The 56,368-nt window shown below is 61.9% G+C and carries 52 protein-coding genes and 6 pseudogenes (1 of these 58 only partly in view); 32 read left to right on the top strand and 26 right to left on the bottom strand.

Going from position 1 to position 56,368, the window contains the following annotated elements:
• Positions 1-3: 3 nt before the first annotated feature.
• Positions 4-387, top strand: a pseudogene (locus SIN04_RS02285) (RtcB family protein); the annotation flags it as partial.
• Between the two features lie 10 nt (positions 388-397).
• Here the strand turns inward: SIN04_RS02285 and SIN04_RS02280 are convergent.
• The 3 genes and pseudogenes from SIN04_RS02280 to SIN04_RS20195 all read right to left on the bottom strand — a co-directional run.
• Positions 398-970: pseudogene (locus tag SIN04_RS02280) on the bottom strand (ribonucleotide reductase N-terminal alpha domain-containing protein); the annotation flags it as partial.
• A 511-nt stretch (positions 971-1,481) separates the two neighbouring features.
• Positions 1,482-2,248 (bottom strand): annotated as a pseudogene (locus SIN04_RS02275) (IS5 family transposase).
• 30 nt (positions 2,249-2,278) lie between these two features.
• Positions 2,279-2,971: a hypothetical protein gene (locus SIN04_RS20195; protein WP_166796067.1), complete on the bottom strand. Its 693-nt coding sequence runs from the start codon at positions 2,969-2,971 to the stop codon at positions 2,279-2,281.
• Between the two features lie 81 nt (positions 2,972-3,052).
• Between SIN04_RS20195 and SIN04_RS02260 the strand changes: the two are divergent.
• Positions 3,053-3,176 (top strand): annotated as a pseudogene (locus tag SIN04_RS02260) (LysR family transcriptional regulator); the annotation flags it as partial.
• 351 nt (positions 3,177-3,527) lie between these two features.
• Here SIN04_RS02260 and SIN04_RS02250 read toward each other — a convergent pair.
• A complete protein-coding gene (locus tag SIN04_RS02250) occupies positions 3,528-4,769 on the bottom strand; it encodes an MgtC/SapB family protein (RefSeq protein ID WP_134493046.1) in 1,242 nt (413 codons plus the stop codon).
• Between the two features lie 280 nt (positions 4,770-5,049).
• On the opposite strand from SIN04_RS02250, the gene SIN04_RS02245 reads away from it, so the two are divergent.
• Positions 5,050-6,009: an IS1595 family transposase gene (locus SIN04_RS02245; protein WP_134493044.1), complete on the top strand. Its 960-nt coding sequence runs from the start codon at positions 5,050-5,052 to the stop codon at positions 6,007-6,009.
• Positions 6,010-6,059: 50 nt separating this feature from the next.
• Positions 6,060-6,767 carry an IS6 family transposase gene (locus SIN04_RS02240; protein ID WP_134493009.1) on the top strand — a complete coding sequence of 236 codons (708 nt, stop codon included), beginning with the start codon at positions 6,060-6,062 and terminating at the stop codon, positions 6,765-6,767.
• 409 nt (positions 6,768-7,176) lie between these two features.
• Here the strand turns inward: SIN04_RS02240 and pcaQ are convergent, their stop codons facing one another.
• On the bottom strand, positions 7,177-8,109 hold the full coding sequence (pcaQ, locus tag SIN04_RS02235; protein ID WP_134493042.1) for a pca operon transcription factor PcaQ: 933 nt from the start codon (positions 8,107-8,109) through the stop codon (positions 7,177-7,179).
• A gap of 84 nt (positions 8,110-8,193) precedes the next feature.
• On the opposite strand from pcaQ, the gene pcaD reads away from it, so the two are divergent.
• Genes pcaD through SIN04_RS02195 form a run of 8 tightly spaced genes read left to right on the top strand, consistent with a single transcriptional unit; the run spans position 8,194 to position 14,728 of the window.
• Positions 8,194-9,021: a 3-oxoadipate enol-lactonase gene (gene pcaD / locus SIN04_RS02230; RefSeq protein ID WP_244606039.1), complete on the top strand. Its 828-nt coding sequence runs from the start codon at positions 8,194-8,196 to the stop codon at positions 9,019-9,021.
• Positions 9,014-9,427, top strand: coding sequence for a 4-carboxymuconolactone decarboxylase (gene pcaC / locus SIN04_RS02225; RefSeq protein WP_134493040.1), 414 nt, complete (start codon positions 9,014-9,016; stop codon positions 9,425-9,427). Before pcaD ends, pcaC begins: the two co-directional genes overlap by 8 nt.
• Before the next feature lie 31 nt (positions 9,428-9,458).
• A complete protein-coding gene (pcaH, locus tag SIN04_RS02220; protein WP_134493038.1) occupies positions 9,459-10,184 on the top strand; it encodes a protocatechuate 3,4-dioxygenase subunit beta in 726 nt (241 codons plus the stop codon).
• The gene (gene pcaG / locus SIN04_RS02215) at positions 10,184-10,813 is read left to right on the top strand and encodes a protocatechuate 3,4-dioxygenase subunit alpha (RefSeq protein WP_134493036.1); all 630 of its coding nucleotides are present in this window, start codon (positions 10,184-10,186) and stop codon (positions 10,811-10,813) included. Before pcaH ends, pcaG begins: the two co-directional genes overlap by 1 nt.
• Positions 10,814-10,825: 12 nt before the next feature.
• Positions 10,826-11,689: a CoA transferase subunit A gene (locus tag SIN04_RS02210; protein WP_322847408.1), complete on the top strand. Its 864-nt coding sequence runs from the start codon at positions 10,826-10,828 to the stop codon at positions 11,687-11,689.
• On the top strand, positions 11,682-12,470 hold the full coding sequence (locus tag SIN04_RS02205; protein WP_322847407.1) for a CoA-transferase subunit beta: 789 nt from the start codon (positions 11,682-11,684) through the stop codon (positions 12,468-12,470). Before SIN04_RS02210 ends, SIN04_RS02205 begins: the two co-directional genes overlap by 8 nt.
• Positions 12,463-13,668 carry a 3-oxoadipyl-CoA thiolase gene (gene pcaF, locus SIN04_RS02200; RefSeq protein WP_134493034.1) on the top strand — a complete coding sequence of 402 codons (1,206 nt, stop codon included), beginning with the start codon at positions 12,463-12,465 and terminating at the stop codon, positions 13,666-13,668. Before SIN04_RS02205 ends, pcaF begins: the two co-directional genes overlap by 8 nt.
• Before the next feature lie 28 nt (positions 13,669-13,696).
• Positions 13,697-14,728 carry a 3-carboxy-cis,cis-muconate cycloisomerase gene (locus SIN04_RS02195; protein ID WP_134493032.1) on the top strand — a complete coding sequence of 344 codons (1,032 nt, stop codon included), beginning with the start codon at positions 13,697-13,699 and terminating at the stop codon, positions 14,726-14,728.
• A 263-nt stretch (positions 14,729-14,991) separates the two neighbouring features.
• Here the strand turns inward: SIN04_RS02195 and SIN04_RS02190 are convergent, their stop codons facing one another.
• Complete coding sequence (locus SIN04_RS02190) at positions 14,992-15,708, bottom strand: GntR family transcriptional regulator (RefSeq protein ID WP_134493030.1); 717 nt, start codon at positions 15,706-15,708, stop codon at positions 14,992-14,994.
• Between the two features lie 409 nt (positions 15,709-16,117).
• Here SIN04_RS02190 and SIN04_RS02185 point away from each other — a divergent pair, with 409 nt between their 5' ends.
• The 4 genes from SIN04_RS02185 to SIN04_RS02170 are packed head-to-tail and all read left to right on the top strand — an operon-like array spanning position 16,118 to position 19,415.
• Entirely contained in the window at positions 16,118-16,363 is a 246-nt protein-coding gene (locus tag SIN04_RS02185; protein WP_244606038.1) for a hypothetical protein, read from the top strand.
• Positions 16,249-18,609, top strand: a complete 2,361-nt coding sequence (locus SIN04_RS02180) for a hypothetical protein (RefSeq protein WP_322847406.1) — start codon at positions 16,249-16,251, stop codon at positions 18,607-18,609. Before SIN04_RS02185 ends, SIN04_RS02180 begins: the two co-directional genes overlap by 115 nt.
• Positions 18,610-18,639: 30 nt before the next feature.
• A complete protein-coding gene (locus SIN04_RS02175) occupies positions 18,640-19,200 on the top strand; it encodes an ACT domain-containing protein (protein ID WP_322847405.1) in 561 nt (186 codons plus the stop codon).
• Between the two features lie 2 nt (positions 19,201-19,202).
• Positions 19,203-19,415, top strand: coding sequence for a hypothetical protein (locus SIN04_RS02170; protein WP_341263908.1), 213 nt, complete (start codon positions 19,203-19,205; stop codon positions 19,413-19,415).
• Positions 19,416-19,478: 63 nt separating this feature from the next.
• On the opposite strand, the gene SIN04_RS20190 is transcribed toward SIN04_RS02170, so the two are convergent.
• Positions 19,479-19,760, bottom strand: a complete 282-nt coding sequence (locus SIN04_RS20190; protein ID WP_134493028.1) for a LysR substrate-binding domain-containing protein — start codon at positions 19,758-19,760, stop codon at positions 19,479-19,481.
• Between SIN04_RS20190 and SIN04_RS02165 the strand changes: the two genes are divergently transcribed.
• From SIN04_RS02165 to SIN04_RS20185, 3 genes and pseudogenes are all read left to right on the top strand, one after another.
• Complete coding sequence (locus SIN04_RS02165; RefSeq protein ID WP_244606037.1) at positions 19,713-19,850, top strand: hypothetical protein; 138 nt, start codon at positions 19,713-19,715, stop codon at positions 19,848-19,850. The two genes, SIN04_RS20190 and SIN04_RS02165, sit on opposite strands and share 48 nt — an antisense overlap.
• Positions 19,851-20,039: 189 nt before the next feature.
• Positions 20,040-20,271, top strand: a pseudogene (locus SIN04_RS02160) (reverse transcriptase domain-containing protein); the annotation flags it as partial.
• Positions 20,272-20,409: 138 nt separating this feature from the next.
• Positions 20,410-20,688 (top strand): hypothetical protein, encoded by a 279-nt coding sequence (locus tag SIN04_RS20185; protein WP_423135972.1) that lies wholly within the window; start codon positions 20,410-20,412, stop codon positions 20,686-20,688.
• A gap of 153 nt (positions 20,689-20,841) precedes the next feature.
• Here SIN04_RS20185 and SIN04_RS02155 read toward each other — a convergent pair whose 3' ends face one another.
• From SIN04_RS02155 to SIN04_RS02135, 5 genes are all read right to left on the bottom strand, one after another.
• On the bottom strand, positions 20,842-21,825 hold the full coding sequence (locus SIN04_RS02155; RefSeq protein WP_134493025.1) for a SphA family protein: 984 nt from the start codon (positions 21,823-21,825) through the stop codon (positions 20,842-20,844).
• Between the two features lie 166 nt (positions 21,826-21,991).
• A complete protein-coding gene (locus SIN04_RS02150; protein WP_134493023.1) occupies positions 21,992-23,224 on the bottom strand; it encodes a cytochrome P450 in 1,233 nt (410 codons plus the stop codon).
• Between the two features lie 160 nt (positions 23,225-23,384).
• On the bottom strand, positions 23,385-24,437 hold the full coding sequence (locus SIN04_RS02145) for an aromatic ring-hydroxylating dioxygenase subunit alpha (protein WP_134493021.1): 1,053 nt from the start codon (positions 24,435-24,437) through the stop codon (positions 23,385-23,387).
• A gap of 124 nt (positions 24,438-24,561) precedes the next feature.
• The gene (locus tag SIN04_RS02140; RefSeq protein WP_134493019.1) at positions 24,562-24,834 is read right to left on the bottom strand and encodes a hypothetical protein; all 273 of its coding nucleotides are present in this window, start codon (positions 24,832-24,834) and stop codon (positions 24,562-24,564) included.
• Positions 24,835-25,074: 240 nt separating this feature from the next.
• Complete coding sequence (locus SIN04_RS02135) at positions 25,075-25,971, bottom strand: LysR substrate-binding domain-containing protein (protein WP_341263907.1); 897 nt, start codon at positions 25,969-25,971, stop codon at positions 25,075-25,077.
• A 340-nt stretch (positions 25,972-26,311) separates the two neighbouring features.
• Between SIN04_RS02135 and SIN04_RS02130 the strand changes: the two genes are divergently transcribed.
• The 4 genes from SIN04_RS02130 to SIN04_RS02115 all read left to right on the top strand — a co-directional run bounded on the left by SIN04_RS02130 (position 26,312) and on the right by SIN04_RS02115 (position 30,843).
• Positions 26,312-27,679, top strand: coding sequence for an MFS transporter (locus tag SIN04_RS02130; RefSeq protein ID WP_341263906.1), 1,368 nt, complete (start codon positions 26,312-26,314; stop codon positions 27,677-27,679).
• A 68-nt stretch (positions 27,680-27,747) separates the two neighbouring features.
• Positions 27,748-28,737, top strand: coding sequence for an ABC transporter substrate-binding protein (locus SIN04_RS02125; RefSeq protein ID WP_341263905.1), 990 nt, complete (start codon positions 27,748-27,750; stop codon positions 28,735-28,737).
• A gap of 233 nt (positions 28,738-28,970) precedes the next feature.
• Positions 28,971-29,945: a PDR/VanB family oxidoreductase gene (locus tag SIN04_RS02120; RefSeq protein WP_134493011.1), complete on the top strand. Its 975-nt coding sequence runs from the start codon at positions 28,971-28,973 to the stop codon at positions 29,943-29,945.
• Positions 29,946-30,135: 190 nt separating this feature from the next.
• The gene (locus SIN04_RS02115) at positions 30,136-30,843 is read left to right on the top strand and encodes an IS6 family transposase (RefSeq protein WP_134493009.1); all 708 of its coding nucleotides are present in this window, start codon (positions 30,136-30,138) and stop codon (positions 30,841-30,843) included.
• On the opposite strand, the gene SIN04_RS02110 is transcribed toward SIN04_RS02115, so the two are convergent.
• The gene (locus SIN04_RS02110) at positions 30,794-31,396 is read right to left on the bottom strand and encodes a DUF3991 domain-containing protein (RefSeq protein ID WP_166796063.1); all 603 of its coding nucleotides are present in this window, start codon (positions 31,394-31,396) and stop codon (positions 30,794-30,796) included. The genes SIN04_RS02115 and SIN04_RS02110 overlap by 50 nt on opposite strands.
• Positions 31,397-31,843: 447 nt before the next feature.
• Here SIN04_RS02110 and SIN04_RS02105 point away from each other — a divergent pair, with 447 nt between their 5' ends.
• From SIN04_RS02105 to SIN04_RS02095, 3 genes are read left to right on the top strand one after another with little or no spacing between them, the layout of a single operon-like run.
• A complete protein-coding gene (locus SIN04_RS02105) occupies positions 31,844-32,212 on the top strand; it encodes a WGR domain-containing protein (RefSeq protein ID WP_134493004.1) in 369 nt (122 codons plus the stop codon).
• A gap of 41 nt (positions 32,213-32,253) precedes the next feature.
• A complete protein-coding gene (locus SIN04_RS02100; protein WP_134493002.1) occupies positions 32,254-32,484 on the top strand; it encodes a hypothetical protein in 231 nt (76 codons plus the stop codon).
• The gene (locus SIN04_RS02095; RefSeq protein ID WP_134493000.1) at positions 32,481-32,855 is read left to right on the top strand and encodes a type II toxin-antitoxin system death-on-curing family toxin; all 375 of its coding nucleotides are present in this window, start codon (positions 32,481-32,483) and stop codon (positions 32,853-32,855) included. Before SIN04_RS02100 ends, SIN04_RS02095 begins: the two co-directional genes overlap by 4 nt.
• 174 nt (positions 32,856-33,029) lie before the next feature.
• On the opposite strand, the gene SIN04_RS02090 is transcribed toward SIN04_RS02095, so the two are convergent.
• Positions 33,030-33,269, bottom strand: coding sequence for a hypothetical protein (locus SIN04_RS02090; RefSeq protein ID WP_166796045.1), 240 nt, complete (start codon positions 33,267-33,269; stop codon positions 33,030-33,032).
• Here SIN04_RS02090 and scpB point away from each other — a divergent pair.
• Positions 33,175-33,581, top strand: a pseudogene (scpB, locus tag SIN04_RS02085) (SMC-Scp complex subunit ScpB); the annotation flags it as partial. The gene SIN04_RS02090 and the pseudogene scpB overlap by 95 nt on opposite strands.
• Before the next feature lie 369 nt (positions 33,582-33,950).
• Here scpB and SIN04_RS02080 read toward each other — a convergent pair.
• Genes SIN04_RS02080 through SIN04_RS02070 form a run of 3 tightly spaced genes read right to left on the bottom strand, consistent with a single transcriptional unit; the run spans position 33,951 to position 37,009 of the window.
• Entirely contained in the window at positions 33,951-35,075 is a 1,125-nt protein-coding gene (locus tag SIN04_RS02080; RefSeq protein WP_134492998.1) for an ABC-type transport auxiliary lipoprotein family protein, read from the bottom strand.
• 11 nt (positions 35,076-35,086) lie between these two features.
• On the bottom strand, positions 35,087-35,878 hold the full coding sequence (locus SIN04_RS02075; protein ID WP_134492996.1) for an ABC transporter ATP-binding protein: 792 nt from the start codon (positions 35,876-35,878) through the stop codon (positions 35,087-35,089).
• 3 nt (positions 35,879-35,881) lie between these two features.
• On the bottom strand, positions 35,882-37,009 hold the full coding sequence (locus SIN04_RS02070) for an ABC transporter permease (RefSeq protein WP_134492994.1): 1,128 nt from the start codon (positions 37,007-37,009) through the stop codon (positions 35,882-35,884).
• A 404-nt stretch (positions 37,010-37,413) separates the two neighbouring features.
• Between SIN04_RS02070 and SIN04_RS02065 the strand changes: the two genes are divergently transcribed.
• Both SIN04_RS02065 and SIN04_RS02060 read left to right on the top strand, forming a co-directional pair.
• Positions 37,414-39,459, top strand: a complete 2,046-nt coding sequence (locus SIN04_RS02065; RefSeq protein ID WP_134492992.1) for an NAD(+) synthase — start codon at positions 37,414-37,416, stop codon at positions 39,457-39,459.
• Positions 39,460-39,489: 30 nt separating this feature from the next.
• A complete protein-coding gene (locus tag SIN04_RS02060; protein WP_322847400.1) occupies positions 39,490-40,518 on the top strand; it encodes a ribose-phosphate diphosphokinase in 1,029 nt (342 codons plus the stop codon).
• Here the strand turns inward: SIN04_RS02060 and SIN04_RS02055 are convergent.
• The gene (locus SIN04_RS02055) at positions 40,505-41,557 is read right to left on the bottom strand and encodes a hypothetical protein (RefSeq protein ID WP_134492990.1); all 1,053 of its coding nucleotides are present in this window, start codon (positions 41,555-41,557) and stop codon (positions 40,505-40,507) included. The genes SIN04_RS02060 and SIN04_RS02055 overlap by 14 nt on opposite strands.
• Positions 41,558-41,954: 397 nt before the next feature.
• On the opposite strand from SIN04_RS02055, the gene SIN04_RS02050 reads away from it, so the two are divergent.
• Positions 41,955-42,620: a dienelactone hydrolase family protein gene (locus SIN04_RS02050; RefSeq protein ID WP_244606035.1), complete on the top strand. Its 666-nt coding sequence runs from the start codon at positions 41,955-41,957 to the stop codon at positions 42,618-42,620.
• 68 nt (positions 42,621-42,688) lie between these two features.
• Here SIN04_RS02050 and pqqC read toward each other — a convergent pair whose 3' ends face one another.
• Positions 42,689-43,453: a pyrroloquinoline-quinone synthase PqqC gene (gene pqqC, locus SIN04_RS02045; RefSeq protein ID WP_134492986.1), complete on the bottom strand. Its 765-nt coding sequence runs from the start codon at positions 43,451-43,453 to the stop codon at positions 42,689-42,691.
• A 443-nt stretch (positions 43,454-43,896) separates the two neighbouring features.
• Here pqqC and SIN04_RS02040 point away from each other — a divergent pair, with 443 nt between their 5' ends.
• Positions 43,897-45,990, top strand: a complete 2,094-nt coding sequence (locus SIN04_RS02040) for an alkaline phosphatase family protein (RefSeq protein WP_134493205.1) — start codon at positions 43,897-43,899, stop codon at positions 45,988-45,990.
• 153 nt (positions 45,991-46,143) lie between these two features.
• Here SIN04_RS02040 and SIN04_RS02035 read toward each other — a convergent pair whose 3' ends face one another.
• Entirely contained in the window at positions 46,144-47,043 is a 900-nt protein-coding gene (locus SIN04_RS02035) for a LysR family transcriptional regulator (RefSeq protein WP_134492984.1), read from the bottom strand.
• Positions 47,044-47,154: 111 nt separating this feature from the next.
• Between SIN04_RS02035 and SIN04_RS02030 the strand changes: the two genes are divergently transcribed.
• Positions 47,155-48,021 (top strand): NmrA family NAD(P)-binding protein, encoded by an 867-nt coding sequence (locus tag SIN04_RS02030; protein ID WP_322847398.1) that lies wholly within the window; start codon positions 47,155-47,157, stop codon positions 48,019-48,021.
• Between the two features lie 9 nt (positions 48,022-48,030).
• On the opposite strand, the gene SIN04_RS02025 is transcribed toward SIN04_RS02030, so the two are convergent.
• From SIN04_RS02025 to SIN04_RS02000, 6 genes are all read right to left on the bottom strand, one after another.
• Positions 48,031-49,611, bottom strand: a complete 1,581-nt coding sequence (locus SIN04_RS02025; RefSeq protein ID WP_322847397.1) for a PEP/pyruvate-binding domain-containing protein — start codon at positions 49,609-49,611, stop codon at positions 48,031-48,033.
• Positions 49,604-51,499, bottom strand: coding sequence for a DUF47 domain-containing protein (locus tag SIN04_RS02020; protein WP_322847396.1), 1,896 nt, complete (start codon positions 51,497-51,499; stop codon positions 49,604-49,606). The genes SIN04_RS02025 and SIN04_RS02020 overlap by 8 nt, the downstream gene beginning before the upstream one ends.
• A 26-nt stretch (positions 51,500-51,525) precedes the next feature.
• Entirely contained in the window at positions 51,526-51,759 is a 234-nt protein-coding gene (locus SIN04_RS02015) for a hypothetical protein (RefSeq protein WP_322847395.1), read from the bottom strand.
• Positions 51,756-52,502, bottom strand: coding sequence for an enoyl-CoA hydratase-related protein (locus tag SIN04_RS02010; RefSeq protein WP_322847394.1), 747 nt, complete (start codon positions 52,500-52,502; stop codon positions 51,756-51,758). Before SIN04_RS02010 ends, SIN04_RS02015 begins: the two co-directional genes overlap by 4 nt.
• Positions 52,503-52,566: 64 nt before the next feature.
• Positions 52,567-54,360: an acyl-CoA dehydrogenase C-terminal domain-containing protein gene (locus SIN04_RS02005; protein WP_322847393.1), complete on the bottom strand. Its 1,794-nt coding sequence runs from the start codon at positions 54,358-54,360 to the stop codon at positions 52,567-52,569.
• A gap of 37 nt (positions 54,361-54,397) precedes the next feature.
• A protein-coding gene (locus SIN04_RS02000; protein WP_322847392.1) for a 3-hydroxyacyl-CoA dehydrogenase/enoyl-CoA hydratase family protein crosses the window boundary here: on the bottom strand, positions 54,398-56,368 show its 3' portion. 351 nt of this gene lie beyond the right edge of the window; only the last 1,971 of its 2,322 coding nucleotides appear in the window; its start codon lies beyond the right edge, outside the window; the stop codon is at positions 54,398-54,400.

The raw sequence follows: 56,368 nt of genomic DNA, 5'->3' as shown, positions 1-56,368 counted from the left end.
CCGATGGACCCTGCTCGTTTCACGCGCGTCGACGCCACGACCTGGCGCATCGAGCCCCAGGGCTCAATGCATGTGCCCGCAATCATTTACGCCGATGAAAGCCTGATCAGCGGCATGGACGACAAGGTCTACGAACAGGCTGTCAACGTCTCGAAGCTGCCGGGAATCGTCCAGGGCTCCTACGTCATGCCGGACGCCCATTGGGGTTACGGTTTCCCGATCGGCGGCGTCGCAGCCTTCGACCCGGAGCAGGGCGGCGTCGTATCAGCAGGCGGCGTCGGCTTCGACATCTCCTGCGGCGTGCGCACCATGCTGACCGGCTTGTCCGTCACCGATACTCTGCTCGTCCAGAAGACGCTCGCTGACTCACTGTCCCGCCAGATCCCGCCGCAGCGGGAAACACGAGCGGCCATTCCCAATCGGCGCGTACTGCGGCCATGAACGAATCCGTTACAAGAACAGAGAGATTGAAATGGCGGAGCTGGCCCGGCTGCTGTTTGGCGCGGATAAACTCTTCAATGTCAGTGTGGTCGCAGCGAAGCGTCGCCATCATGGCGCCGCGGCGTGCGCCAGTGGAAAGGATCGTGGCGCACATCGCGTCCCATACCCGCATGAAGGAGACGGGACCGGAGGCCGTGCTGCCGACGCCGCGCGCCCGCGCGCCCCGCGGGCGCAAGGTCGAGAAGTCGCACCCGATGCCGCCGCCCTGCTGCATGGTCACGGCGCTTTCTTGCAAGGCGTGGAAGATACTAAGGATCGAATCCTCAATCGTTCCCATGACGAAGCAGTTGAAGAGCGTGACGTTGCGCTCGGTCCCAGCCCCAGCCTGAATGCGACCGCCGGGCAGGAACCTGAAATCTTGCAAGATGGCGAAAAAACGATCTTCCCAGGCTGCCGCATCCTTGGGTTCGATCATTGCGAGCGCATGGGCGATCCGCCGCCATGTGTCGGCGACCGTTTGCTCCCGCATGTCACGGCCAATGTATTGGTATTTCGTCTCCCAAACATGTTGAGAGATCTCGGCGCCAAAGTCGTCCATGGCTAAACTCTAGGTCCGTGAAGCGAAGCCGATTGACCAATCTATACGAGCAGACCTAGAGCCACATTGAGACATATCAAGAATGCATGAAAAGGCTAACAGTGACCGACAACCTTGCTAAGCGGAAGCGATGCAATAACCTGATAGCCGCCATTGTCTCGTTCCGGAGATCGAAAGAATTCAATGGACTGAACCTGCTGCGTGTACGCCAATCTCTGATCAATTGGGTGCTCGTGAGCGATCATTCGTCCTTCTTTCCGGATACGCGCAAGCGTCACATGCGGCCTAAATGGTTTTTCGTCTGTTTGATTGAAGGCAGCGAGAAGGTGTTTTTGCAGTCCACGAAGCTCATCTGTAGCGGCGCACTCCGCCCATAAGAATTTTGGCCATTCAAGGGTTGGCGCATAATGCAATAGCTCGAAAACTAGGTCGTAGTGACGATTTACCTTAGCACTATGGCGATAGCGGCGAGGAGAACGAAGCCTCGGTAGTTGGCGATGAGCTTGTCGTATCTTGTCGCGACCCGTCGAAACTGCTTCAACTTGTTGAAGAAACGCTCGACGAGATTGCGCTCCTTGTAGAGCGCCTTGTCGTAGTGGAGCGGCGCGCGGCGATTGGCTTTCGATGGGATGACGGGTTTGGCCCCGCATTCGAGGACAGCCTGGCGCAAGTGATTGGCGTCATAACCCTTGTCGGCGATGACGGCTTCGGCCTCGAAGCCTTCGATCAGGGCGTGCGCCTTGGTGATGTCGTTGCGCTGGCCTGGCCCGAACAGCAGGCGGACGGGATTGCCGAGCGCGTCGGTCGCGGCGTGGATCTTGGTGCTCAGGCCACCGCGAGATCGCCCCAAACCTTGGGCATCCGCCCCCCTTTGGCGATTCTTGCGCCGGCAGCGTGCTGGTGAGCCCGCACGATGGTTGAATCGATCATCAGCCATTCGAGGTCGGCTTCGGTGGTGAGCGCTTTCAGAAACCCATCCAACGCGCCTCGCTCGATCCAGCGGTAATAGCGTCGTTTCACCGCTTGATGGTCGCCGAAGCGCTCGGGCAGGTCGCGCCAGCGCCCGCCCGAGCGGGCCATCCATAACAGCGCATCGACGAAGCGCCGGTTATCACAGCGCGGCCCGCGCTGACCGGCCCTGCCGCCCGGCACGAGGTCGCAAAGCCGCTCCCATTGATCGTCGCGTAGCGCATCGACATCCCGAATCATCAGAGCTGATCTCCAAAAATCAGCCTTGAATCATGGAAAACGACCGCCGAGAATCCCTCCAGCGAGGAATTCGTCACTACGATCTAGGTTGAAGCTGCCAAAAGGCTGGAGCGCATGACGCAGTCCCTCGACGGCGTCGGCGATGTTCGTTTCGGTCCATGGCGGAACCAGAGTGAGATGAATATCCGCAGCGCGGATAAGCCGAACAGGGTAAATTTCAAGCGAACGCGCGATTGTTGCGAACTGCCGGGCAATCTCTGGATCAACTCTGATGCCGATAAAGACGCGGGCGCCGGGACGCTCATCTGATCGGATCGCGCCGACCCGCCCGAGTGCGCCCTCCGGAGGCGCTGCGTCAGTTGCTCTATTTGGCATTGTGCGGCGCCATTCCGTTTCAGCAGTCAAGCGTTTTCCGATTGATATAGACTTTTCAAGAACTGGGCATGGAGGTCGTGATCGTCCACTTATAGCGGCTACCGCTTCCCTCCCGAGATCATCCAGCAGGCGATCTGACTCTATGTCCGGTTTACCCTGAGCTTCCGACGCGGGCTTGATCCAACCGTGCGGCGTCTGTTCATCATCACTTTCTGGTATAGAGCGCTTCGGCGTCGGAGCCAAAAAGACACGATGACCTGGGCGCGAATGACGAAACTGGCGAATGACTGGCTCCCAATGCCGCTTATCCTTCATCCCTGGCCAAGCGAACGCTTCGCCGTCGAACACCCGGGGTGGGAGCCGGATGCCCGAATTGGGCACGTCCGGTTCCGTGCGGGGGGCGCTCAGAAATGAGCGTCCCTACCGCGAGCCCTCGACGCTTTGCTTTCAGAGCGCAGCGTCACCCGAGCCGCCGCGCGCATCGGCGTTGGACAGTCGGCGATGAGCCACAATCTCTCGCGCCTGCGCGCTATTTGGCGACGAGCTCCTGACCGCGCATGGTTCGCCATGGTGGCGGCCTTTTCGAGCGTCCCGCCGTTCTTGAGATAGGCGGTGATGCCCGTGGCGCGGAACGTGTGATTGCGGATCTTCGTTTCGATCTCGGCCACCGCGGCGCGGCGGTGGATCATGGCGTAGGTCTTGGCTTGGGGCAGGGGCGTCGTGATGAGCTTCCTTGTGTCTCGGTCGATCGAGGCGGAACAGCGGGCCTTTTGGATCGTCAGCGAGCCCGCAGCCGTCGATATAGGCGTGAAGATAGGCTACGAGATTGTGACGGCAGGGCCGGCTATTCGGCAACGCCTATCAGGGGCAATCGACAGGTCGAGGCGACGATCGTCAAGGCGTATCAGCGCAGCCACCACCCTGCCCAAGCCGCCAGCACCATCAATATCAATCCAGGAATGATGCGAAGGGCGAACGCCGTCCCGCCGCTGACAATGCTGAGAATGAGCTTGGCGATTGTGTTTGTCGAGAATGCGATCAGGATGGTAAGCGCGGCGTCGGCTGTCGATATCTGGCCGGACCCGACCAATGCCGCGACGGAAATTGCCGCCGGATCCGCATTTGCGAAGCCGGCGATCGCAGCCGCCGCGATGACGCCCGTCACGCCGAACCATGTGTTGAGGGCTCTTGATGCGAGCAAGATCCCGCTGAGCATCGCGGCGAAAATTAACGCTGTCCACAGGCTGAAAGCCCGCCCGCGCTCGTCCGGTTCCGCCTGATTTTCCTGAATGGCTCGGATCGCTAAGGCAATGCCATAAGCGGCGGCCGTTGCGCCCGCGCAAGCGAGGGGAACAAAAAGCGCCTGCAGGGTCGCAAGATTGGTTACGGCGATCAGCAAGGCCAGCTCTAAGATGGTCGCCACCGACGATAAGGCCGCGCCGGCGGCGGCCGGCCAGACAAGCTCCGGCATTTTGGCGGCGCGCGCGCCCATGGCGCCAGTTGTCGCGATGCTGGAGATGAATCCCGATGCGAGCCCCGCGATCGGCAGGCCGAAATGGGCGCCGAGAAGGCGGACCGCTATGTGGCCGAGCGCGCCGATCGCCATGACGAGGATCACGATGACCAAGATCGCATGGGGATTAAGGGCGTCAAAAGGCCCCATTTGCTCGTTCGGAAGGAGCGGCAAAACAATCAGCGTGGCGGCGCCGAACATCAGCGCATCCTTGATTTCGTCTTCGCTGAGAACGGAACGTACAAAGCGATGAAGCGGCGTTCGGGCTATGAGGACAATGGTGACCGCGACAGCGACGCCGGCGGCGAGACCGGGGCGGGTCATAGCGAGTCCACCGAGAAGGACTGTCACAATGAGCGCGACTTCCGTGGTAAGTCCCGGATCGTCCCTAAAACCGCGCCAATAGGCGAAAGCGGTCAAGGCGAAAGCCCCGCCTATCGTGATCGCGAACAAAAGTTCGCCGCCAATGATGGTGCTGAGCGCCCCGGTCAACGATGCAAGCGTAAACGTGCGAATGCCGGCTGATGAGGGCGCGGGCCTTTCACCCTTTCGGCGTTCGCGCTCCGTGCCGATCAGGAGGCCTATGCCGAGGGCGACGGCGAGACTGAGGATCACAGGGTCGAATGTGAGCATGGGCCTTTCCGATTGGTCCAGCGATCCGAACGGCGTCAACTGGAGTCTTAACTACATAAACTTCTGCTCGCGCCGATGCGAGAGTTGCCCGAGCGTTTCGAGCGTCTTGTTGATCTCTTCTTTCAGTTCGTCGCGGTATCGATCAGCTCGCCTTCGATGCGAGGCTGGTTGGCCTCGCTGGTTGCGGTGCAGGTTCTGGTGCAAGCGGCAAAAGCGCGGCATATTTGGCCTAAACGGGTATCCCCTTCACGCCCCTAGCGAAAGCTGATGCTGTGCCGCCATGGAACATGTAAAACGGGCCTCTGGCGCTGATTACCCGCGCACATTCGAGGAAATGGACGAATGGTTCCGCACTGAGACGGGTTGTCGCGACTACATCCGTCGCTTGCGGTGGCCCGACGGATTCGTTTGCGGGTGTTGCGGGGTTATCGGGGAGCCTTGGGTAATGGCGCGCGGGGTATTTCGATGCAAGGCTTGCCATGGCAACACGTCGCTGACGGCCGGCACGGTATTCCAGGACACCCGCAAGCCGTTGCGGACATGGTTCCTTGCGATGTGGTTCACCACCAGTCACAAGAATGGCGTCAGCGCCCTGGGCTTGCAGCGGGTGTTGGGCCTGGGCAGCTACGAAACGGCTTGGACGTGGATGCACAAACTGCGCAGAGCGATGGTCCGGCCCGGCCGTGATCGCCTTACCGGCGAGATCGAGATCGACGAAACCTACGTTGGAGGCCCTGAAGAGGGCAAGCGGTGCCGCGAGATCGAGAAAAAGTCCATCGTTGTGGTCGCAGCAGAGAAAAACGGCCGTGGAATCGGGCGCATCCGCCTGCGGCGCGTCAAGGATGTCTCCGCCGAAAGCCTGCTGGACTTCATTCGAGAGACCGTGGAGCCTGGCGCAACAATCCACACGGACGGATGGAAAAGCTATGCCGGCCTCCCGGTTGCGGGCTACAAGCATCGCGTTACGTTCGTCAGCGGCGGGGACGAACAAGCTCACGAAGTCATGCCGCGCGTTCATAACGTCGCCGCGCTGCTCAAGCGGTGGCTGCTCGGAACGCTCCAGGGTGGTGTTCAACAACAGCATCTCGATTACTACCTCGATGAATTCACGTTTCGCTTCAACCGCCGCCGCTCAAACGCAAGAGGTTTGCTCTTTCACCGCCTTGCCCAACAAGCTGTCGCCGTCGGTCCGGCGCCCTACGGTTTCATTGTTTCCGGCGGACGTGTTATAGGGGCGTGAAGGGGATACCCATTTTGGCCTAAACGTGCCTTTTAGAGAAGCGAACCCCTATGCTGAGCATGGATGATCTTTTCAAGGGCCGCCATTTTGACCGGGAGATCATCATCCTCTGCGTCCGGTGGTATCTTCGGTTCAAGCTTAGCTTTCGAGATCTCGTGGAAATGATGGCTGAGCGGGGAATGTCCCTGGCGCATACGACGATCATGCGCTGGATCCAGCGCGATGTTCCGGAATTCGAAAAGCGCTGGAACCGCTTCGCCTGCCGGGCCGGCGCCTCGTGGCGCGTCGACGAGAGCTATGTGAAGATCAAAGGCCGCTGGACCTACCTCTATCGCGCTGTCGACAAGCAAGGAAAGACGGTGGATTTCCTCCTCCGCGCCAAGCGGGATGTCGCAGCCGCCAAGGCGTTTTTCCGTCGGGCGTTCAAGAGCCAGGGGCGCCTGCCGCGCGCCATCACGCTTGATGGCTATCAGGCTTCGCATCGGGCGGCCCGGGAAATCCTTGGCGAACATCATCGCGGCAAGCGAACCAAAATCAGGTCCTCGAAATATCTCAACAATCTGATCGAGCAGGACCATCGATCGATCAAACTTCGATTGGGTCCAATGCTTGGATTGAAGCGCTTTCGGAGCGCCTCAATCACCATAGCCGGCATCGAACTGATGCATAGGATCAGAAAAGGTCAATTCAAACTCGCCAAGCTTCTCGTCAAAGGCAAAACCGCGCCCGAAATCTGGAATGCAGTTCTCGCTGCATGAGCCGACTCAGGCTCCCCATCAATTCGTTGCGTTGATTCCGAAAGTTTGCACCGGAGCCCGCTGGATCACCCCGCTGGAACGGGGAAGGATTCGACGAGCCACAATCCAGAATCTTCGATTGCAACACCGGATGAACGCTGGATAAGACCAGTCGTCCGATGACCCGCACCCAATAAATCGCGCCGCCATCTGTCTCCAATTACCTGACGACCGACGATGCAGCCTGCGGTCGACAATCTTTTCGTTACTTGGCCGGAGCGCAAAGTTTAGCCCGATCGGTTTTTCATCCGAATCAGCCAGCTGTCGTCAAGCTGGAAATGGCGGAACGGCGTCGGCGTTCCACCTTCATATTTCTTCCGATCTCAAAAGCGAGGAAAAGTGCGCTATGCTCGCTGGAAGGGAACCAGAGTCAGAGATTGCGCGCGCCGTCGCGGATGGCTTGGATGAGCAACTCAGCCGGCAGGGACAACGGAATGTTGGCGCGTTTGGTGAGGCCGACAGGGCCGAGCATTTGCGCCGTGTCGAGCGGCAGATGCGTCAATGCGCCGTCCGCGACATCTTCCGCGACGACGCCTTCCGAGATGATCCAGACGGCATCGGACGAACGCGTATAGCTGCGCCCAAACGATTCGGACACAGTCTCCACTTCATCGCGGAGGGCGCCGATTCCATAAGTTACCAGAAAGCGTTCGACTAACGGTCGAATGACCGAGCCGGGCGGCGGCGTCAAGACCGGATATTGGCTGATGGCCGCAAAATCGAACGGGCGAATAGAGAGAAGCGGATGATCTCGCCTTGCGACGAACACCACCCTCTCCGAGTAGAGATGCTCGAAAGAAAAGCCCGCCATGGTTTCGGGCTCGGCCATCCTTCCGATGACGAAATCGACGTCGCCGAGGCGAAGCGCGCCCATCAGATAGGCATTGGGGCCGGTTACGATCCGCGTCTTCGAGCCAAGAGATTCTTCGGCGAAGAGTTTTACGGCGCGGGGCAGGACGCGCGCCGACGCCGTCGGCAATGCGCCAACCTTGACGATGACCTGACCGGAAGCCCGGGCTTGACCGATCGAGTCGACGCCTTGGCGCAAGGCCGTCACGCTGGTTCCCGCATATTGCAGGAAGACCTCGCCGAAACGGGTCAGCGACACGTTGCGGTGACTGCGGTCGAAGAGGCCGACGCCTAAAATCTCTTCAAGTTCGTGGAGCGTTTTCGAGACGGCCGGCTGGCTGAGGCTAAGGACATCGGCCGCCTTCACGACGCTCTTCAGGCGCGCGATCTCGAGGAAGCAGATGAGGTGACGGAATTTGATCCGTTGCGGCAGAGACCCGGACGACAGCTTCATATTCATTCCATTATGGTTATATTGATATCCATAATAGTCATTTTACATATTCCATTTACGGAGATAGACAAGGCTCACGACGACGTGATTTGCGCGTCGCTTATCGGCTCGGGATCGATGGCCTTCATCCGCGTCAACGACATCGTCACGCATTTCAGCGCGAAAGGCCCGGCGCGGGCGCCGGCGATCGTCTTTGTCAATTCGATTGGCGCCGATTTCAGGATTTGGGACGCGGTCGCGCCCGCCTTTTCGGAAAGTATGTATGTCATCTGTTACGACAAGCGCGGTCACGGCCTTTCTGATACGGGATCGGGACCGTTCAGCATCGACCAATATGTCGATGATCTTCTTGGACTGCTCTCCAGCCTTGATGTGGCCCGCGCCAGCGTCGTCGGGCTTTCGATCGGCGGCATGATTGCGCAACGCCTGGCGGCGCGGGCGCCCGAAAAAATAGCGGCGCTTCTTTTGTGCGATACTGCGGCAAAAATTGGAACGCATGACATGTGGGCCGCGCGGATCGCCGCCGTGGGGCAGAAAGGCATGGAGCCGATCGCCGACGGCATATTGGAGCGCTGGTTTACGAAAGCCTATCGCGAGACACGAAAAGCCGAGCTTACCGGCTGGCGCAACATGCTCGTTCGAACGCCGGTTCAAGGCTATGTCGGAGCCTGCTCCGCCATTCGCGACGCAGACCTTTCCGCCGGCGCGGCCGCCATCAAGGCGCCGACGTTGTGCGTCGTCGGCGATGAAGATGGCGCGACGCCGCCAGACCTTGTGCGCGCCGCCGCGTCAACGATTAAAGGCGCGCGGTTCTCGATCGTCGAACGCGCGGGCCATCTTCCGTGCATTGAGCAGCCTTCCGTTCTTGTTCAGTTGATCAAAGACCATTTGCAGGAGGCTCGGATTGTCTGACCTGACGTCGCATAGCGAGAGATACAAGACCGGCATGAAGACGCGCCGGTCGGTGCTGGGCGACGCTTACGTCGATCGCGCCAGCGCGCGGATGACGGATTTTGATGAAGCCTTCCAGACCTTCATCACGGAAACGGCCTGGGGTTCGGTGTGGTCGCGGGCGGGACTGACCAAACGCGAACGATCGATCGTCACTATCGCGCTTCTCGCGGCGCTCGGCCATGACGAGGAAGTCGCCATGCATGTCCGCGCTACAAAAAACACCGGCGCGACCCAGGACGACGTCAAGGAAGCCATCATGCATGTCGCGATCTATGCTGGCATACCTGCGGCCAATTCAGCGATCAAAGTCATCAAGAAAACCTATGCCGAATTGGCCTCAGCGGCGGCTGGCGACAACGGATAGGAACAAGCCGGTAGTCAAGGGGTGGAAAAATATGTTGGAACAGGGCTCCTATTTTCAGCGTGACCGATCGTGGCATCCGCCGGCCTATGATCCGCGCTACAAGACGACGATTCTGCGTGCGCCGCAGAAAGCCTATATCTCGCTCGACAATACGCTGTCCGAGTTGACAGGGCCTGTGTTCGGACATGACGTGGTTGGGCCACTCGATAATGATCTCATCCAGAACTACGCAAAGACGGGAGCGCCGATCGGCGAGCGCATCATCGTCCATGGTCGCGTTCTTGACGAGGACGGCCGCGGGCTTGCTGGGACGCTCCTCGAATTCTGGCAAGCCAACGCCGGAGGTCGCTACCGCCACAAGAAGGAAACCTATCTCGCCGCCATCGATCCGAATTTCGGCGGCTGCGGCCGCACGATCACTGATGAAAACGGCTACTACTGCGTCCGCACCATCAAGCCCGGTCCTTACCCTTGGCCGAACGGCGTCAACGACTGGCGTCCCGCGCATATCCATTTTTCGCTGTTTGGCCACGCTTTCGCGCAGCGGCTGATCACGCAGATGTATTTCGAGGGCGATCCGCTGATCTGGCGCTGTCCGATCGTTAACACGATTCCCGATAAAGCCGCTATCGAACAGCTGATCGCGCCGCTCGACATGAACAATACGATTCCAATGGACGCGCGCGCCTACAAGTTCGACATCGTGCTGCGCGGACGGCGCTCTACGCTGTTTGACAATCGCAGGGAGGGCAACTGATGGTCCAGCCGCTCCAACCGTTGAAGGAATCTCCCTCGCAGACCGCGGGGCCTTATGTTCATATCGGCTGCACGCCGAACTGGGCCGGGATCGCCGGCGTCTATGATCGCGATCTCGGCAATACGCCCCTCGATACGGAGGTCAAGGGCCAACGCGTCCTGATCAGCGGACAGGTCATCGACGGCGGCGGTGCGCCGCTCAAGGACGCTCTGATCGAGATTTGGCAGGCCGACGCCGCGGGTCGCTACAACTCACCGCGCGACCCGCGTGGCGGCGCCGATCCGCATTTCCTCGGTTGGGCCCGTTGTCCGACGGACGGGGCGACTGGCGAGTTTCGTTTTGAGACGATCAAGCCCGGCCGTGCGCCCTTCAAGGATGGGCGGCTGATGGCGCCGCACGTCACTTTCTGGATCGTCGCGCGCGGCGTCAACACCGGCCTGCATACCCGCATGTATTTCGGCGACGAGGAGACCGCCAACGCCGAGGATCCGGTGCTGGCCCGGATCGAGCACAAGGCGCGTGTGGCGACGCTGATCGCGCCGCGGCTCCCGGGCGAGGACGGGCTGCCCATCTACCGCTTCGACATCCATCTGCAGGGCGAGAATGAAACCGTGTTCTTCGACATTTAGGAACAAGAGTTGATGGCCAAGTTCGTGACCCTCGCGGAGGCCGTCGCCGCGCATCTTAACGATGGCGACGCGGCGGCTTTCGAAGGCTTCACCCATTTGATACCGCACGCCGCCGCGCATGAAGCGATCCGGCAGGGCCGTGAGGATCTGACGCTGATCCGCATGACGCCGGACATCATCTACGATCAGATGATCGGCATGGGCATGGCGCGGAAGGTTGTCTTTTCCTACGCGGGCAACCCCGGCGTCGGCCTGTTGCGACGCATGCGCGACGCCATCGAAAATGGCTGGCCGCGCTCGATTGAGACCGTCGAACATAGCCATGCCGCCATGGCCAACGCCTATGAGGCGGGGGCCGCCGGCCTGCCTTGCGCCGTCTTTCGCGGCTATCTCGGCGCCGGGCTCAAGGCGGTCAACCCGGAGATCAGGAGCGTCGTGTGCCCCTTCACCGGCGAAGAGCTCGCCGCCGTGCCGGCGCACCGGCCCGACGTCGCTTTCATCCATGCGCAAAAGGCCAACCGCCGCGGCGACGTGCTGGTCGAAGGCATCATCGGCGTGCAGAAAGAAGCGGCGCTGGCGGCGAAGAGGGTCGTCGTGACGGTCGAGGAGGTGGTCGAGGATTTTTCCGACATCGGTCCCAACGCCTGCGTGCTGCCGCATTGGGCGCTGACCTCCGTCGTCAAGGCGCCCGGCGGCGCGCATCCGTCTTACGCGCATGGCTATTACGATCGCGACAACGCGGCCTATCTCGAATGGGACAAGATCTCCGCCGACCGCGATCTGTTCAAAACCTGGATGAAGGAGAACGTGCTCGATGTCGGTCCCGAAGTCTTCGCCGTCCGCGTAGCCGCGCTCAGAGGCGATGCGCATGTCTGACTTCACCCCAAGCGAAATGATGACCATCGCCGCCGCGCGCGCGCTTTCCAGCGACGACGTCTGCTTCGTCGGCATCGGCGCGCCGTCGGCTGCCTGCAACGTCGCGCGGCTCACACATGCGCCCGACATAACCTTGATCTATGAGAGCGGCACTATCGGCACAACGCCCGACGTGCTGCCCTTGTCGATCGGCGACGGCGAACTCTGCGCAACCGCATTGGCCACGGTCTCCGTGCCGGAGATGTTCCGCTATTGGCTGCAGGGCGGGCGTATCTCGATCGGCTTTCTGGGAGCCGCGCAGCTCGATCGCTACGGCAACATCAACACCACTGTCATCGGTCCTTACGACCATCCCAGGGTGCGGTTGCCCGGTGGCGGCGGCGCGCCGGAGATTGCGACCTCCTGCAAAGAGGTCTTCATCACCATGAAGCAGACGCCGCGCGGCATGGTCGAGAACATCGACTTCTTCACCTCCTTCGGCCATGGCAAGGGCGGCGATGACAGGAAGAAGCTCGGCATCACGACCAAGGGGCCAACCTTGTTGATCACCGATCTGGCCCTTTGGAAATCTGACCCCGAAACGAAGGAGTTTACCGTCGCCTCGCTGCATCCGGGCGTCAGGCGAGAGCAGGTGCGGGAAACCTGCGGCTGGACGGCGAAGTTTGCCGATACGGTCGAGGAGACGCCGCCGCCGACGGAGCTCGAGCTTTCAACATTGCGCGCGCTCCATGCCCGCACCGAGGCTGCGCACCGTGGAACAAGGGCGAAATCAAATGGCTGAGGCCTTTATCTGCGCCTATGTTCGAACGCCGATTGGCCGCTATGGCGGCGCCTTGTCGAGCGTGCGCGCCGACGATCTCGGCGCCGTTCCGTTGAAAGCGCTGATGGAGCGCCATTCGGGCGTCGACTTCGCCGCCGTGGACGAGGTGATTTTAGGCTGCGCCAACCAGGCCGGCGAAGACAACCGCAATGTCGCGCGCATGGCGCTGCTGCTCGCGGGCTTGCCCGAAACGATCTCTGGCGCCACAATCAACCGCCTGTGCGGCTCCGGCATGGACGCCGTCATCACCGCGGCGCGGGCGATCAAATCCGGCGAGGGCGAGCTCTACATAGCGGGCGGGGTGGAATCCATGTCGCGCGCGCCTTTCGTGCTGCCAAAGGCCGAAAGCGCCTTCACCCGCGCAAATGAGATTCATGACACGACGATCGGTTGGCGCTTCGTCAATCCCCAGATGCGCAAGCAATATGGCGTCGACTCCATGCCGGAGACCGGGGAGAATGTCGCCGAGGAGTTTCATGTGTCGCGCGAGGATCAGGACGCTTTCGCTTTGCGCTCGCAGCAAAAGGCTGTCGCTGCGCAGACGAACGGCCGACTGGCCAAAGAGATTGTCACGGTCACGATCGCCAAGACAAAAGGCGATCCGATTCGGATCAACAAAGACGAGCATCCGCGCGCGGACACAACGCTTGAAACGCTCGCCAGACTGCCTGCGCCGTTTCGACAGGGCGGCACGGTGACGGCCGGCAACGCGTCCGGCGTCAATGACGGCGCGGCGGCGCTGATCATCGCCTCCGAAGCGGCTATGAAGAAACATGGGCTAGAGCCGCTCGCCCGCATTTCCGGCGGCGCGAGCAGTGGCGTGCCGCCGCGCATCATGGGGATCGGCCCCGCGCCGGCGACCAGAAAACTTTGCGCGCGTCTCGGCTGGCGCATCTCCGATCTTGACGTGATCGAGTTGAACGAGGCCTTCGCCAGCCAGGCCCTTGCGGTTCTCCGCGAACTTGGGGTCGGCGACGATACGCCGAACGTCAATATCAACGGCGGCGCCATCGCGCTTGGGCATCCGCTGGGCATGTCGGGCGCGCGCATCACCGGCACGGCGGCGCTTGAAATGAAGCTCAACGGGGGCAAGCGCGCCCTTGCCACGATGTGCATCGGCGTCGGTCAGGGCATCGCCGTCGCGCTGGAGGCCGTCTGACGTGAAAGGCCCTGGGATTCATGGGCGTATGCTTAACGGCGTCGCCGAGGACGACGAGGTCGAAACATTCTTTTCCGACCTCGCCGATCTCTCGGCCATGCTCGCTTTCGAAGTTGCTCTCGCCGAGGCCGAAGCGGCCGTCGGCCTCATCCCGGAGGCCGCGGCCCTGCGCATCGCCAAGTGCTGCGCAGGCTTCGAGCCGGACTGGAAAGCGCTCACGAAAGGCGTCGCCAAAGACGGCATGATCGTTCCAGACCTTGTCCGGCAATTGCGTGCGGCAGTCAGCGCGCCTCATGCCGAATTCCTGCATTTCGGCGCAACCAGCCAGGACGTCATCGACACCAGCCTGATGTTACGTTTGAAACAGGCGCTCGAACGTCTCGCGTTTCGGCTCGACAGCCTGATTGCTGCCTTGGCCGCGATCAACATGCGCGATGGCGCGATACCTCTCGTGGCGCATACGCGCATGCAGCAGGCGTTGCCTTTCACGGCGTCGGACAAATTAAAGACCTGGATAGATCCTCTCAAACGCATACGTGCGCAGCTCGACGATCTGCGGCCCCGGGTGCTTGTGGTCCAATTCGGCGGCCCTGTCGGAACACGCGCCGGGCTTGAAGGCCGTGGCGAAGCGATCGCCCAAAACCTTGCCGAACGCCTTGGCATCGGCGCCGCGCCCTGCTGGCATTCAGAGCGCGACCGGATTGCGGAGATCGGCTCCTGGCTTTCGCTCCTGTCCGGCACGCTTGGCAAGATGGGGCAGGATATTGCGCTGATGGCGCAAAACGAGGTCGGGGCGATCATGCTCGCTACAGGCGGCGGCTCGTCCGCCATGCCGCATAAATCCAATCCCGTCGCCGCCGAATTTCTCGTCGCGTTCGCCCGCTTCAACGCCGGCCTTCTCGGCGCGCTGCATCAGGCCGTCGTCCATGAAAACGAGCGCTCCGGCGCCGCCTGGACCCTCGAGTGGGTCACCTTGCCACAGATGGTCGTCGCAACCGCGGCAGGCCTTCGCCACGCGTTGGAACTTTGTGGCGGTCTGAAATTCAGAGCGCGTTCTTAGCGTTGATAGTCGTGAACAGACTGCGTCTGGGCGTCGCTAATAGGGTTTGATTCAATTTGCGTGTGCGCGATGATCGGATGGCGTCGCCAAACCTTCGCCAAGAATCGGTGAACCCAGATTCGCCATGCGGCCAACGCCGAGCCTATGGAATATGGGCGACGAACTCGAACTTCTGCCGCCCTTTGAGCGACATTGGGCGGTACGCTGGGGGCGCGCCTGATGTCCCGCGCAGTGCAGGCGCCGGCCCAACTGGGCCGCGCGGCTTACCGGCGCTCGGGCTTTTGGGACCGTGCGAAAATATGGTCCGGCATCTCCACGAAAGTGCGGCGGGTTCCGCGGATATGCGCCTTCATCGCCGCTTCGGCCGCTTCCGGATCGCCGACCAGGATCGCGTCTATGATGAGACGGTGCTCGTTGGTGGAGCGACGCATGCCTTTCGCGGTCATGAATCGCGCGGCGTGCAGCCGTAAAGGATTGGTCTGCGTCCGGTCGATGTGGCTTTGCAATTCGGGATTGCCGCTCATCAGAACGACGATCTCGTGAAAGCGATAGTTCAACTGGAGGTAATGCGGGCGGTCGTCGCGCTCGACGGCTGCGGTCAGCGCCTTGTCCATGTCCAGGAATTCGGCGCGATACGGGGTGGTCGCAATATTCGCGGCGGCGAGGGAGGCGGCGAGCCCTTCGAGGACCTCGCGAATCTGGTGCCGGGCCCACACTTCCTCGCGCGTGAACCGGCGAATGGCGGCCCCGCGGTGCAGTTCGATAGTGATCGTTCCATCGGCCAGCAGCAGGCGTAAGGCTTCGCGGATCGAACCTCGGCCAACGCCGCATTCTTCGATGAGCTCCTTCTCGATCAGCCGCTGGCCGGGCGCGAACCGGCCATCGCGAATACCGGCTTTGATCACGTTGACCACATGCGCCGAAGCGGGCTGCCCGTCGGCGTGGGAAACCTGTTCGCCCTTAATGTTGGGGTCCGCCATGTGTCCTTTCCGGATGTTCAGTCAAAACCGGTCCAGCCGAGGATCCCGCAGGTAGGTCGTCGGCCCACGCAGCGCCGCGCCATGGACGTCAACCGCTGTGTGGTGACCGGTGGAGAGACTGTCAAGGGTTTTCGATGGTCGGGGATTGTTCGGCGTCCTGGCCTGAATCGCCCCGAGAGAACAAAAGGCTTACCAACATTGTCCGACATTAATATCGTACAATATGTTCTGATGATTTGAGAGCGTCAGCGCGCGACTAAGCCCTATAGGGCAGGCCGCCGCGCTCGCTCTCTCGCCGACTTAGGACAGAAGGCGATACATCCGCAGCAATCGCAGGGATCCGAGCGAGCGTCGCTGCGGAACGGCATCGAGCGACGTCAAACCATCGAAGCACAAATGGAAACGAGACATGGGTGTTGAGCAACAGATATCGCTGGAGGAACAACTCCGGTCGAAGCCTGATCTCGTGGATTATTTCTACAACGACACCTTGGCCCCGCATGTGAAAGCGAGAGGCGGCCTGACCCCGGTGCCGCTGGAATGCTCGAACTGGATAGACGAGCAGCGCGCCTGGCGCAACGCCGCAATCTTGTTCGACCAGTCGCATCACATGCCGGAGCTGTTTCTGCGCGGCCCGGACGCCACCGCCTGCTGAAGGGCGTCGGCGTCAACAGCTTCGAGAACTTCGTCCCCGGCAAGGCGAAACAATTCATCGCCTGCAATCACGAAGGCTATGTGATCGGCGAGACGCTGATGTACTGCCACGGCGAGCAGGATTTCGAACTGGTCAGCGGCATGCCGCTTCTCAACTGGGTCGAGTACAACGCCCGGACCGGCGGCTTCGACGTGGCCATCGAGCGCGACAACCACACGGCCGGCAATCCGTCCGGCAAGCGCGTCAAATTCCGGTTCGGCATCGACGGCCCCAACGCTGGCAAGATCTTCGCTGAAGCGATCGAGGGAGAGGCTCCGGAGATCAAGTTCTTCGGCACCGCGAAAATCCGCATTGCGGGCTGCGAAGCGATGGCGCTGCGCCATGGCATGGCGGGCCACCAGGGCGTCGAATTGTCCGGCCGCTACGAAGACGGCGCCGCGGTTCGCGCCGCCCTTCTCGATGTCGGCCGCAAGCATGGGCTCAGGCAGGGCGGCACCCTGGCCTATTTCAGCACGCCGTCGGAGAGCGGCTGGATGGCGTCGCCATTCCCGGCGATCTTCACCAGCGAAAAGCTCGAGGCTTATCGGCGCTGGCTGCCGGCCAGTGCGTGGGAGGCCAGCGCTCAACTGGGCGGCAGCTTCGTGTCGAACCGGCTGGAGGACTACGATGTGACGCCGTGGGATCTCGCGGTCGACCGCCGCATGAATTTCGACCACGACTTCGTTGGCCGCGCGGCCCTGGAAAAGATGGCCGAGCAGCCCAAGCGAACGCGGCGGACGCTGATCTGGAACAAGGAGGATGTGTCGCGCATCTTCAACTCGCTGCAGGAGCCCGGGCCGGCCTTCAGGCTGCTGCGCACGCCATGCTCGTCCTACGCTTATCAGCAGTACGACGCCGTCCGCCGTCCGGACGGAGCGCTGGCGGGCTTGTCGACTTTCGTGGGCTATAGCGCCAACGAGGCCAAATTCCTGTCGCTGGCGATGATGAACCTGGAGGACGCCGAGATCGGCGCCGAATTGACGCTCACTTGGGGCGAGACGGACGGCGGATCGCGCAAGCCCCAGGTCGAACGGCACCGCCAGACCGAAGTCCGCGTGACGGTGGCGCCGGCGTCCTACGCCGAAGCCGTCCGCAAAATGAAATACGCCGCCGTGGCTAGCGCCACGCGGGCAGGGCGACCCCCCTCACCAGGGCTAATTCGTGGCGGACCGCTTCCTCTTCGGCGCCGGCGGCGGCGGCGGCCGCGGGCCACCTGGAGCTCAATCGATATCAAAGATTTGAAAGCGCCGGTGTTTGCCTGCCGTAAGTACTGCGCGCGAGCGGTGCCGGCGTCGCCGCGACAGAAAGTGGAGTTCCAGATGCGATTCGAGACGGATGTCCAAGGCGCCGCGGATCACGGCGCGTACACTGGCGCGCTGAAGACGCTGCTTGGCGGATATTCGGTCGAACTGACCGCCGCCGACAAACGGTCGGTCGATCTCGCCCTGGACATCCTGCCAAAGGGGACGGAGGTGTTCGTCGCCGCCCTGCCCAATAGCAAGGTTGCCGACGTCGTCGCGACCGCCGCCCGGCTGAGGCGGGCGGGCCTTACTCCCGTTCCGCACATTGTCGCGCGGAATATCACCGACCAGCGCGCATTGAGATCGCTGTTGGCCCAGTTCGCGGCGGAAGCCGATATCGATCGGTGCCTGGCTATAGGCGGTGACCGCGACCGGCCGGCGGGTGAATATTCGTCGAGCCTGCAACTGCTACAGACCGGCTTGATGCATCAATTCGGCATTCGCGAAATCTTCATCGCCTGTTACCCCGAAGGGCACCCCAAGATCGCGGACGAGTGCCTCAAGGACACTCGCAGCCGAAAGCTTGCGATCGCGGCGCGGGACGGGCTCAAAGTTACGCTCCTGAGCCAGTTCTGTTTTGACGCGAACCCGATCGTCCGGTTTGCCGAAACGATCCGTCAGGAAAGCGTCACAGCGCCCTATAGAGTCGGCGTCGCAGGGCCGACCAACCGCGCGTTGCTGCTGAAATTCGCCCTGATTTGCGGCGTCGGAAATTCGGTCCGTCTCCTCAAGGGACACGGAGATCTCGCGGCCAAAACCCTGTCCGGAGAAACGCCGGAAGCGCTGCTGACAGAGGTCGCCGACGCAGCCGCCGCGAACCCCGCGCTCGGCATATCCGGGATTCATTTCTTCACGTTCGGCAGTCTCGCCAAGTCAGTTCAGTGGGCGGAGCAATACGGGCGCTAAGTCCATCGCCTCCAAACCGGGATAGTTAATATGGATACCGAAACCGTCGCTCGTGGCGCCTCCACGGTGGAAAAGTCCGCGCCGCCGACATACATTCTAAGTGTCTCGTGTCCTGACAGGATCGGCGTAGTCGCCGACGTGGCGGCGTTCCTGCTCGCCCACAATTGCAACATTGTTGAAAGCTCCCAGTTCAGTGATGCCGACAACGGCCGATTCTTCCTCCGAAACGCGTTTCAGCCCCGGTCGGGCGCGAGCCTCGATGCATTGCGCGAGGCGTTCGCACCGCTCGTCGAGCGCTACGAGATCAAGGCCGGCTTCTTTGACGCCGCCGCCAAGGTGAAGACCTTAGTGCTCGTGTCCAAGCTCGGTCATTGCCTGAACGATCTGATCTTCCGCCACCGCATCGGCGCTCTGCCCATCGACATTGTCGGGGTGGTCTCCAACCATCCGGATTTCGAGGGCTTGGTAAAGTCGGCCGGGCTGTCGTGGGATCACCTGCCGGTTAGCGCCGGCACGAAAACGCCGCAGGAAGCCCAGATTGATAGAATCGCCAAGGCACGCGGCGTCGAGCTGATCGTGCCCGCGGCGTGAAGTTGATCGGAGCCACCGGCCACTACGTGACCGACGATCTCGACGAAGGCCCCATCATCGAACAGGACGTGCAGCGGGTCCGACACTCCATGACGGCTGAGGACTTTGTTGTCGCTGGCCGCGACGTCGAGGCTGTGGTCCTGGCTCGCGCCGTTAAATGGCATGCGGGACGCCGGATTCTGATGACCGGCGCGCGCACGGTGGTTTTCCGGTAACCGGTGATGATGACAAAAATCATCGACGGAAAGGGCAACACCGTACGAGATCGTCTGCTTTCGCTATTGTGTCGGATCCCGGCCCAGGAATAGTTCCTCGACTAAGGCCACGAGCCAGGAAACCGCCGGGTCATGCTGAGATCTTTTTGCCCAGTGGTAAGCAATTGGAATGTCGGGGAGGGCGATGGGCGGTTCAAGGATCTGGAGCCTTGAGGGCTCCAAAAACGATGTCGCGACCGCTCTCGGGACAATGCTGACCAAGTTGGTCGTTGAAATCAGCATTGGCAGGCTCGCGAAATGCGGGGACTGCAGCTGGATGCGGCGATGAAGGCCGAGGTCGTGCATCGTCCTTTCGACAAGTTCCTGGCTTCGGCCGCGTTGCCGCACCACGGCATCTGGTCGGTCTGCGACAACGTATCCGGCCTTGGCGCATAGGCTGGCCAAGATGGAGATCCGCGCGTCCTGGTTCTCATAAAACCATCGGTGTCGGCGCACCTTTGTTAGGGTCAGGCTTTCAGAACGCCGGTCGACTGTCAGATCCCATGGGGAGGTTGATAGCGACCGGCGCTCTGGCAGAGTGACGTCGCCAAACAATTATTCTGTGGAGGCGATTAGCTTCAGGCACGCGACAAGGGCACGCCGCAAGGCGGCATCGTTTCGCCGATCCTGGCCAATCCGTTCCTGCACTATGCGTTCGATCTCTGGGTGACGCAGCATCTGCCCGGCGTTCGGTTCGCCCGATACGCCGATTGACGCCGTGCTTCACTGCAAGAGCCTACGTCAGGCGGAATACGTGCTTGATCGCATCGGGGAACGGTTCCAGGCCTGCAATCTCGAACTTCATCGGGGCAAGACTCACCGCAAGAAAGGTGGTGGCTCGGACTCCATCGCCGCGAAAGTCAAGCGGATTCTCGACAAGATCGATGATGCCAGCGACAAGCGATAGTCGGCGAAGCGCCTTGAACACGCGCACGAGCCGTCGCTCGAACAACGCCTGTTCGAGGTCTTCAAGGCATTGCCGCTGGGCCTCGATGAGAAAAGGCCGCGGGCGTTCTGCCGCACGTGCGCAAAATTGCGCAACGACATATCACATTTCAGCGGCGAGCGGCACGACGCCAGCTATTCCGAGTTCCTGAACAACGCCAAAATCAAAAGCGAAGCACTGACGATCCACACGTTTACGGAGATCCTCAGCGCTCACCAGATGGCGTGCCCATCGCTCAAAAATCACACGAGAAAGCTTGCGCCGGCGGCAATATCCTCCACGTCCTGATGACCGCGGTACCAGGCCTCAACATGCTCTGACCAGTACGGGTTGGTTGCTTTTTCCCATGATCGAGATCCCATCGGAGTCCCTCCTCGATTGCGAAGGAACCCCATTTGTTCTCGTCATGCATCTGCAAAAGAATGTGCAGGAATCGGGCGCTTAGAAAATCTTCATGCCCAGGCTCAGATAAAAAAATTGCTCATTGGCGTTGTTCTGGGCGGCGACGACTCTGAGATATTTAGCTTTGAGCACGACGCCGCCCGGAAGCATATATTCGGCGACGGGGCCAATTTCAAAAAGGTTGAAGCGATTTCCATGAGGCTTCGGGATCCCGCCCACTGTCGTGTCATTGGAAACCTGGGTTTCATAGGCGCCGGCGACCCCGAGGCGAAAGGGGCCATAGCGTTCGGACACGCTCCAGTCGACGTTGATGAGATTGCCCGACGTATAGCCAGGCAGATTCGATCCCAGGCGCCGGGGGTTTGTAAACGGCACGCCGTAGAAGAGACGCGCGCTCACTTCGGTGCTATCGCCGCCGATGGACCAGTTCGGTCCCGTTGTGTATGTCAGCGCAAAGTTCGGGATCGCGACCCAGGAGCCGCTGCCGACATTGAGCGGGCTCGACGGGGTATAGGCGCCAGTCGGAGCCTTTATGGCCATGCCTCCGGCGAAAGTCAGACCATATTGGAGCGGCAATTTACCTGGTGTTACGCCCGCCAACCCCAGACTTTTGCTCCAGTAGAAAAGATCCGAATAGGTGTCGGCAAGGCCCGCGACGCACCCCTTTTCAGCCACTGCGATAATATCAAAACAAAGATGTTCGACCGGCAGCACAACCGACGTTTTGAGCGATCCGCCAAAAACGTCGAACGGATAAACATAAGATAGCACTCCAGCGTTGATCGGAGCCGATATCTTCAAGTTTTGTGCGGACGGAACAGGCTTGCCATTTATGCCAAACAGATAGTCGTTTCGATTAAATGGAATAGTAACCAAACCGAAATAGAGGCCCGTCGGCGGGAGAAGCGCCTGGCTTAGATCGGTTCCCCCCGGCGGCGTAATCGGAATTATACTTTCACCAGCGTTCGCCGCGAGTACGCTCGCAACAAGCAGAGTCGCCGAAATAAGAAGCTTCTTTATCATCGATTCACTCCCCGTATGTTTTTATTTCATTACCGTTTATTTTGTCGCCATCTTCTGTGGCGTTGGCATTAGCCATGTCATTGGCCAAATATTCATTCGAAGTTATCTGAATGCACGAAATCGATGTTTACACGATCCTTTCGCGTCCACGCCTGACAACAACCTCCTAGGGAAGGGCCGTTATTTCGACGGGAAGATGCGAAAGAGCATGAAGCGTATTGTTGAGCCTGCGCGATGTGGCGCCGGTGATCCGGATGTCGGCGACGCGGGAGACGAGGGCCTTGAGCACAGCTTCGGCCTCACGCCGCGCGATCATTTGCCCAAGGCACTGATGTATGCCGAAACCGAAGCCGACATGACCCGCCGCCTGCCGCTCTACGTCGAATGATTCCGGATCGTTCCAGCGCCGCGGATCGCGGTTGGCGGCTCCTAAAAACAGGATGATCTTCGCGTCCTTCGGGATGACCGCGCCGCCAAACTCGACCTCGCGCGTCGTCGTGCGGAAAAATGTCTGGACGGTCGAATCCCATCGCAGAGATTCTTCGAACGCGTTCTTTACGAGGACGCTCGGATTTGCCTGCAACTTCCTCCATTGATCGGGGTGGGACGCCAGCGCGAGCATCAAATGCGCGATTCCGTTAATCGTCGTGTCGAGGCCGGCGGTCAAAAATGAGCGAACGAGCAGCTCTGCTTCGGCGGGAGAACAGTCTTCTGCTTCCGCGGTCCGATAGACTTTTGCGCCCCAGGCCTCGTCCGCCAGATTTTCTCTCTTGCAGGAGGAGGCCACCCACAACATGGCGTCCTTCGCATCGCGCATTGTCTCCTCGAAGAGCGCATTGCGCGGGCCAAAGGCGTTAAAGGTCGCCGTCCCGTAAGGAACGAGATTGTCCCGGCCCTCGGGCGGCAGCCCGATCAGATCGGGAAAGACGCGCATCGGATAGACTTCGGCAAGATCGGTTACGGCGTCGAAGCTCCGGCGCTGGAGCAGTTCGTCCACCAGCTGATCCGCCTTCTCCTGCCACAGAGGCAATTCCTTCATCAGCGCCGCCAGCGTCACGACCTTGTTCATCATTCCGCGCGTGCGCGTGTGCAGCGGCGGATCGGCTTCAAGGAGCAATGACTTCGACCGCCACGGCTCTTCCCGCGCGAAATCCGCGAGCCCGACGCCGCGCGCCGAACAGAAGGTCTCATAGTCCTTCAAGGCGGCGCTGACCTCCGCGTGCCGAGCGCTCCCGTAAATCCTGTAGGGCTCCAGCCAGAATACCGGGCCGGCCGCGCGAAGATTCTCATGATGAGAGTAAGGATCAGCGAGAAACGCTTCGCTGAACGGATCGACGTCAAGGCGCGGAACGCCCGGATGCGGATCGCTCGCAATATAGGTTGCGACGCCCTTCGTCATGACCGCGCCTCACGCGGTGAATGGGAGTCTTCCTGTCTTTTTCGAAACACGACATTTCCTCGCTATTGGGGCCGAGGCCGGAGCCATCGGAAAGTTTTTTTATGTTAGGGGGCGCAAACCAATCCGGGGCCTGCGCCGCCTTGCAATATCAGCCGCCGCATCATGCGGATTTGCGAGGCGTGGCCGACGCCTGCTCTTCCTCGTCGATAAGTTGGCCTAACACGCGCCGCGCCCGGATCCCCGGGATGTCCGGCTCAAGCAAAACAGGACGCATCGCGATGAGGTCCGTCTGCTCGCCCATCTCTTCCTGCTGCGCTTCGATGATCGGCTTGTCTTCATAGGTGAACACGCGATGGACCGAGTTATGCAAAATCTCGTCAAGCTTTTCGTCATCGAGCTTGCGATTGCGCCCTTGAGACCAGAAGTAATGCGTGCGGTATGGGGTCTCGGGCGTGAGGAGATGCGCGGCGGGCGTACACACGCCTTCCGCGACGGGCGCGCCAACTTCCGTGACGCCCAGGTCAAAATAAAGCAACGACGGCGGGGTCCAGCGCATGTTGGCGCGCCCATCGCCCTTCTCCGACGGCGAGGTCCAGAACAGCCGGGCGAAATCGTTGAGCGAACTGTTGGACTTCAATCGCCTCGAATAAATGGCGTTGCCTTCCTGACTGAATTCCGTCCGGTGCGAATCAACGCCTTCCTTCCGCGCGAACATCGGGTGCAGAAACTCGACGTGGCTCAGATCAAGAAGATTATCGACGACGAGCTGATAATTGGCGTCGATGGTCAAATATCCGCTTACCGTCCTGAAGCTCTTCTTGTCTTCAAGGAAATCGAATTCCGGGATCAACGACGGATCGGCGCGCGCCGGGTCGCCCGGCCAGATCCAGACGTAGCCGTACTTTTCGTAAAGCGGATAGCTCTTCACGCGGGCCGTCTGCGGAATTGACTTGCTGCCGTGCGGATTGAGAACGCAGACTCCGGCCTTATCAAACCGAAGCCCATGATAGATGCACTGCAGGTCGTCGCCGATCTGCCGGCCTCGCGACAATGGCGCGAACCGATGCGGACATCTGTCGAACAAGGCGGCGGGCTCGCCGCTCTCGAGCCTGTAGAGGACAATGGGCTCCTCGAGAATGATGCGCCGGAACGGTTCGCGAACCACCTCGGCCGCGGCGGCGGCGACATACCAGGCGTTTCGCAGATAGTTCATTTCGACGCTCCATCATCACAGATGTCCGGCCGCCCGAACCGGCGCCAGGCTCAAATACGAATAATTTAAGGGCTGTCGTCACAATTGAAGGGCTTGACGACGGTTCATGATAGCGGCGTCGCGCTCACCATCTGGCGGGGATGCGGAACTCGGAAATTTCATGGAACGGAATGTCGACGAGGCCGGATTCTGCGCTCATGACTGTAACGGCGCCGCTTTCGCGCCGATGATCGAGGCGCGAGAAACTCCTCATCTTGCCGCTCAGGCTTCTGCCGTCGCGCAGACGAATGCGTATCACGACATCCCCCAGACAAAACGCATATGCCGCGTCGTCGGCGGGTTCGCCGCCGGAGGCCGCCATGGACGTTCGGCCCGCGGCCTGATAGATCTGACGCATGTTTCTCCCACCGGATTCAGCCTTCTTGCAGCGTTGGCGTCGGACTGTTTGCGCTTTGAATGATGTCACTCAGCTTAGAAGACCGCTAATGTAAAAATCTGTGCAGGTCATGCCGGATCGATATGACCGCGCGGGAACGGCGCCACGGCGCTATTGGTTCCGATGGGATAAGGGAGCGCTTTCGCAGCCCGCGCGCCCGCAACTGAAGTCTGTCGGGATGGGGTCGCGGTCTCGCGGAATTTAGGATTCCCGCGAGATCGCGCGCATCTCCTCAATCAGTTTCAAAGCGGCCGGCGCGAGAAGGCCTCGCTGCCGTTTGAAGACATAGAACTGACGCTTCCACATAAGCTCCGGCGTCGATAATTCGACGATGCGGCCCGAGGCGCCGTCCAGCGATAATATGGCGCGCGGCTGCCACGACAGCATGTCGGTCGATGCGACGAGCGCGCGGATGGCGCTGACGGAGCGCGTCTCGACGGTCGCCGCCGGGGGCGAGAGGCCGGCGACCAGGAAACGCCGCTGAAATTCCTGCATCGGCAATGTGGTCCGCGGCGGGAGCACCCAGCGAAAGCGCAATAGATCCGGGAGGGACACCTCGGACTGCCCGGACAGCGGATGATGGCGCGTGGCGATGACCGCAAGCGTGTCCGACAGCATGCTCGGGCGTGAAAATGGAACTTCGTTATGCTGCATGCGCCCGGCGATCGCGATGTCGATGTCGCCGCGCGCGAGGGCGTCGCTCAATTGGTCGTCCACGGCTTCGAGCAGTTGGATGCGCAGGTTGGGCCATCGCTTCAACAGGCGATCAACCGCGCGGGGCAGGAAGGAGCTCGCTATGCTCGCAACGGCTCCCACCCGCGCAATCGACACGCCGTTGCCCTTCAGCGCGGCGACCTCCTCGAGCGCCGTGCGGCTGTTGCTGATAACCTCTTCGGCGAAGGGTAGCAGGCACTCGGCGTAGATGGTCGGCACGACGCCGGCGGAATGCCGTTCAAACAGAATCGCGCCGACCTCGCTTTCCAGCTTCTTCAAAATCCGGCTTGCCGCCGGCTGCGTCATGTCAAGGCTCGCGGCGGCGCGGCCAATAGAGCGGTAATGCATTACGGCGAGGAAGAGAGGAAGGTGGCGCGAGTCCATGGGCATACCGTTTTGTGATGACCTTATTTGACATTGGCGACTAGGTTTGCCGGCGATTAGCACGCACTATCCATCCGCGGTCTAGCCACCCGGTAGAGGGCGGTCGCCGCTAATGGGTAGAGATAACAACAAGTCTCGCCCGGAGGAAGCTTAAAGGAGGAGATGCGCGTGAACTATCCCAGACACCAGAAGTAAAGCGCTCCCAGTCTTCACCATTGTCAACATATTCCGGCGAGGCCACCTTGCGGCGGTCGCGATGTCAAGTCGCGAGCGAGGCTGTTTGGCGCCGCGCGCCGGCTTTATCAGTTGCGCCGGAGGCGAACACAAAGGGAGCATGCATTTGGCTGACGCCGTGATTAATCCTTCCGGAATTATCGATCAAAGTCCTGTCGGGATTTTTCAATTAAGGGTCTTTGTTCTATGCGCGCTGGTCGCTGCGCTTGACGGCTTCGACACGCAAGCGATCGGTTACGTCGCGCCGCTGGTTGCGTCGGCGATAGAAATCCCGATTTCGTCGTTTTCACTGATCTTTTCCGCCGGGCTGTTAGGCGCCAGCGTTGGCGCCTTCGCGTTTGGCCCGCTGGCGGATCGCTTCGGCCGCAAGCGACTTCTCGTGGCGGCCTGCATTTTATTCGCCAGCTTTACGCTGGCGACGATTGGCGTCAGGTCATTCCAGGGCCTGCTCGCGCTGCGCTTCCTCGCCGGTCTCGGACTCGGGGGCGCGACGCCGAGCTTTCTCGCACTCAGCGCCGAATTCTCTCCAAAGAGGCTCCGGTCCCTGACGATCACTGCGCTTTTCGCAGCGTTCCCATTCGGCGGCTTCGTCGGCGGCTTCGCCAGCTCCTACCTGATAAGCCATTACGGGTGGCAGACGGTCTTCGTGGCCGGCGGCGTCACGCCGCTTTTGATTGCAGGATTGCTCGCGATCTGGCTACCGGAGTCGCTGCACTTCATGGCCTCTCGCGGCACCGACAAAGCCGCGGTCGTCGCTGTTCTTAACCGAATATCGCCGACGCCGATTCCGGAAAGCGCCTCGATCGCCTTCCCGGAAAATCCGCCCGAGACGGCCCCGCCTGTGCGCGGGCTTTTCACGGAGGGACGCGCGCCGCGCACCCTGCTCCTCGGCGTCCCCTTCTTCATGGGTTTCATGATCCTAGTGACGGTCACGGCCTGGACTCCCTCTCTGCTCAAAAGCGCCGGCATTCCGTTGTCGATGGGCGCGCTGATCATTGCCGCCAACAATCTTGGCAGCGTCGTCGGCACCACGCTGTCTGGCTATCTGCTGGATCGGTTTGGGGCCTTCAAGGTATTGGCGCCGGCTTTCGTCGCCGGCGCCATAGCCTTGGCCGCGTTCGGAAGCTCCACGGCCAGCGAGCCATTGCTCGGCCTGACAGCGGCGCTCGCCGGCTTTTTCGTCGGCGGCGCCTCTTCCGGCCTGCTGGCGCTCGCGGCGTCGCTCTATCCGGTCAATATGCGCTCAACGGGGATCGGCTGGGGCATGGGAATGGGACGGCTTGGTCAGATCGTGGGACCGCTTCTGCTTGGCGGACTGGTTTCCCGGCAGGCTACAATCGCGACGATCTTCTTCGCCGCTGCGGTTCCCTGCTTGATCGCCGCTTTGTTCATCGTAACGCTCCGGCGCTATACGCGCGGCGCAGACTCCGGCTCGCTCGCCGAGCGGCGGCGCCATAGCGCCTTGGCGGAATAAACGCGAAACGCCGGGCGCGGTGCGAGAACTCGGCCACGTCAGCATCCAGGACTATGAGGAGGTTTATTGTGCAACTTTCGATCTCTGTCGCTATCGGAGATTACGACAGAACGAGGGATCTGTTGTCCGGCCGCGTGCCCATCGATGGAGCGGCGCCAACCTATCTCGCGCTTGAGCCGGAGGAGATCTTCTATCGATCGTTCAAGCTTCAGGAGTTCGACGTCTGCGAATTGTCGCTCAGCAGTTATGTCCTGCAGCTTGCCTCCGGCGCAGCGTCTTATGTCGCATTGCCGATCTTTCTGTCGCGCGCTTTCCGACATAATGGAATCTACATCAGGAAAAGCAGCGGCATCAAGACGGCGGAGGATCTCAAGGGACGCCGGGTCGGCTGCCCGGAATATCAGCTCACGGCCTGCGTGTGGATCCGGGGCCTGCTCGAAGAGCAGTTCGGCGTCCACTGGTCGGAGATCGAATGGGTCAGAGGCGGAATCGAGCAGCCGGGCCGGGCGGAGAAGCTCGCCTTTCAAATGCCGTCCGACGTCAGGATGACGGACGCCCCCGCGGACAAATCACTTAGCGAGTTGCTCGTCGAAGGTTCGATCGACGCGATGATCGCGCCGCGGCGGCCTTCCGTTTATTCGCAAGGAAATCCGGACATCGCCTGGCTGTTTCAGGATCCGCTGCAGGGCGGGCAGGACTATTTCAAGCTGACCAACGCCTTTCCCATCATGCACGTCCTCGGCGTACGAAAAGCGCTCGTCGAGCGGCATCCGTGGCTGGCGTCCTCTTTGGTGAAAGCGTTCGGGATCGCGAAAGATAACGCGACGGCCCGCCTCAATGACACCGCGGCGCCCAAGGTGACCTTGCCCTTCCTGGAAGAATACATCAAGCGCGCCCAGGAAATTTTCGGGCAGGATTTCTGGCCCTATGGCGTAGCGGCAAATCGTCAGACGCTCGAGAAGTTCCTGGACTATCACCATCGGCAAGGGCTTTCACCGAAACGGGCGTCGATCGAAGATCTCTTCCATCCCGCCAGCGTCGAGAGCTTCAAGATCTAGGCGGCGGATGACGCCGGGGTCGGACAGAGCTCAATCCGCCGATGGGTTTTCTTTGCGCTTGCGATGAGGACAGCGTTGCGCTGCTGAGTCAGCAACCTGCCGCCCTCCGGCCGATGACAAGTCGCCGCCTGCGCAAAACGCCGGGCGGTTCCTTATGCGACTCGCGGCCGGCCGAAACCCCTGACGATCAGGCCCGCGGCCCGCGCGGCCGCAATTATCGAGGAAAGGAACAAATGCCGGAATCCTGGAGGACATTGAAGGTTGTCTCGAAAACGGCCGAGGCCGAGGACGTCACCAGCTTCGAACTGGCGGATCCGAACGGCGCGCCGCTGGAGCATTTCAGCGCCGGCGCCCATATCGACGTGGAGGTGAAGCCTGGCCTTGTTCGGCAATATTCCCTCTGCAACGACGCGCGTGAACCGAACCGCTACCTGATTGCGGTATTGCGCGAGCCCGCCTCGCGCGGCGGCAGTTCGACCCTGACGGACGCCGTGCAAGTTGGCGCAGAGTTGAGAGTCGGCGCGCCGCGCAATCTCTTCGCTCTCGATCCCGCGGCGGAGCGCGTCGTCCTCATGGCCGGCGGCATCGGCATCACGCCTATCCTGTGCATGGCCGAGCGCCTCGCCGTTGTCCATACGCCGTTCGAGATGCACTACTGCGCCCGCAGCCTGCGCCGCACCGCTTTTTTCGACCGCATCCAATCGTCGGCCTTCGCCGATCGCGTTCACTTTCACTTCGACGAGGCTCCCGCGACGCTGATCGATATGGCCGACGCCGTGAAACAAAAGGGGGAGCGTGATCATCTTTATGTTTGCGGACCGAGCGGCTTCATCAACGCCGTTATGGGAGCGGCGGCGTCGGCCGGCTGGGATCCCCTACGGCTCCACAGGGAATATTTCGCCGCCGCCGCCGCCGTCGCCGAAGCGCAGCCCGGGCAAAATCGCCCGTTCGAAATTGAGCTTGCGAGCTCGGGAGCTCGATTCACCGTCCCCGCCGACCGCTCGGTCATCGAAGTTTTGGCGGAAAACGGCGTTGAGGTGCCAATGTCATGCGAGCAGGGCATCTGTGGGACCTGTCTCACTCGCGTACTCAGCGGCGTGCCCTACCACCGGGACAGCTTCATGACCGATCAGGAACATGTGCGTAATGACAAGTTTACGCCATGTTGTTCACGATCGAAGACAGATCTTCTTGTACTTGATCTTTAGCAGGCTGTCGGATTCGTAGCGTTGGCGTTGCGCTATGCCAGCTACGGGTTGTTCAGGCATGGCGCAGACGGTTGAGCCTGCGGCAGTTGTAGGCGACTGCGACGAGCAACCATTCCGCTGAGGCTCTGGTGCAAACCGCTGAAACGGGGCATATTCGCCGCAAACCGGCCTTTGGAGCAAGCGAACCCCTATGCTGAGCATGGATGATCTTTTCAAGGGCCGCCATTTTGACCGGGAGATCATCATCCTCTGCGTCCGGTGGTATCTTCGGTTCAAGCTTAGCTTTCGAGATCTCGTGGAAATGATGGCTGAGCGGGGAATGTCCCTGGCGCATACGACGATCATGCGCTGGATCCAGCGCGATGTTCCGGAATTCGAAAAGCGCTGGAACCGCTTCGCCTGCCGGGCCGGCGCCTCGTGGCGCGTCGACGAGAGCTATGTGAAGATCAAAGGCCGCTGGACCTACCTCTATCGCGCTGTCGACAAGCAAGGAAAGACGGTGGATTTCCTCCTCCGCGCCAAGCGGGATGTCGCAGCCGCCAAGGCGTTTTTCCGTCGGGCGTTCAAGAGCCAGGGGCGCCTGCCGCGCGCCATCACGCTTGATGGCTATCAGGCTTCGCATCGGGCGGCCCGGGAAATCCTTGGCGAACATCATCGCGGCAAGCGAACCAAAATCAGGTCCTCGAAATATCTCAACAATCTGATCGAGCAGGACCATCGATCGATCAAACTTCGATTGGGTCCAATGCTTGGATTGAAGCGCTTTCGGAGCGCCTCAATCACCATAGCCGGCATCGAACTGATGCATAGGATCAGAAAAGGTCAATTCAAACTCGCCAAGCTTCTCGTCAAAGGCAAAACCGCGCCCGAAATCTGGAATGCAGTTCTCGCTGCATGAGCCGACTCAGGCTCCCCATCAATTCGTTGCGTTGATTCCGAAAGTTTGCACCGGAGCCGTAGGTCGGGCCGCGAACGTCGACGTGAGTGACGACGCTGTCGCCGCCCCTATGCGCGAACCAGGCGCTTCCATGGGGTCCCTCACGCAGGACGTCGGCTCTGGCGGCGGCATCGAGGACCGCCTGCAGCAGGCGCCGCTCGATCGCGAGATAGCGCCAGACCGCCGATCGTCGTCGCAGGCGAGGTCGCCGCGCATATCGCTCGGCGACAGTCACGGATGTCGCGGATTTCTCGCGCCGCCGCTCGGCCAAAGGGAAGGACGGGCTCAGCCCGGCGAATGCGCGCAGGATCTCGCGGACGTGGCCGAAGTTGAGCGACGGATCGAAACGCTGCACGAGGTCGAAAACGTCGCCTCGCGCGTCGCTCGTCGGATCCCACCAGCCGCGTCCGCCATGGCTGACGATCAGGATTTCACCCTTGCCGCGTCGGTACTTCAGGCAGGTTTTTGTGCTCTCCTGACGGTCGAGGCGCCAGGGCGGCGGCGTGCGCTCCAAAATGACCGCACAATGGAACCTTTTCGCGCAGGGTTTCGATTTCGGGATCGGAACGGGTCATGCCGGGATCTCCCTTGTCTGTCGCGCGAGAGCGGGCTGACCGAGCTTTCCTTTTGTCTCTGCGCTTACTCTCGCGGCGGACCGCGAGGTGGCCGCGCCGCCAAGGCGCGCGGAACGCGCGGGAGCCTGCGACGAACCCTTGTCGGCGCAGCCGGCGCCAGCGGTAGCCATCTCAATCCTCTCTTTCGTTTCTCCTTTCCTGGTTGAGGGTGCGCGGCGCGAACACGAAATCGCCGGCGAAACAGTTTTTGAAGCGTCCGGCTGACGTCGTGTCAGCGCGACAGTAGGCCCGCGCCGGACAGCTGCTGTTCCCTTTTTGATCTTTTCCTGCGGTTATGATTCTCTCGGGCGGCTGACGGTCATCGCCGCCGGGCTGGAGAGACGAGAATGGAGGAACTGGCGATCCTGCTCGAAGCCTGTGCACCCCGCCTGAACCGGCATCGGTTCTGGCGCGTCCGGATGGGCCGCGACCTGTTCGGGCGGTGGTATGCGCGCGTCACATTCGGGCGCATCCGCCGATCCGGGCGGACGCTTGGTTACGACTTTGGCTCGCAAGAGGAAGCTGAGGCGTTCGTCAGGGCGGGCCTGAAACGCCGGCGCGGCGCGCCGAGGCGCTGCGGAGCCTACCGTTTGATCGGGGCGTCAACCGGACCGGACGGATTGACCGACGAAAAGATGGTCGCACTGATCTTTTGGGCCGTGGCGACACATACGGAGGATTCGAACGGCCCACTACAGCTTCTTGATGTTTCATGACATATCATGATAGGCTGAAAGTTGGAAAATGGAGGTATGCCATGGCATCCCAAGCCCGCGAGAAATTCGCGACCCAGGTGAATTCGGAGATTCTGTCCACTGTCCGCAATCTCGCCCAGAGCGAGGGGCGGCAGCTACAGGCGCTGGTCGATGAAGCGCTGGCTGATCTGATCGAAAAGCGGAAGCAGGGTAAGCCCCGCGCAAAGGTCATGGCTGCTTATCACGCCAGCCATGAGAATTTCGGGACGCTCTACAAGAAGCTGGCTGAGTGACGGACTATCTGACCGTTGTCGAAGTCCTTGCTATTCACGCCGACCAGATTGACCGCTACGGCGGCTCGGCCGGCGTACGCGATCGCGGCCTGCTGGAAGCGGCCCTGTACCGTCCCCAGACGGGCTATTACGCCGATCTGATCGAGGAAGCCGCAGCGCTTTGGGAAAGCCTGGCGCAGAATCATCCGTTCATCGACGGCAACAAGCGCACAGCCTTTGCCGTCACCTACACTTTTCTCGCCATCAACGGCGCGCACGTCACGGCAGAGGCCGACGCGACCTATGCTTTCATCAGCGGCCTCTATGAGACCGGCGCATTCGAGTTTGGACGATTGGCCGACTGGCTACGCGGGAACACAATGCCCGAATAGTGCCAAAAATCTCGTTTTCCATCAAAAAAAGCCCGACGGTTTGTTCCTGGTTGACGATCAGCGAGCATAGCCGTCACAGGCGTTAAGGCGCGCTCTGGCACCGTGGGAAGAAGCAGAAATTAATAGGGTATAGCGCGGCAATCTGGTAGAGGTTACGGAACATATGTTCCATACTTATTTGTTTTCACACAGAATATTTCTATTCGCATAAGATCTCTTATGGAATACGCCCGGTTGAGTGCGGTCATGAGCCTGGATCTGCCTTTTCTCATCGATCGAGACGACGACCGCATGGGCAGGCGGGTCCATGTAGAGGCCCACGGAATCTTTGGCGCTGATGGGCATCGCGTATTTCCAGCCGATCACCCGCGGCGAGCTGAGCCAGTTCTTTGGCAAGGAGGGCAGCCGCGACATGATCGGCGCCCACCGCGCCATGGGCCTTATCGCCGCCGGCCCGCGCAGCCCGACGCCCGGCGCCCCCTATGCGTTCGTCACCACAAAAACATTTCTGACGCGCTTCGGATTCGACACGCTGCGCGACCTGCCCGTATCGAGATGCTCGAGGACGCCGGCCTCCTCAGCAAGGACAAGCCGCTCGCGGGGGAGTTGCCGGGCGGGTTCGGCGCGCGTGACGACGAAGCCGACGATCGGCCCGATGAGGCCGCAACCGCCATCGACAGGACGCTTGACGATCCAGCGCGATGGCCCAGCTGCGAGCGGTCGTGAAACTGCGTCGCAACCGGCGCCTCCTTCGCCCATCTCACGACGCAAATTTCGAGGCGTTTCCGCATTGGCCGGGCTTCGCGAACTTTCCGGCATCGAGCGGTTGCAGGACGCCGGCTCGCTGGACCCGGCCTGGCCGCCGTTGACCTCGACGGAGCCTTGGATCCCGACGAAGTCTCGGGTCTCGGCGAAGGGGACGCGGCTATCGGAGACGAAGCGGATGACTCATTGCCGGCCGCGCGGGAGAAGATCCTCACCAGCCAGCGACCCTTGCTCGACCGTCTCGAGGCGCTCTGTGCTCACGAGCCCAAAGCATGACTCATCCGATGCGGAAGCGTCTGGCTTCCGCAAGGCCCGCCGCCGGCGAGTAGATCACACGGATTTCGACGTCCAGGCCACGAGATCTGTGACGGCTTTGCCGAAAGCCTGATTGAGCGCCGCGGCGATCTCGGGCGTCTGCGTTCCGGTCGCCGGCGCAGTCGCATGAAACACCTGCGCGCTGACGATATGGCCATTGTCCGCCACGATCTTCGCGGAAAATGCGACATCCGCCGTCGGATCGGGGGTGTTTATGATTGCGAAATTCCTCAGGTCGAGCACGAGCTGATAATTGTGGCTCACCCCCTCGACCGAGGCCGCGACGGCGGCCGAAAAGCCGGCATTCTCGAAACTCTGGATGACCTTCTCCTGGATGAGCTTGGGCAGCGTGTCGCTCCATTGCGCGTCGCCGAGTATGGAGATTTCGCCATCGCTCGCGCGGCCGAGCATGCGCTGCGTCTGGAGAGCATTGACGGCGGTCGGCTCAGTGACGACGAACTGGGCGCGGGGGGCGTGGATTGAACTTGGAAACGCGCTCGGAGCCGTCAAATCATAGACCGGCTTCGCTTTTTCCGTCGCTGCGCCAGCGGTCATGCGTTCGAGGCCCGCCATGATCGCATCGATGCGATTCGAGTTACGGCCGAGGGCCTCCGAAAAGGTCTTCAGATTATCCATTGTGCTCTTCATAGAGTCGGAATTATCCCCGAGAATCTTGTCCAGGCGCTGAAGCGCCTCACGCGCGGCCTGCGTCAGATCCTGGGTCGCGCTGCGGTCAGCGACGAGAACGGGCGGCTCAGCATCGGAGGCGGTCAGCAATGGAGACGTCGACGCGCCGCCGCTGAGGGCGATCGCCGGGCTTCCCATCAAACCCCGCGACTCGACGCTGACCTTGGTGTCGGCGCGCATAGGCGTCCCGCTCGCCACGGCGATCGTCGCCGTGACGCGGCGGGGATCGCTAGAGTCGAGCTGCAGACCGGTCACTTCGCCGACGCGAATGCCATTGAACTGAACGGCGGAGCCGGTCTGCAGGCCGGACGTCGGGCCCTCGAAGCGGATCCTGTAAACGACTCTTTTGGCGAGCCCTCCATTGTTGTTCAACCAATAGACGAAGCCGAAGCCGGCCGCGATGGCGGCAAGCGCGAATAGTCCGACCAATATGTAGCGGGCTCGTGTTTCCATCGCTTGTCGCCTCAGCTTGCAGGATGATTGAACGCATGCGTTGTCTCTCGCGCGCGCTTGCCTTGAAAATACGCCTTCACCCACGGGTGTTCGCAGGCGAGGATGGCGGCGATCGGCCCTTCGGCGATCACCTTGCCGTCGACGAGCGCCGCGACGCGATCGCAAACCGCAAAGAGGCTGTCGAGATCGTGCGTGACCATGAACACGGTCAAGCCGAGCGTCTGCTGCAGTGTCTTGATCAGCGTGTCGAAATCGCCGGCCGAGATGGGATCAAGCCCCGATGTCGGCTCATCAAGGAACACGATCTCGGGATCGAGGGCGAGTGCGCGCGCCAGCGCGACTCGCTTGGTCATGCCGCCCGAAAGCTCGGCAGGATATTTTTCGGCGTCGTCCGCATTGATGCCGACCATGCCGAGCTTCGCCATCGCGACCTCGGTCTGCAACTTTTGCGATAGCTTCAGATATTCCCGCATGGGGAACTCGACGTTCTGACGCACGGTCAGCGAGGAGAACAAGGCGCCCTGCTGGAACAGAACGCCCCAGCGGCGTTCGATGGCGCGCATTGCCTCGAAACTCGCCGTGTCGCGATCGGCGCCAAGCACAACGATCGTGCCGGAACGCTTGGGCAGCAAGCCGATGATGGTGCGAAGCAGGACGGATTTGCCTCCTCCCGACGCGCCGACGACGCCGAGGATCTCGCCCCGGCGCACATCAAGCGACAGGTGGTCGAGCACGATATGATCGCCGAATCCGACGACGAGCTCGCGCACGCCTATCACGACCGGACTTTGCGCTGGGTCCATTGCCTACATCCCGATCGAGGCGAAGAATATAGCGAAGAAACCATCGAGTACGATAACGAGGAAAATCGATTTCACGACGGAGGTCGTGGTCCGCAGCCCGAGGGATTCGGCGCTGCCCTTCACGAGCAGGCCCTCGGCGCAGGCGACGACGCCAATGACGAGCGCCATGAACGGCGCCTTGATGATGCCCACCTCGAAATGAGTGATCGAGACCGCCTCTTTCAGCCGCGAGATGTAGATCGAGGGGCTCATGCCGCCATAGAGCCAGGCGACCACTCCGCCCCCGTAAAGAGCAGCCATCGAGCCGAGAAAAGTCAGGATCGGCAAGGCAATGACGAGAGCGATGACGCGCGGCAGGAGGAGCACTTCGACGGGGTCGAGCCCCATAGTCCGCAAGGCGTCGATCTCCTCGCGCATTTTCATCGAACCGATTTCGGCTGTATAGGAGCTGCCCGAACGGCCCGCCACCATAATTGCGACGATCAGCACGCCGAGTTCGCGCAGCACCAGAATGCCAACGAGGTCGACGGTGTAATCTTCGGCGGCGAATTTGCGGAAATGGAAGAAGCCCTGCTGGGCGATGATCCCGCCAATCAGAAAGGTGATCAAAAAGATGATCGGCACGGCCCGCAGGCCGACGCGGTCGAGCTGATTCACCACGGACGTCAGGCGAAACGTCCGCGGGCGCACCAGAATGCGGATGAGCGCATCGCCGAGCGCTCCAAGCATGGCGATGAAGGTCACGAAGTCCTGGCCAATCGCGAGAGTGGCGCGGCCGGCGGCTTCGAGGATCGCGAATCGCGTGTCCTTTTTCGCCGGAGCCGCGGGCGCGGCGGCGATGCGATCGATCTCCAGCAGCAGTCCGCGAAACTGGTCCGACACGCCGACCATCCGCGCCTGCTTGCCGCTGGCTCTGTAGCTGCGGAGCAGCCGCTCCATGAGACAGGCTCCGAAAGTGTCGATTTCGCGAACGCCATGGATGTCCAAGGACAGGCTGCCAGCGCTCGCGCCGGCAATGACCTTCTCGACCAGCGGTTCGAGCGCGCCCGCATGAGCGGCGGTCCATGGACCGGAAGCGACGACCTCGAGGCTGGCGCCATGCAACGCGGCCTGCAATGGTTCAGATGGCACGCTTTCCTCCCTGTCAATGAGATCCTTGAATCAAAGTCGCGGCAAAGGCTTCGGGTCAAGGCGATGAAGCCTCGAGAAAGGTTACTTTGATCGCCCGGTCCCGTCTTCTCTTTCGCTTGTAGCCTGTTCGCTTGTAGCCTGCCGACTTTGAACAAAAAATGTTTTACAGCGCCGCGGATAAAATCCCGTCATGGCCGTTTGGAGCAAACGGCAGCCTGGCGGACCACGCGAAAACGACGATCGTCGGCGCCGCGCCCGCAGAAGGCGAGGGGGCGGCCTTTTGAGGCGACTGTCAGACCTTCCGATACCGAGGCGACGGCGCGCTCGATTCGCCGGCGCTCCGGTTCCGATGGTATAGAGAATGGACGCCATATCGCGAGAGCTGCTGGAGCCAATTGCGGGCGATGACCGGATTTACCTCTCTCTACAGCCATGAGTTCATCCGCATCGCGGCCTGCGTGCCGCCGGCGGAGGTCGCCGATCCCGATTTCGCCGCCGAGCAAACCCTTCGCCTCGCCGCGGAGGGAGACGCGGCGAAAACCGCTGTCATGGTATTTCCGGAACTCGGGCTCTCATCTTACGCGATTGATGATCTTCTGTTTCAGGATGCGCTCCTCGACGCGGTCGAGAGAGCCGTCGCGCGGATCGCCGACGCCTCGCGCCATCTCTATCCCGTGCTGGTCATCGGAGCGCCGCTGCGATGCGAGGGGCGTCTCTACAACGCGGCGCTCGTGATTCACCGCGGCGCCATCCTTGGCGTCGTGCCGAAGAGCTATCTGCCCAACTACCGCGAATTCTACGAGCGCCGCTATTTCACCGCCGGGGCGGGCGTCACCGGGGGGCGCCTGTCGGTCGCGGGCCGCGAGGCGCCTTTCGGCGTCGATCTCCTGTTTCGTTCGTCGGGGTCGGCGCCTTTCACCTTTCACGTCGAGATCTGTGAAGACGTCTGGGTCCCCCTGCCGCCCTCGACACGCGCCGCGCTCGCCGGGGCCGAGGTGCTCTTGAACCTTTCCGCGAGCAACATCACCATCGGCAAGGCGGACGCGAGGCGCCTTTTGTGCGCCAGTCAATCCGCCCGAGCCATCGCGGCCTATGCCTATTCGGCGGCGGGGCCTGGGGAATCCACCACCGACCTCGCCTGGGATGGTCATGCCGCGATTTTCGAATATGGCGATCTCCTCGCCGAAACACAGCGGTTTCCGCGCGGGCCCGCGCTCGCTATCGCGGACGTCGATCTCGGCCGGCTCCGCCAGGAGCGCATGCGCGTCAACAGCTTTGGCGACTGCAAGAGCGCAGAGCTAAGGCAGGCGCCGCCGTTCCGGACGCTCTCGTTCAGGCTCGATGCGCCCGACACGTCCGTGGCGCTTCGGCGGACGATCGAACGCTTCCCTTTCGTGCCGTCGGACCCCTCGCGGCTGCGCGAGGATTGCTATGAGGCCTATAACATTCAGGTTCAGGGCCTCGCCAGGCGCCTTGCCTCCACGGGGATTGAGCGCGCCGTCATCGGGGTCTCGGGGGGGCTTGATTCCACGCAGGCGCTGATCGTCGCCGCCCGCGCCATGGATTTGCTCGGGCGCGAGCGGAAGAACGTGCTGGCCTATACGCTGCCCGGCTTCGCCACATCGGAGGAGACAAAGGCCAACGCTTCGGCGTTGATGCGCGCGCTCGGAGTGACTGGCGGGGAAATCGACATCCGCCCCGCTGCAAAGCAGATGCTGGCGGACCTCCGCCATCCTTTCGCGCGCGGCGAGGCGGTCTATGACGTCACATTCGAGAACGTCCAGGCGGGCCTGCGCACGGATTATCTGTTCCGCCTCGCCAACCAGAACCGCGGGCTCGTCGTCGGCACCGGCGATCTGTCGGAACTTGCGCTCGGCTGGTGCACCTATGGCGTTGGCGATCATATGTCCCACTACAACGTCAACGCCTCGGTCGCCAAAACGCTGATCCAGCATCTGATCCGTTTCGTCGCGGCGTCGGGCGAGGTGAGCGAAGAGACGGTTCGCGTACTGCGCGCCATCCTCGCGACCGAGATTTCTCCCGAACTTGTGCCGCCGACCAGCGGCGTCGCGCTGCAGTCGACGCAACAGATCGTCGGACCCTACGCCCTGCAGGACTTCAATCTTTTTTATCTGACGCGCTACGGCTTTCGGCCTTCCAAAATCGCCTTTCTTTCCGATCACGCATGGAGCGATGCGGAACGCGGCGCGTGGCCTGTCGATCTGCCGGCCGGCGATCGCCGCGCCTATTCGCGCGCCGAGATCAGACATTGGCTCGAGGTTTTTATCCGGCGCTTCTTCGCCAACCAGTTTAAACGGTCGACGCTGCCGAATGGGCCGAAGATTTCTTCGGGAGGCTCGCTGTCGCCGCGCGGCGATTGGCGGGCACCCTCCGACGCGCAGGCCAAAGCGTGGCTCGCGGAGCTCGATGAAAATGTTCCGAGGGCATAGGCGCCGCCCGCCGCAAAGGACATCCAGCCGATGACGGAACCGCACATGGGGTCGCCCGCTCTCATTCGACCGGTCGCCGGTGACCGGCTGCGCCTGTTCGCTCTGAAGGGAACCGAAGAGCTCGGTCAGGCGATCAGCCGGCGCCTCGATTGGCCGCTGGCCCGGCATGAGGAGCGCGATTTCGAGGACGGCGAACACAAGATCAGGCCGCTCGACGCGGTTTGCGGCGCCGACGTCTACGTAGCGCACAGCCTTCATGGCGGCCCGGGGCAAAGCGCCAACGACAAGCTATGCCGGCTCCTCTTCTTCATCGGCGCGCTGAAGGACGCCGGCGCCGCCCGCGTAACGGCTGTGGTTCCCTATCTCTGTTATGCGCGCAAAGACCGGCGCACCAAGCCAAATGATCCGGTCACGACCCGCTACGTCGCCGCCTTGTTCGAGTCGGTGGGCGCCGACGCGATCGTCGCGCTCGAGGTCCACAATGAGGCCGCCTTCGAGAACGCTTTTCGCTGCAGGGCCGTCGCGTTGACGGCGGCGCCGCTGCTGATCGAGGCGATCAAGGCCGTCGTCGAAGACGCGCCCCTGTGCATTATCTCGCCGGACCTCGGGGGCGGCAAACGGGCTGATCTGCTCCGCGAAGCGCTCGAGGCGTCCACGGGCCGACAGGTCGGCAAGGCATTTGCGGAAAAGCGCCGCAGCGCCGACGTCGTCTCCGGCGACCTTTTCGTCGGCGACGTCGCGGGCGCCGCCTGCATCATCGTAGATGATCTTGTGAGCACCGGCGGAACGCTCGTGCGGGCGGCCCGCGCCGCGCGCGATCGCGGGGCGCGGCGGATCATCGCCTGCGTCACGCATGGTCTTTTCATGCCCGGCGCAGAGAAGGCGCTTGCCGATCCGGCCATTGAGCGAATCATAGCGACGGATACGGTCCCGCCGTTCCGGCTAGCCGCGGGGCCTGTCCGCGATAAGCTCGTCATTGTATCCGCTGCGCCGCTGCTGGCGGAAGCAATCCGGCGGCTCCACGAAGGCGAGCCGCTCACCGATCTCATGGTGTTCTGAGGAGCCGGTCCAGCCTTGCCGCGTCGGCCGCCGCGAGACGAAGATAGTCGCGGGCCCGGCGCGGCCATTTTTCAGGCGTGCGCGGCTTCGGATCGAGTAGATGGGCGATGGCGAGACGGGCGCGCAGCATGGCGCGACGGCTGCGATAGAAGAGAAACAGTCCGCTCAAAGGGTCATCGTCCAGCAATCGCGCCAAACGCCGCTGGATGCGCGCGCCCACCCATTCGGCGCCGAGACGCTCGCATTCGAGATCGAGAAAGGCGATCTCGTCAAGAGGATCGAGCGCCCTTAGCCGTGCCGAGAATTCAAGACAATCTATCATGATCGGCGGTTCGCCCAGCCAGATGTGTTCGGGCCGGAGATCGCCATGCGCATCGACAAGCCGCCGGGCGCGCACCCGCTCGATCAGCAGATCGGAGCGCTGCGTGAGGAAACGCCGCTGCGCCCGTAGAATCCGCCTCACGCAGCCTTGGGGAAGGCGAAAGCGCATGTCAAGCAGCACGCGCGCGTCATAGGCAAGCGCGTTGTTCCACTCCGCAAGACAGATCTCCGGCAGAAGGTAGATCCGCCGCGCATGACGGTAGAACGTCTCGAGCGCCGCCGCGATCTGATCCACCTGCGCGGGGAAGAGGCGGCGGTCGAGCAAGGCCGCCTCGAGGTTGGCGCTGTCATCAAGCCGGCGCATGACCACGAGCCAATCTGAAACAGGCCCTTCACCGCCAATAGCGAAACCCGACGCGGAAGCCGTAAGCGGAACGACGTCGAGATACACATCCGGAGCGAGCCGGCGATTTAATGAAAATTCCGCGCGGCAGGCGCTGGCGCGTTGTTCCAGCGTCGAGAAATCGAGATAGGGAAAGCGGACGGGCTTCTTGAGCTTATAGACGCGTTCGCCAGCCATGAACACAAAAGACATATGCGTCTCGCGGACGGCGACGTTCTTCACGCCGGGCGCATAGCTGTCCGGCCGGCTGAGAAACCGCACCTTGTCATCAAGCGTCGCCACGCCGCCGCAAGGCGAAGCTCGATCGTCCCGCATCGACGAGTCCCACATTGACATAGGCTACCCGGATTGCCGCAGCTGCGCTTGATTCCGATCAATGGCTGTTTTTCAGGCTGGAGAACACTCTCCGTTCGACCAAAGCGGCAGGTGTCATGCGCTTTCCTGCCAGTCGGAAAGCCAGCCGCCGCCCGGTCCAGCCCTTGGCCGGGGGCGGATCGCCGCAGCGTCACGCTCAAGCTACGACATGTTTTTGCACGGGAGTCGCATTGTTGGCCAGCCGAAAACATCGCTCGCGTTGAGCGAAATCAAGGATGCGGAGACGGATCAGGAGTTCAATCGGCGAGCTAGATCCTCGGCCGGCCGGGGACAAAGTCGGGAGGTCTCAGTGGCCAGCCGAAAACAAAGCGACACCAGTTCGCGGCGCGGTCGAGCGGTGAGCGTCCGTGATGTGCTTCTCCCGCCTCTCGGCCTCGCTGGCGCAGTGCGGCTTCCGTCTGACTCATACGGGCTCGTCGTATTTGCGCATGGAAGCGGCTCCAGCCGTTTCAGCCCTCGCAACGCAGCGGTCGCCGCCGCATTGAATGACGCAGGCTTCGGGACCCTTCTGTTTGACCTTCTCATGCCCGACGAGGAGATCGATCGCCGTAACGTGTTCGATATTGGGCTGTTGGCTGATCGTCTGATAGACGCGATCCATTGGATCGATGAGAACGCCGCGCTCAGCGGGCTGCCGCTTGGCCTGTTCGGCGCCAGCACCGGAGCCGCCGCGGCTCTCGTCGCGGCCGCGCGGCTCGGCGACAGGGTCGAGGCCGTCGTATCGCGGGGCGGGCGCCCCGATCTTGCTGACGCCGCGCTCGAATTGGTGCGCGCGCCGACACTGCTGATCGTTGGAGGCGATGATGATGTCGTTCTCGAACTGAATCAACAGGCGCTGGCGAAACTAAAGGCGCCAAAGGCTCTGCAGATTGTGCCCGGGGCAACTCATCTTTTCCCGGAGCCGGGCGCGCTTGAAGCCGTCATCGAGCATGCCACGCGCTGGTTCCTTGTCCATCTCGGCCATCGCGTCGGACCGCCGTCATTCAGCGCCCGATCGGTCTAACGCCGGGCGGAAGCCGGGGCGCGAATCGCCATCAATGCGCCTCGCGCCGGCTACAATCCTCATTTGAACTAGAGGGACGCCGGAACGAAAGCGCCGGGCGGGATCAAGCCGGGCGTCACATAGGCATGGTTCAAAACATCAAGCTGCGCCCAGAGCACATCGCACTTGAAACGTACGGCGTCGACGCAGGCTTCCTGCTCCTCACGCGTCCTCGCGTTTGCTTTGACATAGGCCAGCGCGAATTCCGAATCGCGGGGCGCTTGCGTCAGCCGCCTCTTAAAATAAGCCATGACGCCATCGCTGATGAAGTCGTAATTTTCCAGCATGCCCGCAATGCGTTCGCGATGGATCGAGGGCGCAAAGAGCTCCGAAAGCGAGGAGGCGACCGCGACGACGAGCGGCTGCTCGCGCACGAAGCGCACATAGGATTCGACGATATGGCGGGTCGCTGGCAAAGCTCCCTGCCGCGAGGTTACATATTTGCGGTCGAGTCCGAGGCCATCGGTCAGAATGAGCCAGCGCTCGATTCCGCCCGGCTCCTCGCCGAGGCCGTCGTGATCATGGATGCGGCTGATCCACTCTCGCCGCAGATCACGGTCGTGCACGCGGCTCATGAAGGCGGCGTCCTTGCGCGGAACAGCCTCCTGATAGCAATAGCGATTAAGCGCCCAGGCCTGAACCTGACCCTTGTTCAACTTGCCGCCGTGCAGCAGCTTATGAAACACATGCTTGTCGTGATAGCGCTCTGTTCCGACGGCGCGGATCGCAGCCTCGAATTCGTCCGGGGCCATCAGTTCGGCTGCGACCGACGGCGGCGCCTTCATCTCATTCATACTTGGTCTCCCTCTGTGTGTCACGATCGGCCGCCATCCGCTTTATTCAAAGCGGGCGCGGCCTCATCGCGGTCTCGACCGATCGCCCGCGCGCGCTCCCGATCCAAAACCGACATTCGCCCGATCATTTTAGCGTGAAGTCTATCGGAGCGATCATGGGAGGAAATTGAGGCAGATCAAGCTTCGGGACCGTCGCAGAAACAGGAGCTAACCCTGCGCCGCCGCCGTCCGAGGTCACAGGCCTCCGGATGATGTTGAAAGCTGCACTCTCACATCCGTCACCGCAAACTCACGAAACTGTCACCAGAACGATATCGACGACTTCTAGGTTCCCGGCGCGACAGAAATCGACCTGCCGCGCAATGGGGGTACTTATGCGAACCGAGAGTTCAAATCAGAAAAGTCTTCGATACAGGTTGCTGTCCTGTGTCGCGATCGGCGTCATGATCGGCAATACGGTGGCTCCGATCGCCACGGCGTCTGCGCAAGAGGGCCGGTCGGAAGAGGGCCGCCACGAAGAAGGGCGCACTGCGACGCCCATCAAACATGTGATCATCATTCTCGGCGAGAACCGCAGCTTCGATCATATCTTCGCCACCTACAAGCCCGTGCACAAGGGTGAGAGCATTTCGAATCTGCTCTCGAAAGGCATCGTCAATGCGGACGGAACGCCTGGGCCGAACTATGACGAGGCCCTGCAGTCCCGCGGATTCGACACCACGCGATACCAGCTGACGCCGTCCAAAACGGCTTACTCGGTTCTGCCTCCCGCCTTGGTCGGCGGCCCATCGACGCCAGCGCTGTGCGCGGCTTTGGGCGTGACCAGCGGCACATCATGCGACACCCCGGCCAATGAGGCTGTCGCCAAGACTGTCGAGAACGGTCTGCCTGACGATTATTATAAATATCTGCTGACCGGCGGCACCGGCCAAACGAGCAAAACGCCCGACAAACGCATCTCCTACGCCGGCCGGGACGCGACGCATCTGCCGCCTGGACCATACCAGCTGACGTCGAAGACGTACCCGTACGACGCCTACGCAGCGAGCCCGGTGCATCGTTTCTATCAGATGTGGCAACAGCTCGATTGCGACGCCTCCGCTGCGACCGAGCATAACAGCTCGGGTTGCCGCTCCGATCTGTTCCCCTGGGTTGAGACGTCAGTCGGCGCCGGATCAAATGGCGCCGCGCCGCCGGCCGGCTTCAACGAGTCGTCGACGGGCGAAGGCTCGACCTCGATGGGGTTCTTCAATGTTCAGCAAGGCGATGCGCCGTACTTGAAGGAACTCGCCGATACCTATTCGATGAGCGACAATTATCATCAGGCTGTTAACGGCGGCACGGGCGCCAATCACGTCATGTTCGGCGCCGGCGATGCAATCTGGTTCAGCGATGGCGCAGGCAACCCCGCCGTGCCGCCACATAACCCGGTCAATCCGACAGCTCCCGGCACGCCTCTGCCTGGCTACGCAAGCGCGCTGAGCGAAATCGAAAATCCGAACCCACGGCCCGGCACCAACAATTACTATACAGAGGACGGCTACGGCGGCGGCTCCGGATCTCCCACCGCGGTTGCTCCGAACGCCAACCACGGCGGCGGCTCCTACGTCAATTGCTCCGACGCGACTCAGCCGGGCGTTCCGGCTGTGTTGAATTACCTCCATTCGCTGAGCCACAAGATCGCGGCCGGCTGCGAGACCGGGCATTACTATCTGCTCAACAACTATAACCCCGGCTACTTCGGCGACGGCAGCAATGCCTACACCGACGCCAATGCCAACAACACTGTTTTCACGATCCCTCCGTCGAACCTGCGCACCATCGGCGATTCTCTCAATGAGAGGCAGATCTCCTGGGCCTATTACGGGGATGATTGGAACCGGTATCTCAATGACAAATATGAGAAGAACGCCGAGGACATCTATTGCAACATCTGCAATTGGGCGCAATACTCGACGTCGATCATGACCAACGCCGCGGCGCGCACGGAGCATCTCAAGGACACGACTGATCTTTACGCAAGCATCGCCGCTGGCAAGCTGCCGGCTGTTTCATATGTCAAGCCGAGCGGCCTGCTCGACGGTCATCCCGGTTCCTCCAAACTCAATCTGTACGAAGGCTTCGTCAAAAAGATCGTCGACGGCGTCAAGGCCAATCCCAAGCTGTGGGCTGAAACGGCGATTCTCGTGACCTTCGACGAAGGCGGCGGATATTGGGACTCGGGCTACGTCCAGCCGCTCGACTTCTTCGGCGACGGCACGCGCACCCCGATGATCGTCGTGTCGCCGTACAGCAGAGGCGGCCACATCTCGCATACCTATGCGGATCACGTCTCGACGCTCAAGTTCATCGAAGCGAATTGGGGCCTCAAGCCGATCACTCGGCGGAGCCGGGACAATTTCCCGAACCCGCGCACCGAGTCTGATCCTTATGTCCCGGTCAACTCTCCTGCTATCGGCGATATGATGGATCTGTTCAACTTCGACCATGACCATGACCATGACCATGACCACGACCATGACCGTGACCATCATTAAAATCTCGATCATTTGACTCCCCTGCCGCGCACGCGCGGCAGGCCTTTACCTATCGAGACGCCGGTTTCGGAAATGGAAACCGGCGTCTATCGGCTTTGATGTCATGGCATCTGGGGGCGGCGCTCACCGAGCAAGGCAACGTTGGCGCCGGCGCTAATGGAGGGTCTGCAGCACAAAATCGATGAACGCCTTGACCTTCGCCGATGGATGGCGTTTCGACGGATACAATGCGTAGAGCGGAAACATTTCTCCAGACCACTCGGGGAATAATTCGATCAGGCGGCCTTGATGAAGCAATTCGTCGGCGCCCATCGCCATAACCTGAGCGACCCCTGCGCCCGCGGCGCATGCCTTGAGCAGAGCGCCGACGTCGTTGAGCAACAGGCGTCCGGTCGTCTTCACCGGCAAGACCTTATGGCCCTTATGAAACTCCCAATCGAAAGGCCGCGCGGTATGCGGATTGAGAAACTGAATGCAGGCGTGGCGAGCGAGCTCTATTGGACGTTTCGGTCGACCGTGGCGTGCGAGATAGGCTGGCGCGGCCACGGTGAGAATCCTCGTTTCGAGAACTTTACGCGAAACCAGTGAAGATGTCGGGGGCTCTCCGAAGCGCATGGCGACGTCGATGCCATCGGCGACCAGATCGCCGATACGGTCGCGGGTGATGAGCTCGAGGGAGAGGTCCGGATAGCGGTCAAGGAACACGCCGAGGCGCTCGGCGAGAACGAGCCGGGAAAAGAACGGATCGAGATTGACGCGCAGCCGGCCGCGCACGGCGCTCAAAGATCCCGACGCGTCAACCGCCGCTTCTTCGATGCCAGCCAGCATCGGACCAACCTGTTCGTAGAAACGGCGGCCTTCATCGCTGAGAGTCAATGATCTCGTGGTTCTGTCGATCAGGCGCACGCCGACGCGCGATTCAAGCCGCGACACCGCGCGGCTGACGCCTGAGGCGCTCATCCCCAGCGCTTCGGCGGCGCGAACGAAGCTGCCGCCTTCGACGACAGCGGCGAGAACACTGACGCCAGCCAGCAATCGTCCATCAAACGGCATGAAAGACTCATGATCTTTTGTCATGAATAATGTGACAAAGCGGCGCTTTTGTCAAAGCCTCCCGTCGCGATAAGACTGCGCCAAGCAAGACCTGGAGGGCTGAGATCCATCATGTACGTCATCACCGGAATTACAGGTCAGGTCGGGGGCGCCGTCGCACGGACGCTGCTGGGCGCCGGACGGCCCGTTCGCGCTATCGTGCGCGACGCCAGAAAGGGAGCGGCGTGGGCTGAGCGCGGATGCGACGTCGCGCTCGCCGATCTCAACGACGCGGCGGCGTTGGCGTCCGCCTTCAAGGGCGCGCAAGGCGTCTTTGTCATGGCTCCGCCGATATTCGATCCAGCGCCCGGTTTTCCAGAGGCGCGGGCGCTCTTTGCCGCGCTTCGAACTGCGCTTGAAAGGGCGCGTCCGCCGAAGGCCGTATGCCTATCGACGATCGGGGCGCAGGCGAGCCAGCCGAACCTCCTCAATCAACTTGGCCTCATGGAGCAGCAACTCGGCGCTCTGCCGCTGCCGATCGCTTTTTTGCGTGCTGGATGGTTCATGGAGAATTCGGCCTGGGACATTGCGCCGGCGCGGGAGACAGGCGTCATCCAGAGTTTCCTTCAGCCCCTCGACAAGCCCGCGCCGATGGTCGCGACGGCAGATGTCGGTCGCCTCGCCGCCGAGCTGCTTCAGGAGACATGGATCGGCAAGCGGATTATCGAACTCGAAGGGCCGCGCCGCATCGCGCCGGACGAGATCGCGACGCTCTGCTCAAAGGCCCTCGGCCGCGCGGTGCGAATGGAAGCCGTCCCTCGCGAGACCTGGGCGGATTTGTTTACGACGCAAGGGATGAAAAACCCGCTCCCGCGCATGCAGATGCTGGACGGCTTCAACGAGGGCTGGATCGAATTCGAAGGCGGCGAAAGCGGCTCCGTCAAGGGCCGGATCGAATTTGACACAGTGCTGAAAGGCCTCCTGGGGCAAGGGGCTTAGGCGAATGCCCTATGCCGCCGCGGCGCGGCGCCAGTCGGCGATCGCCGCAAGAGCCCGCTCGGGGCGCTCGGTCAAGGGCGCGAGCCGTCCTGGGTAAACAGCGCCGGAATTGCCGTCGAGCGACAAAAAATCTCCCTCGTTCAACAGCGTTCCACCGATCCGGCATTGGCGGCGCTCCATATCGATCTCGAGCCCGGGGCAGCCGACGAGACACACCTTGCCGAGCTGGCGCGCCACCACCGCCGCATGGGAGGTGCGCCCGCCAGAAGCAGTGAGAATGCCGGTGGCCAGCGCCATCCCCTCGATATCAGTCGTCGCCGTGTCCCGCCTAACAAGAATCGCGGGCGAGCCTTCCCCTGAAAGACGCTTCACCGCCTCGGAATCGAGCGCAATGGCGCCATTGGTGACGCCCATGCCCGCCGCCAGCGCTTCAGCCAATGAAGGAGGCAGCGGCGGTGCGAAGCTCGTGCGCGCGACGGCGTCGAGATCGACGCCCTCGATCCGGCGCAGCGCCTCGGCCGGCTTTATCAGCCCTTCCGCAACCATGTCGGCCGCAATCGTCAGCGCCGCCCAATCGGTCCGCTTGGCCCGGCGCGTCTGGAGCAGGAACAAAATACTGGACTGGAGCGTGAATTCAAAATCCTGCACATCGCCAAACAGCGATTCCAGCTCGCCGCAGATGTCGTTCAGCCGCGTCCAAATGGCAGGCAACCGCAAGCGCAGTCGCTCATTGTCGCGCAGCTTCTGGCGCCCCGCCACGACGTCCTCGCCCTGCCCATTGAACTGGAAGTCGTAATAGAATTCCCGCGCGCCGGTGGCGGGGTTGCGGGTAAAGCCAACGCCCGAGCCCGATGCGCCGCCGGCGTTGCCAAAGACCATAGTCTGCACTGTCACCGCCGTGCCGCCGGCGTCGCTGATGCCGTTCAAACGACGGTAGCTTTGCGCTTTCGGCGCATCCCAGGAGCGAAACACCGCCGCTGCGGCGCTCATGAGCTGCTCCTTTGGATCCGCCGGAAACGCAGAGCCTGTGAGCGAGCCGTAGCACTCCAGCATCGCCAGCGTCAGATCCCGCAGGCTCCGATGATCGAGTTCGCGTTCGGCCTCTGCCTCGGCGCGCTTCATCGCGTCGGCGACCAGCGCGTCGAAGGGCGCCGTCGGCAAATTCGATACGACCTCCGCATAGCCCTGCACCAGACGGCGGTAGCTGTCCCAAGCGAGGCGTGGATTGCCGGTCAGGCGGATAAGACCTTCGACTGTTTCCGCGTTGAGACCGACGTCGAGAACGGTCTCCATCATGCCCGGCATGGACACGGCGGCGCCTGAGCGGACGGAGACGAGCAAAGGGCGCCGTCCGCCAAAGCTGAGGCCGCTTGCGGCTTCAAGCCGGGCGACGCCCTCCGTCAGCGCAAGGCGCAAGGCTTCATCGTCCGGCGCCACGCGTCCGCGCCAACTCGTCGGCAGCACGAAAGCGGGCGGCACGGGAAGACCCGCCTGTGCGAGGCGCATCAGATTCCAGGCCTTGTTGCCGACTTCCTCTGCGCCGCCAGGCGCGAGGGGAGCGCCCGGAAGAATCGGATAATAGTCAGGCATCAATCACATCCTCGAGCATATGTTCGTGCAGGATCAGGCTGGCGTACTTCAACGCGTCAGCCGCCTCCTCCAGCCTTTCGCCGATCGACGTGAACAGGTGCAACTGGCGGAAGTCGCTTGCATGCTGCAGGGCGCTCGCGGCCAGTGCGCGCTCGGCGTCATCGGCCTGATGCTCGATCGCGGCGACGCGGTCGATCGCGGTCAAGAAATCCTCCGTCTCGGCATGGCTCGCGGCGCGGCCAATTTGCGTTGCGTGGCCGAGAGCCTTGATCCATTCCTGCGCGCCTTCGACCAAAAGGTCGGCGAGGATCTGCAGCGCATCCACAGCCTTGCCTTCGAGAACGCGAAGGCCGAGAAGCGAGGCGGCGTCCTCGAGCTGGTCCGCTGCGTCGTCCGCCGCCTCCAGCAGGCGCAGGAAGACCGCGTAATCTGGACGGCGACCCACCGCCACGCGCGTCTCCACGACTTTGCCATCCGCGTCATGCTCATACTGCCGCGCGCGCCGCGCGCGTTTCGCCGCGCCATGGGGCTCGGCTTGCAATCCATCGCGAACGAGGCTGGCTATTTCAAAAATGAGGCCAGCGTGGTCGGCGGCGAGACGCAATAGCTGCTGCTCCTCATTGCTGAAATGAGTGCCAAGGGTCACGCGGATTCGGTCATGGATCAAGGCCCGCGACTGGCCGGTCAGAAGACCCTCCGTCGACGCCTGGAAGACGAAGCGCAAGAAGTCCAGCGTCTCCGCGTCTCCCAGCACGTCGCAGAGACGGTCGCCGAAATGCATCGAGGAACCCGCTGCGGCCTCGATCGCCTGATTGACCAGGCGCGCGCCGCCAAGCTCCAGAAAGCCGCGATGACCCATCTCGGTTTCCGCCGCCCAGCTTAATAGGGCAAGACGATCCGGCCCGCGCAAAAAACCGCGCAATTGTTTGCGCGCACGGTTCCAGTCGATGAGGAACACGAGGCGCGAACCCAGGAATTCGAGATAGGAGCGAGCGCCCGCTTCATCGAGCGCTTCGATGCGTCCCGTCGCGAGATAGAACGCCGAACCGGCGGCCAATACGTCGGTGCGCTGCTGCTCCCACGCCACCTTGCGGGGCTTCAGCATGTCCTGGAAGAAAGCGAGCCGCTCCGGGTGCACGTCCGTGTAGGTGACGCTGACTTTGAGCCCCTCTACATGGATGACGATTACATGCGCATCTGTCGTGCCGATGTCATTTTGGATGATCAGCCGCGCGCCGGCGCGCGTGGCGGTCGTCGCGAGCCCAGGATGGGCGAATTTCAGCTTAGCGGTGCGATTGAGTCCCGCCATGAACGCCGACACCAACGGGCGGTCGGCTTCGGCGAGATTATAGGCGGCGGCGCCGTCCAAATTCTCCTCCGCCAGTGCGGCCTGCATGGCGTTCAGCCGTTTATGCAGATCCATGACGAGGCGATGCAGGCTGTCGGCGCGGTCGTGGCCCGCCTGCGTCATGGCGGATATGGCGCCCGGATCGACAAGATCGTTCTCCGCCGCGGGCATTGCCGCGAGCAATTGATCGAGCCGCGCCGCGAAGTCGGCGGCCTTTTCGGCGAGGATCGGCGCGGCCATCACGCGCATGTCGTCCGCGATGCGCGCGAGGAGCCGCCCGGCGCCGGGCGCCCGGCACAGTTTGCCTTCCCTGCGCGCTCTCGCAACCATGACGTCGAGATCGGGATCGTCGACGCCGCAGGCGATGCGCTCCCGCTTGAGCGTCGGCGCCGGCTGCTCTGGATGTTCCGCATGGGCCAACGCCATCTGCAACAGGGAAAACGCGTATTTTACCCGGTCATTGGCCGCGAGCGCCGCATTGAGGCGCGCCGCGGGCCGCAGTTCGCTTTCGCCGATCGCGGCTAGAATCTGCGTCTTCATCTACGCTCCTTTTTGCGACGATACAGTCATGATCGAGGCGCGGGCGCGCCGCCTTGAGCTAAGTCAAGAAACAGCAAAAGCAGCCTGGCGGCAAATGCGGGAATATCATCTCGCCGTTGAATCTTTTGAACGACGATATTTGTCGCAAAATTGTCATCAACTTCATCAAGCCGCAGTTTAAGCCAGGATTGACTTGCAAACAAACGCAAATCCGCTCCGGAGCCCGCACCTTGAAACTTTCCCCCGAACGCGAAGCTCATCTGGCGAGAAAGGCCGCGAACGCCGCCTGAGCCTCTGGGCCGCGGCGCAGAGCCTCGAAGCTCTGAGCTTCCGCTTCAAGCGTCTCGGCCACATTTAGAGCGAAGCTTCGCTTCAGGAGATTTCTGGTCGCCGCGACGGCCTCCCACGGCAGCGCCGCGAGCGCCCTCGCCTTGGCCAGCGCGACGGACAGGGCCTCGCCATCATCCGTTTGCGCGTTGATGAGGCCGGCCTCGGCCGCGGTCTGCGCCGTGAAAGGCTCGCCAAGCAGCAGCAATTCCGCCGCGCGCTTGGCTCCGGCAAGTCTTGGCAGGAGATAGCTCGACGCTCCTTCGGGGCAGAGGCCGAGCGGAACAAAGGGAAGGCGAAATTGCGCGCCGCGCCCGGCGTAGGCGAGGTCGCAATGGAGCAGCAACGTCGCGCCAATGCCGATTGCGAAACCTTCCACCGCCGCGACGACGGGTTTTGAAAAGGTCGAGAGCATCTTGAGAAAATCGAGCGCAACGAACGTCTCGCCCGCGTCCGCCGAAATCTGGAAGTCGGCGAGGTCATTGCCGCTGGTGAAGCACAAGCCAGCGCCGGTGAGCGCGATCACGCGGATTGATGCGTCATCGCGCGCGGACGCCAAGGCCGCGGCAAGCGCCACATAGGTCGCCTTGTCCAAGGCGTTGCGGCGCCCCGGGCGCGACATGGTGAGCAGGCGAACCCCGTCGTCCGGGTCGCAGACCAGAACGGAGTCATTCATCGACGCGGCTCCTGTCCTTGACGCTCCGCAGCCGCAGCCGTCCGCGCTCCAGCAAGGGCGTTGTTCAAAACGCCGCTTCCTCGAACGCCATCATTGACGCGCCGCCGGCCATGATGGCCGAGAAGAGCGCGCTCGTTTGCGGAAGCAGGCGCTGCATATAGAAGCGCGCGGTGGCGACCTTGGCCGCGTAGAAGCCGTCGGGATCGTCGGCGCCCGTTTTGGCGAGGCTGATTTCGGCCATGCGGGTCCAGAGATAGGCGAGAGCCGTCAGGCCAAAGAGGCGCAGGTAATCCGTTGCGGCCGCGCCCGCCTCTTCCGGATTGCGCAACCCCGCGCGGGCGACCTGAGCGGTCGCTTGCTGCAAACGAACGAAAGCCTTGCCAAGCGGCTGAACGAACTCGGCCAGCGCCTTGTCGTTCTGTTGCGTCTTAGCCTCGATATAGGCGGATACGGGGTGGAAAAAGCGGCGCAGCAGGCGTCCGGCGTCCGCCGGCAGCTTACGCCCGACGAGATCGAGCGCCTGCACGCCATTGGTGCCCTCGTAGATTTGCGCGATGCGGCAGTCGCGGACATATTGCTCCATGCCGTGCTCGCGGATGTAGCCGTGGCCGCCGAGAACCTGCATGCCGAGATTGGCCGCCTCCGAGCCGAGATCGGTAAGCAGCGCCTTGATCACCGGCGTCACCAGCGCGACGAAATCTTCCGCCTCCTTCCGCGCCTCTGGATCGGGATGGCGTTGCTGGAGATCAAGGTTCTTCGCCGCCCAGGCGGCCAAAGCGCGGCAGCCTTCGGCATAGGCGCGCTGGGTCAGGAGCATGCGCCGCACATCGGGATGCACAATAATCGGGTCGGCGGGTTTATCGGGATGCTTGGCGCCGCTCAGGGAGCGGCCCTGCAAGCGTTCGCGGGCGTAGGCGACGGCGCCCTGATAGGAGGCTTCGGCGACGCCAAGGCCCTGCATTCCGACCGCCAGACGCTCGGCGTTCATCATAGCGAACATCGCGCGCATGCCCTTGTGCGGCTCGCCGACGAGCCAGCCTTTCGCCTCGTCGAAGTTCATGACGCAGGTGGCCGATGCCTTGATGCCCATTTTATGCTCGATCGCTCCACAGGCGACGCCATTGCGGGGGCCGAGCGAGCCATCGTCCTTGACGAGATATTTCGGCACAAGGAACAGGCTGATGCCTTTGATCCCCTTTGGCGCATCGGGCAGCCGGGCGAGCACCAGATAGATGATGTTCTCGGTGAGGTCGTGCTCGCCAGCCGAGATGAAGATTTTGGCGCCCGTGATCTTGTAGCTTCCGTCCGCTTCAGGGATGGCCCTTGTGCGCAAAAGGCCCAGATCAGTGCCGCACTGAGGCTCTGTCAGGCACATGGCGCCGGACCAAACGCCTTCGACCATTTTTGGAAGGTAGGTCTGTTTGAGTTCGTCCGAACCATAGTTGCTTAAGGAAACATAGGCGCCAGCGGTCAGGCCGGGATAGAGGCTGAACGAGAGGTTCGCCGAGCAGATCATTTCAACGATCAGCGTATCGACAGCCTTCGGCAGACCCTGGCCGCCATAGGCGGGATCGCAGGCAATCGACGTCCAGCCGCCTTCGCGAAAAAGTCTGTAGGCTTCGGGAAAGCCCTTTGGCGTCCGCACCACGCCGTTTTCCAGCGTGCAGCCTTCTTCGTCCCCGGTGCGGTTCAGGGGATGAAGAACCTCTTCGCAGAGTTTGGCCGCTTCTTCCAGGATGGGATCGATGAGATCGCGGGTGAATTCTTCGTAGCCCGGAAGGCTGGCGAGTTCGTCTCCGTCCATAAGTTCGAAGAGGACGAAGCGCATGTCGCGCAGGGGAGCCTTGTAGCTGGCCATGTTGGACGTTTCCTACTCGCTCTTTTGACGCATGATCTCAGTTCCGCAAAGGCTTGCCGGTCGTCAGCATGTGCTCGATCCGGGCGAGCGTGTCTGGATGGCGAATCAGGCGCATGAAATTTGCCCTCTCGAGTTTCAGCATGGCGTCTTCGTCGGCCGGGAGCATCGTATCGGTGTCGCCGCCGGAGAGCACATCGGCCAAAGCGGTGGAGATGACAACGTCGTGTCGCGTCGCCTTGCCGAGCCGGGCGAGGCTCTCCACCGCCATTTTGAGCGCGGCCTTGGCGCTGCGGCCCGGAAGATTCAGAGTTTGCGGGGCAGGGGGCGCGTAGCCGGCGGCGAGCTTCAGTGCTTTGGCCTTGGCGTCGGCAAGCAGGCGATACCGGTTCATCGTAACGCCGTCCGTCGACTTCAGGTACAAGAACTCCTTCGCCTCGGCCGCTGATTTGGCGACGCTCGCCATGCCGATGATCTCGAAAACGCGGGAGATCGGCGGCATCGGGCCTTTCGGCAGGCGGCCGAGCGCAAACCAGCGCTGGAGCATTTCCTTGCAGCCGCCCCAGCCGGGAATGAGGCCGACGCCGACCTCGACGAGGCCCATATAGGTCTCGGCATGCGCCTGCACGGCGTCGCAGTTCAGCAAAATCTCGCAGCCGCCGCCGAGCGACAGGCCGGAGGGCGCCCCAACCACCGGAAAGGGCGCATATTTCAGCATGCGGTAGACTGTCTGGCCCTGGGCCACAAGGTTCTCGATCTCGCTCCAGGCGGCGATGTTGGCGGCGAACAGGGCGAGTCCGAGATTGGCGCCGGCCGAGAAGTTCGAGCCCTCATTATAGATGACGAGCGCCTTATAATCCTTGGCGACCTGATGCACGGACCGCATCAAAAGGTCCAGAGTATCAGGGTCGATCGCATTCATCTTGGTCGTGAACTCGAAGCAGGCGACGCCATCGCCGATGTCCCATAGCGCGGCAGAGCCGTTCCGCAGGACCGGCTTGGCGGTGCGCTTTATGTCCTCCAGCATGATCACGCCTTCGGGGCGCGGAACATCGTGGTAGACGCCGTCAAGGCCAAGCGCCTGCCGGCGCCCTTCATGGACGCGGTAGAACGGGCGGCCATCGGCGACGCCCAGCATGGCCGGAACAGCAAAGCCGCCTGCTTCGAGTTTGGCCGTGAACCATGCGCCGCCAAGCTGGTCGATCAGTTCGAAGGGACCAAACTTCCAATTATAGCCGAGCCGCATGGCTTCATCGATCGACTCGATCTCGTCGGCGGCGTCGCCGACCAGAGCCGCGGCATAGGCGAGCGTCTGGCCAAGCACGCGCCAGGCATAGCGGCCGTGCGCGCTGTCGTGCTCGAGCAGGCGGACAAGGTCTTTTCCGCTTGCCGTGACCGCCTCCACCTCGGGCTTGCGGCTCGTTCGGAATTCGCCGGTCTTGAGGTCGATCGCCTCCTTCAGCTTCCCCTTTTCGTGATTCAGCCGGTAGAATCCGCCCTTGCCTTTGCGCCCGGTATAGCCTTCGGCGATCAGTTTTGCGACCAGCGGAACCGGCGTATTCGCAGCATGGAACGGATCATCCTTGGGCAATGTTGCGGCGAGGCTCGCGGTGATATGCGGCATCAAGTCGAGGCCGACAAGATCCAGCAGGCCGAACACGCCCGTCTTCGGAATGCCCATAGGCCTTCCGATGATGGCGTCGACCTCCTCGACGTCGAGGCCGGATCGAAAAGCTTCCGTCACCGCCGTCTGCAGCCAATAGACGCCGAGCCGGTTGGCGATGAAGCCGGGGCGGTCCTTGCAGCGGACAATGCTCTTGCCGAGCATGACGTCGGCAAAGCGCGATACAGCCGCCAGAGCCTCGGGCTTCGACTTCTCGCCGCCGACCACTTCCAAAAGCCGCATATAGCGCGGCGGATTGAAGAAATGGGTGATGATGAAGCTCTCGGCGAAGCCCGCCGGCAGACCTTCCACAAGGGTCGCGAGCGGGATCGTCGAGGTATTGGACGA

Source organism: Methylocella tundrae (genome assembly GCF_038024855.1).
Lineage (GTDB): Bacteria > Pseudomonadota > Alphaproteobacteria > Rhizobiales > Beijerinckiaceae > Methylocapsa > Methylocapsa tundrae.
The sequence above is the reverse complement of the archived record's forward strand: the minus strand, read 5'-3'. Positions and strand labels throughout refer to the sequence as shown.

Bases quoted from the DNA above. Each gene is read 5' to 3' on its own strand.
- pcaH (WP_134493038.1), top strand. From the start codon at position 9,459: ATGTTGGAACAGGGCTCCTATTTTCAGCGTGACCGATCGTGGCATCCG.
- SIN04_RS02080 (WP_134492998.1), bottom strand. From the start codon at position 35,075: ATGGAAACACGAGCCCGCTACATATTGGTCGGACTATTCGCGCTTGCC.
- pqqC (WP_134492986.1), bottom strand. From the start codon at position 43,453: ATGAATGAGATGAAGGCGCCGCCGTCGGTCGCAGCCGAACTGATGGCC.
- SIN04_RS02015 (WP_322847395.1), bottom strand. From the start codon at position 51,759: ATGAGCTTCGCGTTCGGGGGAAAGTTTCAAGGTGCGGGCTCCGGAGCG.
- SIN04_RS02065 (WP_134492992.1), top strand. From the start codon at position 37,414: ATGACCGGATTTACCTCTCTCTACAGCCATGAGTTCATCCGCATCGCG.
- SIN04_RS02240 (WP_134493009.1), top strand. From the start codon at position 6,060: ATGCTGAGCATGGATGATCTTTTCAAGGGCCGCCATTTTGACCGGGAG.
- SIN04_RS02010 (WP_322847394.1), bottom strand. From the start codon at position 52,502: ATGAATGACTCCGTTCTGGTCTGCGACCCGGACGACGGGGTTCGCCTG.
- pcaF (WP_134493034.1), top strand. From the start codon at position 12,463: ATGGCTGAGGCCTTTATCTGCGCCTATGTTCGAACGCCGATTGGCCGC.
- SIN04_RS02020 (WP_322847396.1), bottom strand. From the start codon at position 51,499: ATGAAGACGCAGATTCTAGCCGCGATCGGCGAAAGCGAACTGCGGCCC.
- SIN04_RS02115 (WP_134493009.1), top strand. From the start codon at position 30,136: ATGCTGAGCATGGATGATCTTTTCAAGGGCCGCCATTTTGACCGGGAG.
- SIN04_RS02100 (WP_134493002.1), top strand. From the start codon at position 32,254: ATGGCATCCCAAGCCCGCGAGAAATTCGCGACCCAGGTGAATTCGGAG.
- SIN04_RS02205 (WP_322847407.1), top strand. From the start codon at position 11,682: ATGTCTGACTTCACCCCAAGCGAAATGATGACCATCGCCGCCGCGCGC.
- SIN04_RS02040 (WP_134493205.1), top strand. From the start codon at position 43,897: ATGATCGGCAATACGGTGGCTCCGATCGCCACGGCGTCTGCGCAAGAG.
- SIN04_RS02075 (WP_134492996.1), bottom strand. From the start codon at position 35,878: ATGGACCCAGCGCAAAGTCCGGTCGTGATAGGCGTGCGCGAGCTCGTC.
- SIN04_RS02120 (WP_134493011.1), top strand. From the start codon at position 28,971: ATGCCGGAATCCTGGAGGACATTGAAGGTTGTCTCGAAAACGGCCGAG.
- SIN04_RS02250 (WP_134493046.1), bottom strand. From the start codon at position 4,769: ATGCTCACATTCGACCCTGTGATCCTCAGTCTCGCCGTCGCCCTCGGC.
- SIN04_RS02195 (WP_134493032.1), top strand. From the start codon at position 13,697: ATGCTTAACGGCGTCGCCGAGGACGACGAGGTCGAAACATTCTTTTCC.
- SIN04_RS02155 (WP_134493025.1), bottom strand. From the start codon at position 21,825: ATGATAAAGAAGCTTCTTATTTCGGCGACTCTGCTTGTTGCGAGCGTA.
- SIN04_RS02145 (WP_134493021.1), bottom strand. From the start codon at position 24,437: ATGAACTATCTGCGAAACGCCTGGTATGTCGCCGCCGCCGCGGCCGAG.
- pcaG (WP_134493036.1), top strand. From the start codon at position 10,184: ATGGTCCAGCCGCTCCAACCGTTGAAGGAATCTCCCTCGCAGACCGCG.
- SIN04_RS02105 (WP_134493004.1), top strand. From the start codon at position 31,844: ATGGAGGAACTGGCGATCCTGCTCGAAGCCTGTGCACCCCGCCTGAAC.
- SIN04_RS02190 (WP_134493030.1), bottom strand. From the start codon at position 15,708: ATGGCGGACCCCAACATTAAGGGCGAACAGGTTTCCCACGCCGACGGG.
- SIN04_RS02035 (WP_134492984.1), bottom strand. From the start codon at position 47,043: ATGCCGTTTGATGGACGATTGCTGGCTGGCGTCAGTGTTCTCGCCGCT.
- SIN04_RS02135 (WP_341263907.1), bottom strand. From the start codon at position 25,971: ATGGACTCGCGCCACCTTCCTCTCTTCCTCGCCGTAATGCATTACCGC.
- pcaQ (WP_134493042.1), bottom strand. From the start codon at position 8,109: ATGAAGCTGTCGTCCGGGTCTCTGCCGCAACGGATCAAATTCCGTCAC.
- SIN04_RS02060 (WP_322847400.1), top strand. From the start codon at position 39,490: ATGACGGAACCGCACATGGGGTCGCCCGCTCTCATTCGACCGGTCGCC.
- SIN04_RS02150 (WP_134493023.1), bottom strand. From the start codon at position 23,224: ATGACGAAGGGCGTCGCAACCTATATTGCGAGCGATCCGCATCCGGGC.
- SIN04_RS02055 (WP_134492990.1), bottom strand. From the start codon at position 41,557: ATGCGGGACGATCGAGCTTCGCCTTGCGGCGGCGTGGCGACGCTTGAT.
- SIN04_RS02175 (WP_322847405.1), top strand. From the start codon at position 18,640: ATGGATACCGAAACCGTCGCTCGTGGCGCCTCCACGGTGGAAAAGTCC.
- SIN04_RS02140 (WP_134493019.1), bottom strand. From the start codon at position 24,834: ATGCGTCAGATCTATCAGGCCGCGGGCCGAACGTCCATGGCGGCCTCC.
- SIN04_RS02090 (WP_166796045.1), bottom strand. From the start codon at position 33,269: ATGTCGCGGCTGCCCTCCTTGCCAAAGAACTGGCTCAGCTCGCCGCGG.
- SIN04_RS02245 (WP_134493044.1), top strand. From the start codon at position 5,050: ATGGAACATGTAAAACGGGCCTCTGGCGCTGATTACCCGCGCACATTC.
- SIN04_RS02030 (WP_322847398.1), top strand. From the start codon at position 47,155: ATGTACGTCATCACCGGAATTACAGGTCAGGTCGGGGGCGCCGTCGCA.
- SIN04_RS02165 (WP_244606037.1), top strand. From the start codon at position 19,713: ATGCGGGGACTGCAGCTGGATGCGGCGATGAAGGCCGAGGTCGTGCAT.
- SIN04_RS02185 (WP_244606038.1), top strand. From the start codon at position 16,118: ATGGGTGTTGAGCAACAGATATCGCTGGAGGAACAACTCCGGTCGAAG.
- SIN04_RS02180 (WP_322847406.1), top strand. From the start codon at position 16,249: ATGCTCGAACTGGATAGACGAGCAGCGCGCCTGGCGCAACGCCGCAAT.
- SIN04_RS02210 (WP_322847408.1), top strand. From the start codon at position 10,826: ATGGCCAAGTTCGTGACCCTCGCGGAGGCCGTCGCCGCGCATCTTAAC.
- SIN04_RS20190 (WP_134493028.1), bottom strand. From the start codon at position 19,760: ATGCACGACCTCGGCCTTCATCGCCGCATCCAGCTGCAGTCCCCGCAT.
- SIN04_RS02025 (WP_322847397.1), bottom strand. From the start codon at position 49,611: ATGCCTGACTATTATCCGATTCTTCCGGGCGCTCCCCTCGCGCCTGGC.
- SIN04_RS02005 (WP_322847393.1), bottom strand. From the start codon at position 54,360: ATGGCCAGCTACAAGGCTCCCCTGCGCGACATGCGCTTCGTCCTCTTC.